General features: G+C 66.9%; 49 protein-coding genes (2 of these 49 only partly in view). 24 read left to right on the forward strand and 25 right to left on the reverse strand.

Annotation, left to right across the window (positions count from 1 at the left end):
- The 3 genes from nifS to ACCD06_RS06630 form a co-directional block, all read right to left on the reverse strand.
- A protein-coding gene (nifS, locus tag ACCD06_RS06620) for a cysteine desulfurase NifS (RefSeq protein WP_413339616.1) crosses the window boundary here: on the reverse strand, positions 1–341 show its 5' end (the start). The gene continues 865 nt to the left of window position 1, outside the view; the window shows 341 of its 1,206 coding nt (coding positions 1–341); its start codon is at positions 339–341; the stop codon falls past the left edge of the window.
- 15 nt (positions 342–356) lie between these two features.
- Entirely contained in the window at positions 357–1,280 is a 924-nt protein-coding gene (gene nifU, locus ACCD06_RS06625; RefSeq protein WP_413339618.1) for a Fe-S cluster assembly protein NifU, read from the reverse strand.
- 70 nt (positions 1,281–1,350) lie between these two features.
- Positions 1,351–1,746: a HesB/IscA family protein gene (locus tag ACCD06_RS06630; RefSeq protein WP_413339620.1), complete on the reverse strand. Its 396-nt coding sequence runs from the start codon at positions 1,744–1,746 to the stop codon at positions 1,351–1,353.
- 311 nt (positions 1,747–2,057) lie between these two features.
- On the opposite strand from ACCD06_RS06630, the gene ACCD06_RS06635 reads away from it, so the two are divergent.
- Positions 2,058–2,570, forward strand: coding sequence for a hypothetical protein (locus ACCD06_RS06635; protein ID WP_136705208.1), 513 nt, complete (start codon positions 2,058–2,060; stop codon positions 2,568–2,570).
- A gap of 162 nt (positions 2,571–2,732) precedes the next feature.
- Here ACCD06_RS06635 and ACCD06_RS06640 read toward each other — a convergent pair whose 3' ends face one another.
- Positions 2,733–3,848 (reverse strand): alkene reductase, encoded by a 1,116-nt coding sequence (locus ACCD06_RS06640; protein ID WP_413339622.1) that lies wholly within the window; start codon positions 3,846–3,848, stop codon positions 2,733–2,735.
- Between the two features lie 146 nt (positions 3,849–3,994).
- Between ACCD06_RS06640 and ACCD06_RS06645 the strand changes: the two genes are divergently transcribed.
- Positions 3,995–4,657 (forward strand): TetR/AcrR family transcriptional regulator, encoded by a 663-nt coding sequence (locus ACCD06_RS06645; protein ID WP_109076362.1) that lies wholly within the window; start codon positions 3,995–3,997, stop codon positions 4,655–4,657.
- A gap of 18 nt (positions 4,658–4,675) precedes the next feature.
- Here ACCD06_RS06645 and rarD read toward each other — a convergent pair whose 3' ends face one another.
- Together rarD and ACCD06_RS06655 are read right to left on the reverse strand one after the other, a co-directional pair.
- Positions 4,676–5,602 carry an EamA family transporter RarD gene (gene rarD, locus ACCD06_RS06650; protein WP_109076363.1) on the reverse strand — a complete coding sequence of 309 codons (927 nt, stop codon included), beginning with the start codon at positions 5,600–5,602 and terminating at the stop codon, positions 4,676–4,678.
- Positions 5,603–5,690: 88 nt separating this feature from the next.
- A complete protein-coding gene (locus tag ACCD06_RS06655; protein ID WP_413339625.1) occupies positions 5,691–6,629 on the reverse strand; it encodes a hypothetical protein in 939 nt (312 codons plus the stop codon).
- A gap of 170 nt (positions 6,630–6,799) precedes the next feature.
- Between ACCD06_RS06655 and ACCD06_RS06660 the strand changes: the two genes are divergently transcribed.
- On the forward strand, positions 6,800–7,135 hold the full coding sequence (locus ACCD06_RS06660) for an NHLP leader peptide family RiPP precursor (RefSeq protein WP_109076365.1): 336 nt from the start codon (positions 6,800–6,802) through the stop codon (positions 7,133–7,135).
- Between the two features lie 67 nt (positions 7,136–7,202).
- Here the strand turns inward: ACCD06_RS06660 and grxD are convergent, their stop codons facing one another.
- The 3 genes from grxD to purB form a co-directional block, all read right to left on the reverse strand.
- Positions 7,203–7,544 carry a Grx4 family monothiol glutaredoxin gene (grxD, locus tag ACCD06_RS06665; RefSeq protein ID WP_109154349.1) on the reverse strand — a complete coding sequence of 114 codons (342 nt, stop codon included), beginning with the start codon at positions 7,542–7,544 and terminating at the stop codon, positions 7,203–7,205.
- An 86-nt stretch (positions 7,545–7,630) separates the two neighbouring features.
- Positions 7,631–7,870 carry a BolA/IbaG family iron-sulfur metabolism protein gene (locus ACCD06_RS06670; RefSeq protein ID WP_109076367.1) on the reverse strand — a complete coding sequence of 80 codons (240 nt, stop codon included), beginning with the start codon at positions 7,868–7,870 and terminating at the stop codon, positions 7,631–7,633.
- 146 nt (positions 7,871–8,016) lie between these two features.
- Positions 8,017–9,312 carry an adenylosuccinate lyase gene (purB, locus tag ACCD06_RS06675; protein ID WP_109076368.1) on the reverse strand — a complete coding sequence of 432 codons (1,296 nt, stop codon included), beginning with the start codon at positions 9,310–9,312 and terminating at the stop codon, positions 8,017–8,019.
- Positions 9,313–9,761: 449 nt separating this feature from the next.
- Between purB and ACCD06_RS06680 the strand changes: the two genes are divergently transcribed.
- Positions 9,762–13,034: an EAL domain-containing protein gene (locus tag ACCD06_RS06680; protein WP_413339628.1), complete on the forward strand. Its 3,273-nt coding sequence runs from the start codon at positions 9,762–9,764 to the stop codon at positions 13,032–13,034.
- 21 nt (positions 13,035–13,055) lie between these two features.
- Here the strand turns inward: ACCD06_RS06680 and ACCD06_RS06685 are convergent, their stop codons facing one another.
- Positions 13,056–13,814, reverse strand: coding sequence for a M48 family metallopeptidase (locus tag ACCD06_RS06685; RefSeq protein WP_109075478.1), 759 nt, complete (start codon positions 13,812–13,814; stop codon positions 13,056–13,058).
- Positions 13,815–14,126: 312 nt separating this feature from the next.
- On the opposite strand from ACCD06_RS06685, the gene ACCD06_RS06690 reads away from it, so the two are divergent.
- The 5 genes from ACCD06_RS06690 (at position 14,127) to ACCD06_RS06710 (ending at position 20,449) form a co-directional block, all read left to right on the forward strand.
- Positions 14,127–15,713: an ATP-binding protein gene (locus ACCD06_RS06690; RefSeq protein WP_413339630.1), complete on the forward strand. Its 1,587-nt coding sequence runs from the start codon at positions 14,127–14,129 to the stop codon at positions 15,711–15,713.
- A gap of 284 nt (positions 15,714–15,997) precedes the next feature.
- On the forward strand, positions 15,998–17,353 hold the full coding sequence (gene ugpB / locus ACCD06_RS06695) for a sn-glycerol-3-phosphate ABC transporter substrate-binding protein UgpB (protein ID WP_413339632.1): 1,356 nt from the start codon (positions 15,998–16,000) through the stop codon (positions 17,351–17,353).
- Positions 17,354–17,629: 276 nt separating this feature from the next.
- Entirely contained in the window at positions 17,630–18,514 is an 885-nt protein-coding gene (gene ugpA, locus ACCD06_RS06700; protein ID WP_109075475.1) for a sn-glycerol-3-phosphate ABC transporter permease UgpA, read from the forward strand.
- Positions 18,511–19,359 carry a sn-glycerol-3-phosphate ABC transporter permease UgpE gene (gene ugpE, locus ACCD06_RS06705; protein ID WP_413339635.1) on the forward strand — a complete coding sequence of 283 codons (849 nt, stop codon included), beginning with the start codon at positions 18,511–18,513 and terminating at the stop codon, positions 19,357–19,359. Before ugpA ends, ugpE begins: the two co-directional genes overlap by 4 nt.
- Before the next feature lie 25 nt (positions 19,360–19,384).
- Positions 19,385–20,449, forward strand: a complete 1,065-nt coding sequence (locus ACCD06_RS06710) for a sn-glycerol-3-phosphate import ATP-binding protein UgpC (RefSeq protein ID WP_413339637.1) — start codon at positions 19,385–19,387, stop codon at positions 20,447–20,449.
- A 21-nt stretch (positions 20,450–20,470) separates the two neighbouring features.
- Here the strand turns inward: ACCD06_RS06710 and ACCD06_RS06715 are convergent, their stop codons facing one another.
- Positions 20,471–20,662: a succinate dehydrogenase assembly factor 4 gene (locus ACCD06_RS06715; RefSeq protein WP_413339639.1), complete on the reverse strand. Its 192-nt coding sequence runs from the start codon at positions 20,660–20,662 to the stop codon at positions 20,471–20,473.
- 93 nt (positions 20,663–20,755) lie between these two features.
- On the opposite strand from ACCD06_RS06715, the gene htpX reads away from it, so the two are divergent.
- The 4 genes from htpX to ACCD06_RS06735 all read left to right on the forward strand — a co-directional run bounded on the left by htpX (position 20,756) and on the right by ACCD06_RS06735 (position 25,480).
- Complete coding sequence (htpX, locus tag ACCD06_RS06720; protein ID WP_413339641.1) at positions 20,756–21,790, forward strand: zinc metalloprotease HtpX; 1,035 nt, start codon at positions 20,756–20,758, stop codon at positions 21,788–21,790.
- A gap of 111 nt (positions 21,791–21,901) precedes the next feature.
- On the forward strand, positions 21,902–22,834 hold the full coding sequence (locus ACCD06_RS06725; RefSeq protein ID WP_413339643.1) for an exopolyphosphatase: 933 nt from the start codon (positions 21,902–21,904) through the stop codon (positions 22,832–22,834).
- 26 nt (positions 22,835–22,860) lie between these two features.
- Positions 22,861–23,571, forward strand: coding sequence for a hypothetical protein (locus ACCD06_RS06730; RefSeq protein WP_413339645.1), 711 nt, complete (start codon positions 22,861–22,863; stop codon positions 23,569–23,571).
- Positions 23,572–23,635: 64 nt separating this feature from the next.
- Positions 23,636–25,480, forward strand: a complete 1,845-nt coding sequence (locus tag ACCD06_RS06735) for a hypothetical protein (RefSeq protein WP_413339647.1) — start codon at positions 23,636–23,638, stop codon at positions 25,478–25,480.
- Between the two features lie 104 nt (positions 25,481–25,584).
- On the opposite strand, the gene ACCD06_RS06740 is transcribed toward ACCD06_RS06735, so the two are convergent.
- Positions 25,585–26,568 carry a CobD/CbiB family cobalamin biosynthesis protein gene (locus ACCD06_RS06740; protein ID WP_413339649.1) on the reverse strand — a complete coding sequence of 328 codons (984 nt, stop codon included), beginning with the start codon at positions 26,566–26,568 and terminating at the stop codon, positions 25,585–25,587.
- A gap of 28 nt (positions 26,569–26,596) precedes the next feature.
- On the reverse strand, positions 26,597–27,160 hold the full coding sequence (locus ACCD06_RS06745) for an ankyrin repeat domain-containing protein (RefSeq protein ID WP_109075467.1): 564 nt from the start codon (positions 27,158–27,160) through the stop codon (positions 26,597–26,599).
- Between the two features lie 110 nt (positions 27,161–27,270).
- Between ACCD06_RS06745 and ACCD06_RS06750 the strand changes: the two genes are divergently transcribed.
- Positions 27,271–27,417 (forward strand): hypothetical protein, encoded by a 147-nt coding sequence (locus tag ACCD06_RS06750; protein ID WP_169055045.1) that lies wholly within the window; start codon positions 27,271–27,273, stop codon positions 27,415–27,417.
- A gap of 72 nt (positions 27,418–27,489) precedes the next feature.
- Positions 27,490–28,122, forward strand: a complete 633-nt coding sequence (locus tag ACCD06_RS06755; protein ID WP_413339651.1) for a hypothetical protein — start codon at positions 27,490–27,492, stop codon at positions 28,120–28,122.
- A gap of 15 nt (positions 28,123–28,137) precedes the next feature.
- On the opposite strand, the gene ACCD06_RS06760 is transcribed toward ACCD06_RS06755, so the two are convergent.
- The 3 genes from ACCD06_RS06760 to ACCD06_RS06770 are packed head-to-tail and all read right to left on the reverse strand — an operon-like array spanning position 28,138 to position 34,650.
- Positions 28,138–29,529: a DUF1329 domain-containing protein gene (locus ACCD06_RS06760; RefSeq protein ID WP_413339653.1), complete on the reverse strand. Its 1,392-nt coding sequence runs from the start codon at positions 29,527–29,529 to the stop codon at positions 28,138–28,140.
- A 10-nt stretch (positions 29,530–29,539) separates the two neighbouring features.
- Positions 29,540–32,224 carry an ATP-binding protein gene (locus ACCD06_RS06765; RefSeq protein ID WP_413339655.1) on the reverse strand — a complete coding sequence of 895 codons (2,685 nt, stop codon included), beginning with the start codon at positions 32,222–32,224 and terminating at the stop codon, positions 29,540–29,542.
- Positions 32,221–34,650, reverse strand: a complete 2,430-nt coding sequence (locus tag ACCD06_RS06770; RefSeq protein WP_413339657.1) for an ATP-binding protein — start codon at positions 34,648–34,650, stop codon at positions 32,221–32,223. The genes ACCD06_RS06765 and ACCD06_RS06770 overlap by 4 nt, the downstream gene beginning before the upstream one ends.
- Positions 34,651–35,005: 355 nt before the next feature.
- On the opposite strand from ACCD06_RS06770, the gene ACCD06_RS06775 reads away from it, so the two are divergent.
- The 3 genes from ACCD06_RS06775 to ACCD06_RS06785 all read left to right on the forward strand — a co-directional run bounded on the left by ACCD06_RS06775 (position 35,006) and on the right by ACCD06_RS06785 (position 37,428).
- Entirely contained in the window at positions 35,006–35,311 is a 306-nt protein-coding gene (locus ACCD06_RS06775; RefSeq protein WP_109075462.1) for an STAS domain-containing protein, read from the forward strand.
- A gap of 79 nt (positions 35,312–35,390) precedes the next feature.
- Positions 35,391–36,230, forward strand: coding sequence for an ATP-binding protein (locus ACCD06_RS06780; RefSeq protein WP_413339659.1), 840 nt, complete (start codon positions 35,391–35,393; stop codon positions 36,228–36,230).
- 10 nt (positions 36,231–36,240) lie between these two features.
- Entirely contained in the window at positions 36,241–37,428 is a 1,188-nt protein-coding gene (locus tag ACCD06_RS06785; RefSeq protein WP_413339661.1) for a PP2C family protein-serine/threonine phosphatase, read from the forward strand.
- A gap of 13 nt (positions 37,429–37,441) precedes the next feature.
- Here ACCD06_RS06785 and ACCD06_RS06790 read toward each other — a convergent pair whose 3' ends face one another.
- The 5 genes from ACCD06_RS06790 to ACCD06_RS06810 form a co-directional block, all read right to left on the reverse strand.
- Entirely contained in the window at positions 37,442–38,260 is an 819-nt protein-coding gene (locus ACCD06_RS06790) for an NAD kinase (RefSeq protein WP_136705852.1), read from the reverse strand.
- 164 nt (positions 38,261–38,424) lie between these two features.
- Positions 38,425–40,740 carry an ATP-dependent Clp protease ATP-binding subunit ClpA gene (clpA, locus tag ACCD06_RS06795; RefSeq protein WP_109075459.1) on the reverse strand — a complete coding sequence of 772 codons (2,316 nt, stop codon included), beginning with the start codon at positions 40,738–40,740 and terminating at the stop codon, positions 38,425–38,427.
- A gap of 8 nt (positions 40,741–40,748) precedes the next feature.
- Entirely contained in the window at positions 40,749–41,075 is a 327-nt protein-coding gene (gene clpS, locus ACCD06_RS06800) for an ATP-dependent Clp protease adapter ClpS (protein WP_063633957.1), read from the reverse strand.
- Between the two features lie 362 nt (positions 41,076–41,437).
- Positions 41,438–41,917, reverse strand: a complete 480-nt coding sequence (locus tag ACCD06_RS06805) for a phasin family protein (RefSeq protein ID WP_109153719.1) — start codon at positions 41,915–41,917, stop codon at positions 41,438–41,440.
- 318 nt (positions 41,918–42,235) lie between these two features.
- Positions 42,236–42,748, reverse strand: a complete 513-nt coding sequence (locus ACCD06_RS06810; protein ID WP_109075457.1) for a phasin family protein — start codon at positions 42,746–42,748, stop codon at positions 42,236–42,238.
- A 495-nt stretch (positions 42,749–43,243) separates the two neighbouring features.
- Here ACCD06_RS06810 and ACCD06_RS06815 point away from each other — a divergent pair, with 495 nt between their 5' ends.
- Positions 43,244–44,005: a peptidase gene (locus ACCD06_RS06815; protein ID WP_149197482.1), complete on the forward strand. Its 762-nt coding sequence runs from the start codon at positions 43,244–43,246 to the stop codon at positions 44,003–44,005.
- Between the two features lie 34 nt (positions 44,006–44,039).
- Here the strand turns inward: ACCD06_RS06815 and ACCD06_RS06820 are convergent, their stop codons facing one another.
- Entirely contained in the window at positions 44,040–44,747 is a 708-nt protein-coding gene (locus tag ACCD06_RS06820; RefSeq protein ID WP_109153722.1) for a hypothetical protein, read from the reverse strand.
- Positions 44,748–45,226: 479 nt separating this feature from the next.
- Between ACCD06_RS06820 and ACCD06_RS06825 the strand changes: the two genes are divergently transcribed.
- Positions 45,227–46,477: a D-alanyl-D-alanine carboxypeptidase family protein gene (locus ACCD06_RS06825; RefSeq protein ID WP_109075454.1), complete on the forward strand. Its 1,251-nt coding sequence runs from the start codon at positions 45,227–45,229 to the stop codon at positions 46,475–46,477.
- A gap of 25 nt (positions 46,478–46,502) precedes the next feature.
- Here ACCD06_RS06825 and ACCD06_RS06830 read toward each other — a convergent pair whose 3' ends face one another.
- The 3 genes from ACCD06_RS06830 to ACCD06_RS06840 all read right to left on the reverse strand — a co-directional run bounded on the left by ACCD06_RS06830 (position 46,503) and on the right by ACCD06_RS06840 (position 49,592).
- On the reverse strand, positions 46,503–47,294 hold the full coding sequence (locus ACCD06_RS06830; RefSeq protein ID WP_413339665.1) for a response regulator: 792 nt from the start codon (positions 47,292–47,294) through the stop codon (positions 46,503–46,505).
- 52 nt (positions 47,295–47,346) lie between these two features.
- Positions 47,347–47,838, reverse strand: a complete 492-nt coding sequence (locus ACCD06_RS06835; RefSeq protein WP_413339667.1) for an MmcB family DNA repair protein — start codon at positions 47,836–47,838, stop codon at positions 47,347–47,349.
- 143 nt (positions 47,839–47,981) lie between these two features.
- Entirely contained in the window at positions 47,982–49,592 is a 1,611-nt protein-coding gene (locus tag ACCD06_RS06840) for an ATP-binding protein (RefSeq protein ID WP_413339669.1), read from the reverse strand.
- A gap of 260 nt (positions 49,593–49,852) precedes the next feature.
- On the opposite strand from ACCD06_RS06840, the gene ACCD06_RS06845 reads away from it, so the two are divergent.
- From ACCD06_RS06845 to ACCD06_RS06860, 4 genes are all read left to right on the forward strand, one after another.
- Positions 49,853–51,310, forward strand: coding sequence for a response regulator (locus ACCD06_RS06845; protein ID WP_413339671.1), 1,458 nt, complete (start codon positions 49,853–49,855; stop codon positions 51,308–51,310).
- Between the two features lie 301 nt (positions 51,311–51,611).
- Entirely contained in the window at positions 51,612–53,888 is a 2,277-nt protein-coding gene (locus ACCD06_RS06850; RefSeq protein ID WP_109075451.1) for an ATP-binding protein, read from the forward strand.
- A 570-nt stretch (positions 53,889–54,458) separates the two neighbouring features.
- Positions 54,459–55,847 carry a bifunctional enoyl-CoA hydratase/phosphate acetyltransferase gene (locus ACCD06_RS06855; RefSeq protein ID WP_413342466.1) on the forward strand — a complete coding sequence of 463 codons (1,389 nt, stop codon included), beginning with the start codon at positions 54,459–54,461 and terminating at the stop codon, positions 55,845–55,847.
- 14 nt (positions 55,848–55,861) lie between these two features.
- Positions 55,862–57,010: the 5' portion of an acetate/propionate family kinase gene (locus ACCD06_RS06860; protein ID WP_413339673.1), read on the forward strand. 36 nt of this gene lie beyond the right edge of the window; 1,149 of the gene's 1,185 nt are visible here — the first part of the coding sequence; it begins with the start codon at positions 55,862–55,864; its stop codon lies off the right edge, out of view.

Genomic DNA, 57,010 nt, shown 5'->3' on the forward strand with positions numbered 1-57,010 from the left:
TTCTTCTCCAGATACTCGCAGAGCGCCAGCACGCCGGGATGTTCGACCACGCTGGTGACGATCTCGCGCTTCTTCGGATAGGCCTCCAGCGCCGACAGGATGGCGGTGTTGTCGCTTTCCGTCCCGCCGGAGGTGAAGACGATCTCGCTGTCATGCGCGGCGCCCAGAAGGGCCTGGACCTGCTTGCGCGCCCATTCGATCTTGCCGCCGACCGCGGCGCCGAAGCCGTGCATCGAGGACGGGTTGCCGAAATGCTCGGTGAAGAGCGGCAGCATCTCCTGCAGCACTTCCGGATCGACGCGGGTGGTGGCGTTGTTGTCGAGATAGATGCCCTGGCTCATGATATCAGGCTCCCCTTAGCCCGCGTGGGCCGGCATGAGGGATGCGGGCTTGACCCGCACGAACTCGCCGAGCTTCTCGACCAGCTTCATCTGCACGCCCATCATCGTCCCGGCCGATTGCGAACAGCCGGAGCAGGCGCCGGAAAGCCGGACGTAGATGTCCTTGCCGTCGATGTCGACCAGTTCCACATCGCCGCCGTCGCGCTGGATCTGCGGGCGCATTTCCTCGATGGCGCCTATGATCGCCTGCATGCGCTGGACGTTCGTCAGCTTGGGCGCCGCGGCCGGTTCGGCCTTCGGCTCCAGCGGCTTGATGGCGTCCAGCCCGACGGTGCCGGGGGTGTGCTTCCTGGCGGGCTTCAGGGCGCCGGTCTTCGCCAGCACCTCTTCCAGCACCTCTTCGATCTTCTCGTGGCAGGTCTGGCAGGAGCCGCCGGCCTTGGTGTAGTGGGTGACCTCCTCCAGCGTGGTCAGGCCGTTGACGGTCACCGCGCGCTCGATCATGGCGGCGTCGATGCCGAAGCACTTGCAGACCAACTCGCCTTCCTCATGGTCGTCTTCCCACGCCTCGCCCTTGTAGTTGGCGATGGCGGCGCGCAGGGCCTCGGCACCCATGACGGAGCAATGCATCTTCTCCGGCGGCAGGCCGCCCAGATACTCGGCGATGTCGCGGTTGGTCAGGGTCAGCGCCTCGTCCACCGTCTTGCCGATGATCATCTCCGTCAGCGCGGAGGAGGAGGCGATGGCCGAGCCGCAGCCGAAGGTCTGGAACTTCGCGTCCTGGATGATCTGGGTGTCGGGATCGACCTTCAGCATCAGACGCAGCGCGTCGCCGCAGGTGATGGAGCCGACCTCGCCGACCGCGTTGGCGCTGTCCAGGACACCGGAGTTCTTCGGGTTGAAGAAGTGTTCCTTGACCTTGTCGGTGTAGTTCCACATGTCGCTGCTGCCTTTCCGTGGGGTGCGCGCCTAGGGGAAGAGTGTCCGGGGGCGGGATCAGTGGCCCCGATCAATGGGTCGAATAGGGGGCCGACGATCCGCAGCTGGACGAGGAGGTCGAGCAGGAGCCGCCACCGCCTTCACCGGCCGAGAAGGACTTGCCGCAGCCGCAGCTGCTGGCCGCGTTCGGGTTGTCGAACTTGAAGCCGGAGCCCTCGATGCCCTCGACGAAATCGACCACCACGCCGCTCAGGAAGGGCTGGCTGTTGGCGTCGACGAAGATGGTGACCGGGCCGAAGTTGAGCACCGCGTCGTCGTCGCCGGCCGCCGCCTCCAGGCCCATCTGGTATTTCAGCCCGGCGCAGCCGCCGTCGGTGACCGCGATCCGCAAGCCGGCGGCGGCGCCGCCTGACGTCGCCAGGACCCGTTCCAGGGTGGAAACCGCCGCATCCGTCAGAGTCACCATGTCCCGCCTCCTCAAGCCGCGTTGCCGGGGGTGCCGGCCGATCTGACGGGAAGTAAAGCAAGGGCTGTGCCAAGCAGGTAAACTATTGATTTGAAATGATTGTCAGCTGGAGATGGCGTGGCGAAAGTCTGACAAAGTTCCGCACACCAACCATTTTGTCGGCTTTGGCGCGTGTCGGATTCGCGACAGCAGCGACACTTCGTCGCACAAAAACAATGTGGTCTTTCCCCGTGTCCGCGCGCGTACCATGGGACGTCGTCGGTGCGTCGGATGATTGATTGTGTCAGCAGGAAATACAGGCGAGGGAAGCGATGAGCGACGAACCGATAGAACTCAGGATGTCGAACGGCCGCATGGCCTTCGGCGATGTGCCGGAACAGATCGACGAGCTGTTGCAGGAGGCGGTGAAGGCCCGCGACGTGCCCGATGCCTGCGAGGCGCTGCTGTGGGAGGCCCACCGCAAGGGGCCGCGGGTGCTGCCGGTCTTCTACGCGCTCTACAAATTCTACTTCAACCGCAAGAAGCTGGGGGAGGCGGAGCGGGTGGCCCGCATCGGGCTGGATGCCGCAGCGCTCCAGGGCGGCTTTCCGGCCGATTGGTCGCAACTGACGGCGGGCTCCACCGATTGGACGGCGGCCGGGCCGGCGCGCTTCTTCCTGTTCACCATGAAGGCGCTGGCCTTTATCGAACTGCGCCGCCACAACCGCGACAGGGCGCTGGCGATCCTCGCCAAGATGGCGGAGATCGACCCGGCCGATCAGGTCGGCTACGGCACCATCGCCGCGCTGGCTCGCGGACTGGATGGCGAGGGCGGGGCGGGGTAACGACCCAACTCAGAAACCGCATTCCCCCAAAAAAAAGCCCCCGGCCCAGGGGGGAACCGGGCCGGGGGCAGCGGGGATTTGCGTCTCACGACGCACTCACGACGCGCTCTCTCACGTCGAGAGTTATTGCGGCCCCGCCGGGGCAGGGAGGCCGCAAACCGGTCAGGCGGCGACGGACTCCAGGGCCGGATAGTCGGTGTAGCCCTTGGCGTCGCCGCCGTAATAGGTGGTGCGGTCCGGCTCGGCCAGCGACGCATCGGCACGGAAGCGCACGGGCAGGTCCGGGTTGGAGATGAAGGCCTCGCCGAAGCTGACCGCGTCGGCCTCGCCGTTCGCCAGGGCGGTGTCGGCGTCGGCCCGGCTGTAGCCGCCATTCAGGATGAACGGACCCTTGAAGGCGGCGCGCAGGGCGGACGCCACATGCGGTGCGCCTTCCGGCGGAGCCATATGGTGGCCGGGCCGGCCCTCGATCACATGCAGATAGGCGAGGTTGAAGGGGTTCAGCGCCTTGGTGATCGCCAGGAAATGCGGCAGCGGGTCGCTGTCCTTCATGTCGTTGAACACGCCGGTCGGCGACAGGCGGACGCCGATGCGGTCGGCGCCGACGGCATGGGCCGTGGCCTCCAGGATTTCCAGCAGGAAGCGGCAGCGGTTCTCCACCGTCCCGCCATACTGGTCGGTGCGGGTGTTGGTGCTGTCACGCAGGAACTGGTCGATCAGATAGCCGTTGGCCGCGTGGATCTCGACGCCGTCCAGGCCGGCATCGAACACCGCGCGCTTGGCGGCGTCGGCGAAGTGACGGACCAGAGCAGGGATTTCGGCGGTCTCCAGGGCGCGCGGCACCGGGAAGGGCTCCATGCCGGCGCCGGTGTAGAGCTGGCCCTTCGCCGCGATCGCCGACGGGGCGAGCGGGGCGGCGCCGTTCGGCTGGAAGCGCGGGTGGGAGATGCGGCCGACATGCCAAAGCTGGGTGACAATCCGCCCGCCGGCGTCATGCACGGCGTCCGCCACCGCACGCCAAGCCAGGGTCTGGGCGTCGGTGTGGATGCCCGGCGTGTTGGGATAGCCCTGGGCGGTGTCGCAGACCTGCGTCGCCTCGGTGATGATCAGGCCGGCGGAGGCGCGCTGCGCATAATAATCGGCAGTGAGCGCGGTCGGGCAGTTGCCTTCGCCGGCGCGGCTGCGGGTCATCGGCGCCATGACGACGCGGTTCGGCAGCTCGATGGCGCCGAGGCGCAGCGGGGTGAACAGGTCAGGCTTTGCAGTGCTTTGCGGCATGGCGGGACTACCCCCTATTGGCCCCTGTTGGGCAAATCGGCTTGTATGTATGTGAGTACATACTTGAACCAGAGCCCGCCGCTTGTCAAGTATGTATCTGCATACTTATTATGAAGCTGACGGGACGCACCGGAGAGGGACGGGTTTTGGACGCAAGCAAGGACGATGATGGCTGTTGCCCCGGCAACGGGACCGAGGGCGCGTGCGAGGGCGGGGGGCGCAAGCGCGACCGCGCGGCGACCGAGGGCGCGCTGCTCGACGCCGCCAAGCTGGTGTTCGCGGAGCGCGGATTCGATGCGGCGACGACGCGGGAGATCGCCGGGCGGGCCGGGGTCAACGAACAGCTGATCCAGCGCTATTTCTCAGGAAAGAGCGGTCTGCTGCTGGCGGTGGTGGAGCGCTATTGGCGTGAGGAAGCGGGCGGCTGCGACCTGCCGCCGCCGGACGATGACCTGGAGACCGATCTCGCCCGCTTTCTCCATGCCCAGTTGAAGCACAGCTGGAAATGCCGCGACTTCACCCGCGTGGTGCTGGCCCGTGCGCTGGTCGATCAGGCGGTGGCGGACGAAATGGCGCGCACCCTGTCGGAGAGCCGCATCCCCTGCCTGTTGAGACGGCTGGAAGGCTTCCGCGCGCGCGGCGCCATCGCCGCCGATGCCGACCTCGCCAATGTGGCGGCCGGCATCGCGACGCTCAGCTTCGGACTGGGCTTCCTCGATCAGGTGGTGTTCGGCCGCGACGATGCCGGCATCTGCGCGATGGTCGGCACGCTGGCCCACACCATCGCCCATGGACTGACGCCTCGCTGACGCCGCGGTAAACTGCCATTACTCCGCGGCGGCGGCGGCGCGGGTTGTGCTGCGGTGGCTGTGGACCGCGTCGGCGGTGAAGACCGCCAGCGCCACCCAGATGCAGGCGAAGGTGATGGCGTGGTTGCGGGTGAAGGCCTCGCCGTAGACCAGCACGCCCAGCAGAAGCTGCCCGGTTGGCCCGACATATTGCAGCAACCCGAGCGTGGTCATGGTCAGCCGCGTCGCGCCGAACATGAACAGCACCAACGGCACCGCCGTCATCGGCCCGGCCAGCACCAGCAACGTGCTCTCGCCCCAGCCATGCCCGAAGGCGCCGTCGCCGCCCAGCCACAGCAGATAGCCGAGCGCGGCCGGCAGCAGCAGGGCGGTTTCCACCAGAAGCCCGATCACCGGGTCGATCGCCGCCTTCTTGCGCACCAGGGCGTAGAAGCCGAAGGACAGCGCCAGCGACAGGGCGACCCAGGGCACGGTGCCATAGCTGACGACAAGGCTGCCGACGCCGGCCGCGGCGATGGCGACCGCCAGCATCCGGCCGCGGCTGAGCCGCTCATGCAGGAAGAGCACGCCCAGCAGCACATTGACCAGCGGGTTGATGAAGTATCCCAGGCTGGCCTCGACCAACCGGCTGTTCACCACCGCCCAGATGAAGACGGTCCAATTGACGGTGACAAGCAGGGTGGTGACCACCAGAATGCCCAGCCGGCGCCAGCTGCCCACCGCGGCGACGACGGCCGCCGGCCCGCGGGTCGACAGCACGCCGATGCCGACCAGCACCACGGTCCACACCACGCGGTGCGCGACGATCTCCACCGCCCCGACATCGCCCAGCGATTTGAAGAAGACCGGGTTGACCAGCCCCCAGATCAGGTATGAGGCGAGCGCCGCGACGAACGCTGCGGTTGTGGAGATCGGGGCCTTGGCGGGCGGCGGGGTCTGAACCATACCGTCCGTTTAGCACATTGTTTGTGCAATCCGGCAGCGGGGCGCCGGGCATGGCGGGGCTGCGCGCCGGGCATCGCTTCGCGGCATGCTAGAAACCGAGCGGGCGCTCGCTCGTCATCATCCGGTCGATCCAATGGGCGTGCGGCGCGAATCTTCGCTCGAACAGCCGCCACATGCCGGACTGGCCGCTGGCCGTCTCGATGACCGCCACCGAATCGCCGCCATGGCGGGCGGCCACCCGCTCAGCCCCCTCGGCATAGGCGCCCATCAGCCAGCCGCGGCGGTCATAGGGCGGGCGGACCCAGCCGATGGGGAAGAACCAGCGCGACAGATCCGGCTGGTGCACGCACAGCGCCCAGCCGACGATGACGTCACCCGCGCCGATGACCAGCGACAGGTCGGGGTCCAGCATGCCGCACCAATGGGTGGGCCGTGCCCAGACCGGCGCCTCGCCGCGATCGATCAGCGCCTGGGCGAGCGTTTCCGCCTCCGTCCCGCGCTCCCGCCAGGACCACAGGCGGAAGCCTTCCGCCGTCATGCGCGTCATCAGCGAATCGCGGTCACGAAAGACCCTCACGGTGTCGCGCACGGCCCCGCAGATGCGCAGCCGCGACGGTTCCGGTTCCGGCCAGCCGGCGGCGCGCAGGGTGGCGGCGAAGGCATCCGCCGCCGGCAACCGGCTGGAATAGCTGACGGCCAGTTGCCGGACGCCGAGCGCGGGCAGGGCGCCCTTCAGCGCCGCCAGCAGCCGCAGCGCCAGTCCGCACCGGCGCCAGGGCCGGGCGACGGTCAGCGACAGCAGCGTCTGCTCTCCCGCCTCCAAGGGGCGGCCCGGCGATACGGCCGACAGCGCAAGACCAGCCGGCCGGTCACCGTCCCACGCGGCAACGGCGCAGGGCCGGCAAAGCCGCGTCTCTTCCGGGTCGGTGAGCGACAGCAGGGAGCGGTAGGACGCCCAGGTCAGTGGTGCCACCGCGTCGGCTTCGTCCGGAGAGACGGGGCGAATAACTTCTGATTGAATCATCATGGATCAAAATCCCGCCGCCGCAATCGCGTAACGCGCAGATGGCGCAATACAATTTCCGCTTGCCGGTTCGTTGATTGCATGTATATAGCGATCTTATTGCCGCGTCTATGCTTGCCGGACCGGTGCATCGATACGGTTTCAGTTTTTAAACAATTGCGGGAAGGTGGGTTATGACTTCGCAGGCTGGTGTCGATCCTCTGCTGCAACTCCGTCGTCAAGCCGAAGCCGCCCTGGTGGATCGTGCGCAATCCGACGCTGCGTTCCGCGCTCTGCTGGTCAAGGACCCGCATGCGGCCCTGAAGACCCTGTTCGGCACCGATCCGATCCCCGGCATCGCCATCAAGGTGGTGGAGGAGCAGCCGGGCGAAATGACCCTGGTCCTGCCCGCCGCCGATCAGAGCGAGCTGCCGGACGACCTGCTGGACCTCGCCTCCGGCGGGACCAGCTTCTCCGCCTTCATCCTCTACGGCCCGAACGACGCGCCGCCGAAGCCGAAGAAGAAGTAACGCCACACAAAGAAAAAGCCCCGCCGGAGCGGGGCTTTTTCTGTTCCGGCCTGGACCGGCGATGCCGTCAGGCGGCGGCGCCGGTGGCGACGCCCTTGTCGGCCATCAGGGTCTGCAGTTCGCCCGACTCGTACATCTCGCGGACGATGTCGCAGCCGCCGACCAGCTCGCCCTTGACGTAGAGCTGCGGGAAGGTCGGCCAGTTCGAGTATTCCTTCAGGCCCTGGCGCAGGCCCGGATCCTCCAGGATGTTGACACCCTTGAACTTGACGCCGGTGTGGCTCAGCACCTGGACGACGGCGGCGGAGAAGCCGCACTGCGGGAACACCGGGGTCCCCTTCATGTACAGCACGACATCGTTGTTCTTGATGTCCTGCTCGATGCGCTCGACGACGTTCTGATCGACCATGACTCGATAACCCTTCCGATTAGGCCCGGCTGTGCCGGGACCTTGTCCGTTACGACTTGTGTTCAGGCGCCTTCCGGCATCCGTTCTCAGGCGCCTTCCGGCACCGCGGTGGTCAGCGCCAGGGCGTGCAGTTCGCCGCCCATCTTGCCCTGCAGGGACGCGTAGACCATCTGGTGCTGCTGCACCCGGCTCTTGCCCTTGAAGGTGGCGGAGGTGACGAGCGCGGCATAGTGGTCGCCATCGCCCCGCAGGTCGGCGATCTCCACGACTGCGTCGGGGATGCCTTCCTTGATGAGCTTTTCGATCGTGGCGGCTTCCATCGCCATGGGTACAGTCCTCGTTCTGTTCAGGATTGCCCCGCCCGGGCACGTGCTTCTCGAGATAGATTAGGTGCGGCCGGGCCGTTTGTCATCCACCGGCAAATATTTGCCGTTCTGCGGAAGACGCCGTAACGGCCCGCGCCATCAGCAGCTCACTCGCCGAACACGCGCTTGAACACGGTGTCGACATGCTTGGTGTGGTAGGACATGTCGAACATCGGCTCCAGCTTGTCGCGGCCGATATGCTTGGCGATGTCGGGATCTGCCGACAGCAGGTCCAGATAGTTGCCGCCCTTCTCCCACACCTGCATGGCGTTGCGCTGCACCGCCTTGTAGCTGTCCTCGCGGCTCATGCCGGCCTGGGTCAGCGCCAGCAGGACGCGCTGCGAGAAGACCAGACCGCCCAGATCGTCCAGGTTCTTCTGCATGCGCTCCGGATAGACCACCAGCTTTTCCATCATGCTGGTCAGGCGCACCAGGGCGAAGTCCAGCGTGACAGTGGCGTCGGGGCCGATCATCCGCTCGACCGAGCTGTGGGAGATGTCGCGCTCGTGCCAAAGCGCGACATTCTCCAGCGCCGGGACCACGGCGGAGCGCACGATGCGGGCCAGACCGGTCAGGTTTTCCGACAGGACCGGGTTGCGCTTGTGCGGCATCGCCGACGAGCCCTTCTGGCCGGGGTGGAAATACTCCTCCGCCTCGCGAACCTCGGTGCGCTGCAGATGGCGGACTTCCGTCGCCAGATTCTCGATGCTCGACGCGATCACGCCCAGCACGGAGAAGAAGAAGGCGTGGCGGTCGCGCGGGATGACCTGGGTCGACACCGGCTCCACCGACAGGCCCAGCTTGGCGGCGACATGCTCCTCCACCCGCGGGTCGATGTTGGCGAAGGTGCCGACGGCGCCGGAGATGGCGCAGGTGGCGATGTCCTGGCGCGCCTGGACCAGACGCTCGCGCCCGCGGGCGAAGGCGGCGTAATGGCCGGCCAGCTTCAGGCCGAAGGTCGTCGGCTCGGCATGGATGCCGTGGCTGCGGCCGATGGTGACGGTGTTCTTGTGCTCGTACGCCCGGCGCTTCAGCGCGGCCAGAAGGGCGTCCATGTCGGCCAGCAGCAGGTCGGCGGCCTGGGTCATCTGCACGGCGAGACAGGTGTCCAGCACGTCCGACGAGGTCATGCCCTGGTGGACGAAGCGGGCCTCGGGGCCGACATATTCGGCGAGGTTGGTCAGGAAGGCGATGACGTCGTGCCGGGTCTCGCGCTCGATCTCGTCGATGCGGTCGATCTCCCACTTGCCGCGCTCCCACACCGCCTTGGCGGCGTCCTTCGGGATCACGCCCAGCTCGGCCTGCGCGTCGCAGGCGTGCGCCTCGATCTCGAACCAGATGCGGAAGCGGTTTTCAGGCTCCCAGATGCGGGCCATTTCGGGGCGGGTATAGCGGGGGATCATCGGCACTCTCCGGAGGATGCGGGCGCTGGGTCTCGGGCGCTGGGTCGGGGGTGGCTTGCGGGTCTCAAAGCCACGCGCGCGCGACCATAGCCGTGCCGGGGGGCGTTTTAAAGCCTCACGATGCGCCGTGCCCGACCCGGCCCGGACTTGGCCACGACCGGGCGCCGGCGGCGGCCTGCGGCGTCATTAATCTTCACGGTCGAAACGTTGCCGGCCGAAGGGAATCCGCGCCTAAGATTGAATGGACCGACTTTCCGGTGATTCCCTGTCCGTTCGCAGCGGCGCCACCCCATGGCGATCCAAGGGAGAGGAAAACAGTCAAAGAGTCGCGCCGTGGTGGATTTGATTCGCTTGCAGTTGAATCGTAACGAGCATTAAGCAACACTTGCACAGCGCATCGGGGCCGGCCCAAGCCCGCATCCGGAAAGCCTATCCGAAGGGAGCCCTTCTTGTCCGACCCCGTCGTCGAACTGGTCCGTGCGCCGTCGCGCTCGTCCGACGAGGCCCGGCTCTACCGCCTGCAGTTCCTGGCGTCGATGGCGCTGGTGTCGGCGCTCGTCCTCGGGCTTGGCTTCTACTTCGTCTGGCAGCATTGGGCCGACCTGGAGCACGACCTGCACCAGAGCGAGACGCGCTATCTCCAGGAGCAGCGTCAGACCCTGATGCAGGAGGTGGAGAACGCGCAATCCTATCTCGCCTACATGCGCTCGCGCGTTGAGCCGCTGCTGAAGGACCATCTGCGCACCCAGGTGAACGAGGCCTATGCCATCGCCCGCAGCGTCCATGACCGGGAACGGAACATCCTGCCCGAAGCGGCGGTGAAGGAATCGATCAAGCAGACCCTGCGGCCGCTGCGCTTTTCCGGCGGTCGCGGCTACTACTTCATCCACGACATGAACGGCAACTCGGTCCTGATGCCGGTGGATCCGTCGCGGGAGGGGACGCCAAAGGACGGAACGTCGCCCTCCGCCGTGCCCGACACGGCGGAGGATTCGGTCGTGGGCGAGCTGATGCGGGCGGCCCATGACCCCAACCGGCGCGGCTTCGCCCGCTATCGCGTGAGCCAGCCCGACGATCCGACGCAGACCGTCGACAAGCTGGCCTTCGTCCGCCTGTTCGAACCCTATGACTGGCTGATCGGCGCCAGCGATTCTCTGAGCGCCGTGGAGACGCGGCTGCAGCATGAATCGCTGGATCGCCTGCGCGCCTTCCGGTTCGGCGAGACCGGCTTCATCGGCGTGCTGCGCCAGGACGGGCAGGTGCTGCTGTCGCCCACCGCTCCGGCGTCGGAGGGGATGAACGCCCGCGACCTGCCATGGAAGACCGAGCGCGACATCGTCACCCGCATGCTGGACGTCGGGCGCCAGGGCGGCGGCGAGCTGCGCTACGACTGGATCCATCCGGTCTCGGCGCGGCCGACGCCGAAGATGGCTTATGTCTCCGCCCCGAACGTCTGGGGCTGGATCCTGGTCGCCGGCTCCTACATCGACGATGTCGGCCGCGAGATGGAGGCCCGCCGGGCGGAGATCAGCCGCGGCGTCAACCAGCGGGTCTGGACCACGGTCGCCGTGCTGGGCGTGGCGCTGGCGGCCTCGGTCGGCGTGTCGTGGCTGGTCACCGGCTGGATCCGGCGCATCGTCGGCAGCTACCAGTTGCGGGTCCGGCACAGCGACAGCATGCTGCGCGAACGGGCGCGCCAGCTCTATCTCGCCAACTTTTTCATCGACCACGTGTCCGAGATCGTCGTGCTGGCCGATGCCGGCCTGCGCATCGCCTACGTCAACCCGTTCGGCTGCAAGGCGCTGGGCGGCAGGCTGGACGATCTGGTGATGGGGCAGGCCGACCTGCTGAAGCGCTTCGCCGCGGAGGGGGAGGACGCGGCCAGCCATTACGAGACCGCCTATCTCACCGCCGACGGCCGCATGCTGGAGCTTGAGGTCACCGCCAGCCGCATCACCTACGAGGGCGACGTCTATTACTCCGCCATCGCCCGCGACATCAGCGAGCGCAAGCGGGCGGAATGGCAGCTGCGGCTGTCGGCCAAGGTGTTCGACAACGCGGCGGAGGGCATGTTCGTCGCCAACGAACACCGGCAGATCGTCGCCGCCAACGACGCCTTCTCCCGCATCACCGGCTATGGGCGGGACGAGGTGCTGGGCCGCGGCCCGGAATTCCTGCGCTCCGACCGCAACCCGCCGGACTTCTATGAAGAGCTTTGGGTGCAGCTGCGCGCCGAGGGCCATTGGGCCGGCGAGATCTGGAGCACCCGCAAGAACGGCGAGGTGTTTCCGGAATGGCTGAGCGTCAAGCTGGTCAGGAACGAGGACGGCGCCGTCGTCAACTACATCGCCGCCTTCACCGACATCACCGAGACCCGCGCGCAGGAGGAGCGCATCCGCCATCTGGCGCAGTTCGACTTCCTGACCGATCTGCCCAACCGCTTCCTGCTGCGCGACCGGCTGGAACGCGCGATCCTGGTCGCCGGCCGCCACGGCACCAAGGTGGGGCTGCTGTTCGTCGATCTCGACCGCTTCAAGACCATCAACGACAGCCTGGGCCATCAGGTCGGCGACGGCCTTCTGCGCGAGGTGGCGGTGCGGCTGAGCGGCACCGTGCGGGCCAGCGACACGGTCAGCCGGCAGGGCGGCGACGAGTTCATCATCCTCATCAGCGACATGGACAGCCCGGACGCCGCCGGCACCGTCGCGCGCAAGGTGCTGCACGCCCTGTCGGAACCCTATCTGATCGACGGGCACGAGCTGCAGGTCACGCCGTCCATCGGCATCGCGATCTATCCCGACGACGGCACCGGCATCGATGCGCTGCTGAAGAGCGCCGACATGGCGATGTACGCCGCCAAGGAGGCCGGGCGCGCGACCTACCGGTTCTTCACGCCGGAGCTGAACCGCCGCGCGTCGGATCGCATGTGGACGGAAAACAACCTGCGCCGCGCCTTGGCCAACAACGAGCTGGAGCTGCATTTCCAGCCGCAGTTCTCCCTGGACGACCGCCGGCTGGTCGGGGCGGAGGCGCTGGTGCGCTGGCGCCAGCCCGACGGCACGCTGATCATGCCCGGCCAGTTCATTCCGGTGGCCGAGGATACCGGCCTGATCCTGCCGCTCGGCGACTGGGTGCTGGGCGAGGCTTGCCGCCGGGTGTCGGAACTGCTGCGCCACCGCGACCTGCTGATCGCCATCAACCTGTCGGCGGTGCAGGTGCGCCGCCCCGGATTGGCCGAGCGGGTGGCGGGCTGGCTGTCGGCATACGGCATCCCGCCGTCGGCGCTGGAACTGGAAGTGACGGAAAGCGTCCTGATGGACGAGTCCGATGTGGTCTCGGAAACCTTCTCGCAGCTGCGCGAGATGGGCGTGCCGCTCGCCATCGACGATTTCGGCACCGGCTATTCCTCGCTGGCCTATCTGAAGCGCTTCCGCGTCGACAAGCTGAAGATCGACCGCAGCTTCGTCAGCGGTCTGCAGGCCGACGACCCGGACAGCGGCGCCATCGCCGAGGCGATCATCGGCATGGCCCGGTCCTTGCGCATGCAGACGCTGGCCGAAGGGGTGGAGACGGAGGAGCAGTACGACTGTCTCGCCGGGATGGGTTGCGACCAGTGCCAGGGCTATCTGCTGGGCCGCCCGATGCCCTACGAGGATTTCCTGGAGTTCGTCCGCCGCGATGCCGCCGCGGCCGGGCTGCTGGTGGCGGAGGTGGTGGACTAGGCGCCCATACCCGCACTGCGATCACCCGTAGCGCAGCAGCCTTGTCCCGTTCGCCTTCAGCCATGCCCGCGGCCATTCCACGCCGGTGCCGTCGGTCAGGCTGGCGCACAGCGCCCAGAAGCGCGGGGAATGGTTCATTTCGCGCAGATGCGCCACCTCATGGCCGACGACATAATCCAGCACCGGTTCGGGCGTCAGGATCAGGCGCCAGGAGAAGGACAGCCGGCCGGTGGACGAACAGCTGCCCCAGCGGCTCCTGGTGTCGCGGATGGTGACGGCGGCGACGCGGGCGCCGATGGTCGCGGCCTTCAACCGGGCGCGGGCCGCCAGTTCGCGCTTGGCCTCGGCGGTCAGGAAATCGCGGATGCGGCGGGCGATGTGCTCGGGTTGGCCGCCGACCAGCAAGGCGCCGTCCTCGATCCGGGTCGCACCGCGCAGGGCGGGGTCATGGCGGATGACATGCTCGACGCCGAGATAGGGCACGCTGGCGCCGTCGGCGAAGGGCAGGGAGGGCGGCATCGCCGCCAACCGTGCCCGCAGCCAGCCGTCATGGCGGCCGACGAACTGGCGGGCGTCGGTTTCCGACACGCCGACCGGCACCACCACCTGGACCAGCCCGCGGCCGGGATCGACGCGCAGGGTCATGCGGGTGGCGCGCGCGCTCTCCCGCAACTCCAGCGGCATGGGCAGGCCGGAAATCTCCAGCGCCCGCGGCGGCTGGGGCGGTCGGGCGGCGGATCGCTTGCGGCGACGGGACGGGGCGGGGCGGCGTTGCACCATGGGCGTCTTATAGCGCGGCCGACGCCGGATGCGAAAGCGTCCTCCGCCCTTTGTCGGAATGGCGCAGCGGCCCGGCTTCTGATCTAAGTCTTAGGGCTTTCGAACGAACTTAGGCCATGGGGTGGACTGAGGTCACATTTGACACGATCGATTGGAGCACAAGATAAAGCAGAGGTAACGCGGCGGTCAGTGGACCTCCCTTTTATCGCCGGTCCTGCCGTCCGTTTTCCTGTTGTTGGTCTTTCCCGTAGCCTTGCCGAGTACACGCCAATGCCTCTCATCCCAGAACAAACGCCGACACGCGAGGATTGGTTGGACGCCCTGCTGTCGGCCGGCGGATCGCCTCAGGCCCTGCTTGGTGAGGATGGGCGCGTGCTGGTGGCGAATCGTGCCTTCGCCGATGCTCTCGGCTGCCCGCCGGACGCGGTGGAGGGGAAGACCCTGGTGGAGGCCGGTCTGCCCGCCGGCACTGCCGACGGGATCGAGGGGCTGCGGCGGCAGGTGATGGAGACCGGGATAGCGGCCAGCGCCGCCGGCCCGCTCCCCGGCCTGCCGTCTGCGCTGGCGCTGTCCCCGGTGGCGGACGCCGGCGGGCGGATCCGCGCGGTGGCGCTGGCGGCTGATGCCCCTGCTGCCGATGTCATTGCCGCCGCCTTGGCCGAAGCGAGGGCGGAGACCGCGCAGGCGCGTGCCGATGCCGAACGCGCCCGCACCGCCAAGGGCAAGTTCCTGTCCGCGGCCAGCCACGACCTGCGCCAGCCCTTCCAGGCGATGCACCTGTTCCACCATCTGCTGAGCGGCCGGCTGACCGATCCGGCCTCCATCGAGCTGGCGAACAAGCTGGAGCAGGCGATCATCGGCGGCGAGACCCTGCTGCGCGCCCTGCTGGAGGTGTCGGCGCTGGAAGCCGGGCTGGTCACCGCCAAGCCGCAGACCTTCCCGGTCGACGAACTGCTCGCCAAGATGCTGGAGGAGTTCGGGCCGGAGGCGGAGGCCAAGGGGCTGCGCTTCAACGTCCATCCGCTCGACGCCCAGGTGACCAGCGATCCGGTGCTGATGGAACGGCTGCTGCGGCCGATCATGGCCAACGCCCTGCGCTACACCCTGAAGGGCGGCATCCTGCTGGCGGCGCGGCGGCGCGGTGCGAACCTGCGCATCGAGGTGTGGGACACCGGCGTCGGCATTGATCCGGCCAACCATGCCGTGATCTTCGAAGACTTCCACCAGCTCGGCAATCCCGGGCGCGACCGTAAGCAGGGCCTGGGCCTTGGTCTCGCCATCGTGCGTCGTCTGGCGCAGGTGCTGGGGCATCCGGTGACCGTGCGCTCCAAGCCCGGCAAGGGCTCCGTCTTCGCGGTGGAGGTGCCGCTGGCCGGCCATGACGGCGACCGGTCGGGTGACGACTCCGCCGACAGCGACCCTGACCCGGCGGTCGGCCAGTCTGCGTCCGCAACTCCGACGGCGGCCGGCACGGTGCTGGTGATCGAGGACGATGCCATGCAGCTGGAGGGGATCGGGCTGCTGTTGCAGGGCTGGGGCTATGCCGTCATCCCTGCCCGCGGCATCGACGAGGCCTGTGCCGGGCTGGACGGGGGCGCCGCCACTCCCGACCTCGTGCTGTCCGACCTGCGCCTGTCGGGGCCGGAGACCGGCATCGACGCCATCCAGGCGGTGCGTGCCCGCTGCGGCCGGCGGGTGCCGGGCGTCATCGTCACCGGCGACACCGATCCCGACCGGCTGCGCAGCGTCGACCGCAGCGGCTTTCCCCTGGTCCACAAGCCCTGCGACCCTGCCGCCCTGCGCCGCCTGCTGAGCCACAGCCTGAAGGCCGGACGGGGAGCCCTCCTGGCCGGCGGGCGGCGGCCCGACACCGCCTGCAACACCGGCTGCTCGCGTTAGGCAATCCGCGTTCGTGCATTTTCGTTCCGCAACATTTTATCGGTGCGGTTTTCACGTCATAAAACTGTAAAGCGGCGTCTTGACAGACTCTGGTATGCGTGCGCAGTGTGACGGTTAGAGCAACCAAACAGTTTCGAAAACGATCATCGTACCGCCGGTCTTTTTCGCAACCGCACACAGCGCCGTATGCGTTTGCCACCAAAACTTCACGAAAGCGTCGCGGGATGGCAACCCGTTGCCCTCATGACAACCGCGCACCATACCGGGATAGGGAGACCCACCGCATGTTGACCCGCCGCAAGCTTGCCCTCCTGACGGGCGCCGCCACCGCCACCGCGCTGCTGTTCGCCGCCGCCCTGCCGGGCTCGGCCCTGGCGCAGCAGAAGACGGTGGTCGATTTCTGGCACGGCCTGCCGCAGCCGCTGGGCGGCCAGCTGGAGCAGATCGTCAAGGACTTCAACGACAGCCAGCAGGCGGTCCAGGTCAACGCCTCCTACAAGGGCAGCTATCCGGAGACGATGCAGGCGGCCATCGCCGCCTTCCGTGCCGGCAACGCGCCGCACATCGTGCAGATGTTCGAGGTCGGGACCGCCACCATGATGGCCGCCGGCCCGGCGGTGAAGCCGGTCTACCAGCTGATGCAGGAGACGGGGGCGTCCTTCGACGCCAACGCCTACATCCCGGCGGTCAAGGGCTACTACTCGTCCAAGGACGGCAAGATGATGGCGCTGCCGTTCAACAGCTCCACCACCATCATGTTCTACAACAAGGACGCCTTCCAGAAGGCCGGCCTCGATCCCAACAAGCCCCCGGTGACCTGGCCGGAGATGATCGAAGCGGCGAAGAAGCTGAAGGCGTCGGGCTCCACCTGCCCGCTGACCACCTCCTGGCCGGTGTGGGCGCAGTTCGAGCAGCTGGGCGCCATCCACAACACGCCCTTCGCCAGCCAAGCCAACGGCTTCGGCGGCCTGAAGGCCGAGCTGAAGATCAATGCGCCGCTCTACGTCAAGCATGTCCAGACGCTGATCGACATGCAGAAGGACGGTCTGTTCAAGTATGGCGGCCGCGACAACAAGCCTGACGCCCTGTTCCCGTCGGGCGAATGCGCGATGATCCACGCCTCATCGGGCCTGCGCAGCCGCATCCTGAAGGAGGCGACCTTCGCCTGGGGTGCCGCCCCGCTGCCCTACTGGCCGGAATTCGCCAAGGATGGCCCGAAGAACAGCATCATCGGCGGCGCCGCCTTCTGGGTGATGACCTCGCCCAAGCGCACGCCGGCCGAATACAAGGCGGTGTCGCAGTTCTTCACCTACCTCGCCCGGCCCGAGGTCGACGCCAAGTGGCACATGGACACCGGCTATGTCCCGGTGACGATGAAGGGCTTCGAGCTGACCAAGGCTCAGGGCTATTACGAGAAGAACCCCGGCGCCGACGTGCCAGCCGCCCAGCTGACCCGGACGCCGACCACCGAGAACAGCATGGGCCTGCGCCTGGGCAACCTGCCGGAAATCCGCAACATCATCCAGGAAGAGCTTGAGAAGGCCTTCCAGGGCCAGCAGGACGCCAAACAGGCGCTCGACGCCTCGATCAAGCGCGGCAATGCCGTGCTCCGCAACTTCGAGCGGGCCAACAAGGGCTGATCTGCTGAACCTCTCCAGCGTCCCCTCTCCCCCCCGCTTACGCGCAAACGAAGTTTGCGCTGACGCGACAGGCGGGCCTCTGGTCCGCCGAAAGCGGGGAGAGGGTTAGGGTGAGGGGGATGCGCGGTGTGGCTTCTGTTTCGTGGAGCACGCTTCGCATTTCCCCCAATCCACCTCGTGCCTCCCCCTCACCCCGACCCTCTCCCCGGGGGGGAGAGGGGGAAGCCGGGGAGCGGCGCCCCCGAACGCAACGCCTAACCCACGAAAGACCAACCTTTGCAGCGTCGCGTCACCTTCGACAGCCGGCTGTTGCCCTATCTGCTGCTTGCGCCGCAGGTTGCGGTGACGCTGGTGTTCTTCATCTGGCCGGCGGCCCAGGCGGTTTGGCAGTCGGTGCATCTGCAGGACGCCTTCGGCATCCGCAGCGAGTTCGTCTGGTTCGAGAATTTCACCTATGTGCTGGGCGATCCGAACTATCTCGACACGCTGAAGACCACGGTGATCTTCAGCGTCGCGGTGACGGTGCTGGCGATGGGGGTCGCGCTGCTGCTGGCGGTGCTCGCCGATTCCAAGATCAAGGGCGCCAGCGCCTACAAGACGCTGCTGATCTGGCCCTATGCGCTGGCCCCGGCCGTCGCGGCGGTGCTGTGGATGTTCATCTTCAATCCCGACATCGGGTCCTTCGGCCGTGCGCTGCGGGCGCTCGGCTTTGATTGGGACTACCGGCTGAACGGCGGGCAGGCGCTGCTGATGGTGATCCTCGCCGCCAGTTGGAAGCAGGTGTCCTACAACTTCATCTTCTTCCTGGCCGGGCTGCAGGCGATCCCGCGCTCGGTGATGGAGGCGGCCAGCATCGACGGCGCCGGGCCGGTGCGGCGGTTCTGGACCATCACCTTCCCGCTGCTGTCGCCGACCACCTTCTTCCTGCTGGTGGTCGACATGGTCTATGCCTTCTTCGAGACCTTCGGCACCATCCATGCCCTGACCCAGGGCGGGCCGGGCAAGGCGACGGAGACACTGATCTTCCGCGTCTATCAGGACGGCGTGGTCAACAACGACCTCGGCGGGTCGTCGGCGCAGTCGGTGATCCTGATGGTGATCGTCATCGCGCTGACCGCGGTGCAGTTCCGCTTCGTCGAGCGCAAGGTCCATTACTCATGAAGCAGACCCGTTTCATCGATCTGGTGCCGCACATCGTCCTGATCGTCGGCGTGCTGATCTTCGCCTATCCGATCTACGTGACGCTGATCGGCTCCACCTGGGATGCCGGCACCATCGGGCGCGGCGGTCTGCCGCTGTGGCCGGGCGGGGAGGGGGCGGCCAACTACGCCCAGGCCTGGGTCGGCGAGGCGGGCGAGCGCGCCATGTACACGCCTGTCCGCACCATGATGCTGAACAGCCTGGTGATGGCGCTGTCCATCGCGCTGGGCAAGATCGCCATCTCCATCCTGTCGGCTTATGCGGTGGCCTTCTTCCGCTTCCCGCTGCGGATGGCCTTCTTCTGGCTGATCTTCATCACGCTGATGCTGCCGGTGGAGGTGCGGATCATCCCGACCTACAAGGTCGTCGCCGATCTGGGCCTGATCAACACCTATGCCGGGCTGGCGATTCCGCTGATCGCCTCGGCCACCGCGACGCTGCTGTTCCGCCAGTTCTTCCTGACCATTCCGGACGAACTGCTGGAGGCAGCGAAGATCGACGGCGCCGGGCCGGTGCGCTTCTTCATCGACGTGGTTCTGCCGCTGTCGCGCACCAACATCGCGGCGTTGTTCGTCATCCTCTTCATCTATGGCTGGAACCAGTATCTCTGGCCGCTTCTGGTCACCAGCAGCGGCGACATGGAGACCATCGTGACCGGCATCACCAAGATGATCGGCACCGGCGAATCGGCCAACGACTGGCACATCATCATGGCGACCACGGTGCTGGCGATGCTGCCGCCGGTGGCGGTGGTGGTGTTGATGCAGCGCTGGTTCGTCAAAGGTCTTGTGGACAGCGAAAAGTAAGCGCGGGCGAAGGGAAAGAAGAACAATGGCAACCGTTGAAATCCGCAACGTCCGCAAGTCCTATGGCCCGGTCGAAGCGATCAAGGGCATCGACATCGCGATCCAGGACGGCGAATTCCTCGTCCTGCTTGGGCCCTCCGGCTGCGGCAAATCCACCCTGCTGCGCATGGTCGCCGGGCTGGAGGGCATCACCGGCGGCGAGATCGCCATCGGCGGGCGCGTGGTCAATCAACTGGACCCCAAGGACCGCGACATCGCGATGGTGTTCCAGAACTACGCGCTTTACCCGCACATGACGGTCTTCGACAACATGGCCTATGGCCTGAAGATCCGCGGGATTCCAAAGGCGGAGATCCGCGCCCGTGTCGACAAGGCGGCGGAGATTCTCGAACTCGGCCGTTTCCTCGACCGCCGGCCGAGCCAGTTGTCGGGCGGCCAGCGCCAGCGCGTCGCCATGGGCCGCGCCATCGTGCGCGAACCCGCCGCCTTCCTGTTCGACGAGCCGCTGTCGAATCTGGACGCCAAGCTGCGCACCCAGATGCGGGTGGAGATCAAGCGGCTGCAGGACCGGCTCGGCATCACCAGCCTCTACGTCACCCACGATCAGGTGGAGGCGATGACGCTGGCCGACCGTATCTTGGTGATGAACCATGGCGTGGCCGAGCAGATCGGCACGCCGCTGGAGGTCTATCAGCGCCCGGCCAGCCTGTTCGTCGCCGGCTTCATCGGCTCGCCGCCGATGAATGTGCTGGACGGCCGCATCGACGACCGTGGCGAGGCCGTGCTGCTGCCGCGCGGACAGCGTCTGCCCCTGCCGCAGCCGCGCCCGACCGATGCCGGCCGACCGGTGAAGCTGGGCATCCGGCCGGAGCATCTGGCGGTCGCCGCGGACGGATTCTCCATCGAGATCGAACTGGTGGAGGCGCTGGGGGCCGACACGGTGGTCTATGGCCGCCTGCCGGACGGCGAGACCCTGCTGGTCCGCATGGCCGGCATCCCCACCGTGCGCGAGCGCGACCGGCTGACGGTCGCCCCGCAGGACGGCGCCCTGCACCTGTTCGACGCGGTGACGGGGCGTCGGATGGAGTGACCGGGGGGAGTTAATCTCCGATCAGAAGTCCGAACAGCGCCCCTTGAACTCCCAGTCGCCGTAGCGGGTCGGCTCCGGTCCCTTCGGGCCGCCGATCTCGCCCGGCTTCTGTTCCGGGCCCTTGGTCTCCGTGGTTTCCGGAGTGGTGTCGGTGGCGGCCACCGCCTCGGCGGCGTCCTGCTGCGGCTTGGTCTGTTCGGTCATCATATCCATCGCGATACTGCGGACATCTTGAACGGGGGCGCGGATCGGGCCCATATCTCGGATCAGGGCGGGTTACCCCGCCTCGGCCCATCCTGAACCGATATGGCGATCATGACCAGCTATCTGAAGACCACCATTCTCCTTGCCGGCCTGACGGCGATCTTCATGGCGGTCGGCTTCCTGCTGGGCGGCAAGACCGGCCTGATCATCGCCTTCGTCTTCGCGCTGGGCATGAACCTGTTCAGCTACTGGAATTCCGGCGACATGGTGCTGTCGATGTACGGCGCCCGCGAGGTCGATGGCTACTCGGCTCCCGAATTCCATGGCATCGTCGCCCGGCTGGCGGAGCGCGCCGGCCTGCCGATGCCGCGCGTCTACATCATCGAGAACGACCAGCCCAACGCCTTCGCCACCGGCCGCGATCCGGAGCATGCGGCGGTCGCCGCCACCACCGGCCTGCTGCAGCGGCTGACGCCGGAGGAGATAGCCGGCGTGATGGCCCATGAACTGGCCCATGTGAAGAACCGCGACACCCTCATCATGACCATCACCGCGACCATCGCCGGTGCGGTGTCGATGCTGGCCAATTTCGGCCTGTTCTTCGGCGGCTCCAGCAATGACGAGCGCGGCGGCAACCCGCTGGGCATGGTCGGGGCGATCCTGGCCGCCATCCTCGCCCCCATCGCCGCCACCCTGGTGCAGATGGCGATCAGCCGCACCCGCGAGTTCGAGGCCGACCGCATCGGCGCCGAGATCTGTGGCCGTCCCAACTGGCTGGCCGATGCCCTGACCAACATCCACAACAGCGCCACCCACATTCCCAACTATCAGGCGGAGGCGCATCCGGCGACCGCCCACCTGTTCATCGCCAACCCCCTCAGCGGCGCCAGCATGGCCAGCCTGTTCTCCACCCATCCCGACATGGGCGAGCGGGTGGCACGGCTGCGCGCCATGGCGGCCCAGACCGGCAGCTTCGGCGGTGGTGGGTTTGGGGGTGGCGGCTTCGGTGGCGGCCACACCCCGCCGCGCGACGGCCGCTCGCCCTGGGGGGCGCCGCCGCAGGGTGGCAATCAGGGTGGAACTCAGGGCGGGCAGGGCGGCTTCATGCCGCAGAACCGCCGCGGCCCGTGGGGCTGATCCGGGGCTGATCTCCGCAACGGTCCTCTGGTAAAGCATTGCGCGCCGAAGGGGTAGGCGACTACCCTTCCGGCACGCGCTCAACCATGACGGTCGCCAGGGGAAGCTTGCATGTCCGACGCCGCGAAATACCGCCTCGTTACCCGTTCCGATTTCGACGGGCTCGTCTGCGCCGTCCTGCTGAAGGAATTGGGCATCCTCGACGAGATCAAGTTCGTCCATCCCAAGGACATGCAGGACGGCAAGGTCGAGATCACCGGCCGCGACATCACCACCAACCTGCCATATGTCGAAGGCGCCCATCTGGTGTTCGACCATCACCTGTCGGAGACCATGCGCGTCGGCGAGAAGCCGAACCACATCATCGACCCCAAGGCCCCGTCCGCCGCCCGCGTCGTCTATGATTACTATGGCGGGAAGGAGCGCTTCCCCACCATCTCCGACGAGATGATGCTGGCGGTCGATCAGGCCGACTCGGCGCAGTACCAGCGCGACGACATCCTGAACCCCACCGGCTGGACCCTGCTGAACTTCATCATGGACGCGCGCACCGGCCTGGGCCGCTTCCGCGACTTCCGGGTGTCGAACTACCAGCTGATGATGGACCTGATCGACTACTGCCGCAGCCACTCCATCGCGCAGATCCTGGAACTGCCCGACGTGAAGGAGCGGGTGGAGCTTTACACCCAGCATGCCGAGCTGTTCGTCGACCAGCTGAAGCGCTGCGCCACCGTGCGCGGCAACGTCGTCGTGCTCGACCTCCGCAAGGAGGAGACGATCTATGCCGGCAACCGCTTCATGATCTATGCGCTGTTCCCCGACACCAACGTGTCGATCCATGTGCTGTGGGGCCTGAAGCAGCAGAACACCGTGCTGGCCTGCGGCAAGTCGATCCTGAACCGCAGTTCGAAGACGGACATCGGCCCGCTGATGCTACAATATGGCGGCGGCGGCCATCAGGCGGCCGGCACCTGTCAGGTCGACAACGACCGGGCCGAAGAGGTATTGGAGGCCATCGTCGCCCGCATGCGCGCGGACGGCTGACAGGCCAACGACCGGATCCTGAGCGATTGAGCGCCTTTCCTCCCTTCCCCGACGGCACCCTGTTCGACGCCGGCTGGCTGTCCGCCCTGTCGGACGAGGTGCCGAGGGCGGAGGCGCTTGACCGCGCCCGCCCGGTGGTGGCCGATGCCATCGCCCGCACCGATGCGGCCGGCGCGGCGGCGCTGGCCCGCATCGACGCGCTGGTGAGGGGGGCGGCGCTCGACGCCATCCCGGCCCTGCTGGCGGCGGAAACGGTGGAGTTGCCCGACGCCGCCGCGGCGAGCGAGCGCTCGATCCACGACCTGATGAGCCGCGTCGCCTACAAGCGGCGCGAGTTGATGCCGCTGTTCCCCGACCTGATCGAGCGTGTCGCCGCCGTCCATGCCGCGGCGGTGCTGGCCTGCGGCACGGCGCGCTGGCGGCTGATGGCGGCGCGTGCGCGGCTGCAGCCGGGCCGGCCGTCCAGCCCGATCCAGGGCGCCGGCACCCGCTATGTGAAGAGCGACCGCTTCGACGCCCGCGCCGCCGAGAGCCTGCCCGCCATCGACCGCACCCGCGCCGACCGCATCCTGAAACGACTGGGCGAGGCGCCGGTGCCGGAGGAACTGGAGCTTCGTCCGCTGGATGACGGCGACGACCTCTGGACCATCAAGGCCAGCGGGATCAGCCGCTTCATCCTGCGGGTCGAGCGCGACCGGCGGGGGCCGTTCTACATGGTGGAGGATTTGGGAAGATAAAAATAAGGTAAGAGATCTATATTCGTTTATGAACGACCGCAGATGAAGCCAATGGAGGTGTGATTTGAAGCTGTTGCTGAAAGATCTGAATGTTAGGGAAAATGAGCGCGGCATACTTGTGTTTGCTCAATCTCTCTCAGAATTGCTGTTTGATTACTCTCCCGATAGCTATCGAGCTCCCGCGCTAGATACGCTTTATAGGTGTGCAGAAACAATGGTTGTCTGCAAAGATGTAATTTCAGGGAAGGTAAAGAATCAGGCTGCTGTTACTTCGGTAGCCGACGAGTTGGCCAGATCGTTGCATAGTGATGATATAGCAAAAGATATACTGGGAAACAATTATGGAGCTTATGTAAAATTTATAGAACAAAAAAGTAAGGATCAAAGCGCTGCCGGGCTTTTGCGGGTTTCCTCGTCTCTGTATGATGAGATGGCCAAGGATTATTCAGAAATATGCGTAAGAAATCTTAGAAAAGCTGTTTTGGAAAATGATGTCAATAAAATATACAGAATATCTCAGACATTTTGTTCTCATCTTATAAATCTTGGGTACGAACGTGAGTTCATGTATTATATGATGAGATCGTCTTTCTTTTATTCTCGGAGGGAGACGCTTACAGACAGATTTGAGATGTTTATGAACGCCTTCGATCTAAAAATGCACCAATTCAGTATATATTGTTATGTAAACGAAGAATTATATGAATTAATCAAGCTTAGCAATGTAGAGAAAAGGGATGATCAAGGTAACATTGAGATTAAAGAATATTTCAAAAGGGCTGATTTGGAGCAGATGCCTCCTGATCTGCGCGAACGGTATTCTGTTTTCTTTCGGCCAAGGAACGGAATGGTTTTGACTGTAGCTCGATGTGAGTATTATGATCCTAAAGGGGCTAGATCTATCATTGAGGGAGAGCTGAACGTTAGAAGGGCAACAATACTAACGGTATATCCAAGGAAAGGTTTTTCTTGGGATATTGACATGTTAGTAGTCAAAGAGAACGAAAATCACGGAAATATATTGAGAAATCAACCGTCAGTTTTGGTGAGAAGGGATAGCAAGCGAACAGATACAAAGGATGCAACCCTATCTCGTAGGTTTAATCTGCTAAGGGCGTACGTGATAGATGACATCAATAGGGTCAATATATCCGTCCTTGCTCAGAAGAATGCATTTCTTTCCGAAAGTGTTGAAGGTCAGCTTACGGCCTTTTGGTCTGCTTTCGAAGCTCTGCTACCGGAACCTTCAGGGGTAAGAATTACAAGTTATTTACGGTATATGATACCATGTAATGTTCATTACTATTCGTATCAAAGATTTCGGATGTTTGATCGAGATCTTTGGCTGGCCCATAAAGAGAAATATCTAGAGATTATCGGCGCCGAAAGGTCGGTTGATAATACTAAGGAGCTTGCGGCGATAATTTGTCTCGACAAAAATGAGGCAAAAAGGAAATTAATTAGGGTGATGTGTGAAGAGCGAAACCCGCTTGCTGTGATGAGAATGGAGCAGTTGCATTTGGCGCATTCAGGAATCAGAGAGCTAAGGACATTTTTGAAATCACATAAAGAAAGAGTGAAGTGGCAGATCGAGAGAATTTATAGAACAAGAAATAGCATAATGCATGCAGGAGAGTCCCTTCCGTTTCTCTCCGCAGTCTTGAATAATCTTCAGGATTACTACATGAATACGTTGTTTTCTCTGGAATGCACGCTCAAGTCAACAAGGCATCTACCCGAAGTAAACCTAGATAACCTATTCGAAAGAACAGTTATCAATTTTGAGTTATTCGAAGAAAAATTCCAATGGGCAGATGGTCAAGCAAAAAAAGAAGAATTGAAGAAAGATAAAAAAATTGAAGAGGATCGTTGGGAGGAGTTTGTGCCGTTCCCATGTTTCCTGCAGTAAATTAGTGAAATCCGACATTTAGTGAGTAGGTTCGTCTGCTTTTTCAAGGCGTGGTGTGGATGGCGGCAAAGAAGTGATTCGTACTGCGAATTCGGAAAGGCTCGCTAAATCCCCGCCACGCCCCACAGCAGCAGCGCCACCAGCCCGACCAGCAGCAATGCTGCGACGGCCGATAGAGCGAGCGCTCGCCCGATGTCGGCGGGGGTGGCGCGGGCGCGGCCGTCGCCGATCCAGTTCTCGGTGATGACCACGCCGCCGTCGCGGTGCGGACCGCCCAGGGCCAGACCCAGCGCGCCCGCCATTGCGGCGATGGGCCAGCCCATGTTCAGCGACGGATGCTTGCGCGCGTCGCGGCCGAGCGCACGCAGGGCGGCGCCGGCCTTGGCGGTGCCGATGAAGGGCGCGGCCAGCGCCAGCAGCAGCCCGGCCAGCCGGGCGGGCAGGGCGTTCAGCGCGTCGTCCAGCGTCGCCGCGGTCGATCCGAAGCGGCCATGGCGGACGCCGGGGCTGCCCAGCGCGGCGTCGGCGCCGTCCAGCGCGGTCCAGACGAACAGGCCGGGCACACCGAGCAGGGCATAGCCGAAGACCGGCGCCACCAGCTTGCGGTCGAAGGCGCGGGCGGCGGCCTCCACCGCCGCGCGGGCGATGCCGTGCTCGTCCAGGCCGTAGACATGGCGGCGGGTCAGCGACTGGATCGCCTCCTGGGCGGGCACCCGCCCACCGCTTTCCAGCGCACGGCGCACCGCGCGGATGCGCGTCCAGGCGGCCCGGCCGCGCAGGCCGCAGAGCAGGGCCAGCAGTTCGACCATCCAGCCGCGGCCGATGGAGCCGATCCACTCGACCAGCAGCCCGGCCGCCACCGCGATCAGCACCAGCGCCAGCACCACCAGCGCCCCGCGGATCACCTGGGCCGACTTGCCCCGCTCCGCCCGGTTCAGCCGGGCATCGGCGGCGTTGCAAAATCGCCGCGCCAGCCCTGCCGGGTCGGGCAGGATGCGGTCCAGCCAGTCGCCGAACAGCGCGTCGATCCCAAGCGCCAGCAGCAGGAGCAGCAGCGGGCCGGGACCGCCAAAGGCCGAACCGAACATGAGGTCTCCGCGAAGTAGAGTCCGGCTGTCAGCGCGCGCCGGCCTGGCGCAGCAGGGTGCCGACGCGGGCGTTGCGGCTGTCCTGCGCCCAGTTCAAGGCGGTCCGGCCGGTGAAGTCGGAACGGTCGACCTGCGCACCGGCCTTCAGCAGCCGGTCCACCACCTCGGCCCGGCCGCTGCGGGCGGCGACCATCAGCGGAGTCATGCCCTCGCGGTTCTCCATGTCGACCTTGGCGCCCTTCTTCAGCAGCAGGTCGATCAGCTCCGGATTGCCGTTCTCCGCCGCTGCCAGCAGCGGGGTGTTGCCGGCCTTGTCGGCGCGGTTGACGTTGGCGCCGCTCTCCAGCAACAGCTTGGCGATGGCCGGGCTGGAGCGGTCGACGGCGGCCAGCAGGGCGGTCTTGCCGTGGATGTCGGCCTGATTCGGGTTCTCGCCCCGCAACAGGGCGCCCTTCGTCTTGGCGACGTCGCCGTCATTGACCGCCTGCATCAGCCCGGTGTCCTGGAACAGGCTGATCTGGGCGAGGGCCGGGGCGGCGGAACCGGCGGACAGGCCGGCGGCGAACAGGGTGGCGAGCAGGAGCCGCTTCATGGCGGGTATCCTTCCTTGACAGCAGGGGTGCCGGATACTAGCCAAAAGACGGGCCCTTTTGCCAGATCGGCATTCATCTCCAAGCCTGCTGCATCGACAGGTTGAAGCTCATGCTCCGCAATCCGCTGGCCCGCCACATCGCGCTCTTCCTGCTGGTGAAGGCCGTGCTGATCGGGTTGGGCCTGTGGTGGTTCCTGGGCGCCATGCCGGAACCGCGCGGCATGGTGTCTCCGCCGGTCACATCGTCGCGACCCTGAGCGGAACCTTGCCCCTGCTTTGCGGTTGGATCCGGATTGTTCGGACTTCCTGCGAAGCGAAGGGGTGGAGGCATGATCGAGAGCCGCGACCAGAACCCGACCACGATCGATTCCAGCGCCTGGACTGGAGACACCGCAAGCACCGGCACCGATGCCGCGGTGCGCGAGGCCGTGGCGGTCTTCGACAGCCGCGACGCCCTGCAGAGCGCCATCGACGACCTGACGCTGGCCGGATTCCAGCGCCACGAGCTGAGCGTGCTGGCCAATGACGAGACGATCCGCGAGCGTCTGGGCGGCGTGCCCAACGATGTTGGCAGCCTCGCCCACGATCCCAACGCGCCGCGCCAAGCCTACATTTCGCCGGAGGATGTCGGCAGCGGCAAGGGCGCCGCGGTCGGCTTCCCCGCCTATGTCGGGGCGATCATCGCCACCGGCGCGGTGCTGGCCACCGGCGGCACGGCGCTCGCCGCCGCCGCGGCTGCTGCCGCCGCCGGGGTGGGCAGCGGAGCGGCGGGGTCCTTCCTGTCGCAATGGATCACCGACAAGCGCAACGAGCCCATGCTGCAGCAGCTCGACAAGGGCGGCATCCTGCTGTGGGTCAATGTCGGCGACGCCGCGCGCGAACGCATCGCGCTGGAGGTCCTGAACCGCCACGCCGCCCATCCGGCCGAGGTCCACGAGGTTCGGCAGACCGGCTCCGAGTGATTGCTCTGCGGATCGTCACCCCCGCCGGCCACGGCGGACCAGGGCGTCGGGGGTGAAATCCTGCGGCGTCAGCGGCGCGCCGAACACCGGCGGAGGCAGTCCGTTATCAAGGCCGCGGGCGGTGTAGCGGTCGGCTGTCAGGTCGAAGGCGAACTCCACCGCCGGCACCAGGGCGGGGACCTGCCAATGCTGCACCGGGTGCGCCTCGGCGTAGCGCAGCAGGTCGCCCTTGCCGTTGTAATGCTCCGACGCCAGGATCTGCCAGCTGTCCTCGTCCAGGTAATAGGTGCGGTCGGGCAGGGCGTGCTTGAAATTCGGCTTCAGCCGGGCATCGACCACCCAGACCCGGTGCATCTCATAGCGCAGGAACTGCGGGTTGGGGTGCCCCGGCCACAGGATGTCCCGCATCGTCAGGCCGGGGTTGGACAGCCGGTAGGCGTTGTAGGGCATGTACATCTCGCGCCGCGTCACCAGCGTGTAGTCGAAGCGGTCGAGCGCGCCGCTGAACATGTCCAGCATGTCGGCGGTGCAGATGCCGCCCGTCACCGGGTCCGGCGTGTCATAGGCGAAGTCGGGCGCCCTCACCACGCGGCCACGCTCCCCCTCCCGCGCCCAGGCGTGGGTGCGCGCGGCGATGGGGTCGAGGGTCCCCTGCAGGATCAGGCTGCTGCCGGCCTGCTCCTTCGGTTCCAGGATGGTGCGGCGATAGAGCAGCGGCGGTGCAGCCATGTCGCCGTCGGCATAGGGGGAGGCGAACTCCTCCCGCAGCTTCGTCATCGAACGGCCGTCGCCGGATTGGACCACGGTCAGGCTGGTGCGCGACACGCTGCCGCCGCGCCAGCGCAGCTTGTGGTTCCACATCGCCTGCACGCCGTTGGCCGGAATGGGAAACGGCACGCCGACCGACGCATCGCGCAAGGCCAGACCGTTTTCCCCCAAACCGGCGCGATCGGCGTTGGCGAGCGTGGCGTCATAGATCCGCTGCGGTGCGGCGGCGCTGCGGTGGCAGGGGAACAGCGCCAGTTCGAAGCTTTCCGGATATTTCGCCAGCAGCGCCTGCTGCCCGGCGGTCAGTCGGACCTTGTAGCGCTCGACATCGGCGGCGCCGACGGTGAACCAGCGGACATCCTCGATATAGGGGTCGGGCGAAGGGCGGCCGGGCACATAGCCGCGCGGCGCCTCGGTCAGGCCGCCGGTCCAGCGCGGGATCGCCCGCGTGCGGTTGCCGGCCTGTACCGCGCCGAAGGGGGTCAGCTCCTCGCCCAGCCGCGGGACCCCGACATCGGGCGGAGCGTCCTGGGCGAAGGCAGGCGGGGCGGCGGCCGTGGCGGCAACCCCCAGCAGCAGGCCGAGAGCCTCCCGCCGACCGGGCCGGAAATCGAGTCGGAAATCCGTCGGTTCACTCATACCGGATCGCTCATGTCCTTAGCCGCTCCGTTCCGGCGAGGTCCTGTTCGATGGCGCCGCAGGTCGCGGCGAAGCTCTCGCTCAGCCGGTCGGCCGCTTCCGCCAGCCGGTCGAGCGGAGCGCCTTCGGTGGCGGCCAGTTCCAGAAGGCGGGCCGCCTCCGCCAGCGGTTTGGCGCCGGCGTTGCGGGAGGAGCCCTTCAGATTGTGGGCGCAGGCCCGCACCCAGTCACGGTCGCCGTTGCCGAGCGCTGTCATAAGGTCGGCAAGCACGCCGCGGCCGATGGTGACGAAATCGTTCAGCAGTTCCGCCAGCATCGCCGCATCGCCGCCGCACAGCGCGCGTAGAGTGCCGAGATCGACCAAAGCGTCGCTGCCGGCGGCAGTCGGCGTCGTTGGTGCCGGCGAGGGCGTCACCATGGCGGCATCGGCCGGGGCCGGCGGCATCCAGCGGGCGAGCGTCACCGCCAGTTGCGACAGTTCCAGCGGCTTGCTCAGCACATCGTCCATGCCGGCTGCGCGGTAGCTCTCGATGTCGGCCGGTGCGGCGTTGGCGGTGATGGCGACGATGGGCAGGCGGCGGCCCGCGCCGCCCGACGCCTCGCCGCTGCGGACCTGACGGGTCAGTTCGAACCCATCGATCTCCGGCATCTGCACGTCGGTCAGCAGCATGGCGTAGCGGCGCCGGCCCTGCCGCATGGCGTCGAGCGCCGCCAGCGCCTCCGCCCCGCCCGGCGCCATCTCCGCGGCATAGCCCAACGCCTGCAGTTGCATCTGCAGGACCTTGCGGTTCACCGGGTTGTCTTCCGCGACCAGGATCAGCCGCCCCTGGGCCATCGCCTCCTCGACGCTGGGCGCTCCCTGGCCGTTGGCAGGGCCGGCCGTGCCGCGCCCGGCCCTGGTCGAGGACTGTGCCGTCGAGGAACGGTGGGGGTGGGTCTGGGCCGCCGGCTGGGAAGGGCACAGACGACCCGCGGCGATGGCCACCGCGCGCAGCAGCACCAGCCGGCGCAGCGGCCGGCTCAGCACCATCGTGCCCGGCTCCGCGCCCCGCGTGCCGGGGAGGGAATCGGGACCGGGCTTCCCACCGGTTTCGTGGCAGAGCAGGACCACCGGCGGCCGGGCCTCGCCGCTGCGGCGGCCCAACTCCTCCGGTGCGCAGGCGGCGGCGGGGATGTGCAGCGCCTCGTCGATGGCGACGACCCCGACGGCGCAGCCGGCCTCGCGCGCGATGCGGGCCTGGGCCGCCAGTTCGGGCGGCGAGGCGGCGGGCAGCACGCGGGCGCCGGCCTGCTCCAGATAGCGGGCGAGGAAGCCGCGCTCCATGTCGTCGGGCACGCCCAGCAGGACCGTCAGCCCGTCCAGCCCGATAGCGTCCTGGCCGTCCTCCGCCGACGCCGGACCGGCGGCGCGGTCCAACGGCAGGCGCAGCCAGAAGGTGGAGCCTTCGCCGGGCTTGCTCTCCACCCCGATCTCGCCGCCCATCAGCGCCGCCAGCCGCCGGCTGATCGACAGCCCCAGCCCGGTGCCGCCGAAACGCCGGGTGGTGGAGCTTTCGGCCTGGGTGAAGGGCTGGAACAGGCGCTGGCACGAGGCCTCGGCGATGCCGATGCCGGTGTCGGACACGGCGATGCGCAGCAGCGGCTCGGCCTCGGCTGGCTCCAACTCGGCGCGCAGCACGACCCGGCCGGCTTCGGTGAACTTGATGGCGTTGCCGGCCAGGTTGAACAGGATCTGGCGCAGCCGCACCGGATCGCCCAGCACCGCCTGCGGAATCGCCGGGTCCACATAGGTCAGCAGCGTCAGCCCCTTGGCCCCTGCAGCGGGCGCCAGCGTTTCCGCCACCCCTTCGACCAGGGCCGGCACCGACATCGCCACCCGCTCCAGATCCATCTTCCCGGCTTCGATCTTCGAGAAGTCCAGGATGTCGTCGATGATCCGCAGCAGGGCGTTGGCCGATTCGCGCATGGTGCCGACGGTGTCGCGCTGCTGCTCGTCCAGGTCGGTCCGTTCCAGCAGGCCCAGCATCCCGAGCACCCCGTTCATCGGCGTGCGGATCTCGTGGCTCATGGTGGCGAGAAAGGCGGATTTGGCCCTGGTCGCCTCTTCCGCCTGCTCGCGGCTCTCGCGCAGCTCGCGCGTGCGCTCCGCCACCCGGGTTTCGATCGACTGAATCTGGTCGAAGGCGCGCAAGGCCGCGATCACCGCGGTGAACAGGCTTTCGGCCGACAGATCGGCCTTCGGCTTGTAGTCGTTGATGTCGTAATCGACGATCACGTCGCGCTGCGGCGCCTGTCCCGGCTGGCCGGTGCGCAGGATGATGCGGATGTCGCGGTTGCCCAGTTCGTCGCGGATCCAGCGCACCAGCTTCAGGCCGGAATCGTCCTCCTCCATCACCACGTCCAGCAGGATCACGGCGATGTCGCGCCGGTGTTCCAGCACGTTGCGGGCGTCCGCCGCGGTGAAGCTGCTGATCAGGTCCAGCCGCCGCCGCTGGAAGGTGACGTCGGCCAGCAGCAATCCGGTCATGGAATGCACGTCGGACTCGTCGTCGACCACCAGGATCGGCCAGGGCGGTGCCGCCGGGTCGACGATGGCCGCACGGGCCGCCGCCACCGCGCCATGCCCGGCCGCGGCACCGTCCGCCTCTTCGTCGGCGAACAGAATCTCGTCGTCGTCGTAGGCGCCGCTGCTCATGCGGGTTCCTTCTCCAGCGATACGGGCTCCAGCGATACGGGCTCCAGCGAAACGGGCGTCGTCGTGAGCGAAGCTGTGGGGGGCGAGGCGGTTGCTGCGGTCTTCGGGATGCGCAGCGTGAAGGTAGTTCCATCGCCGGGAACGCTGTCAACCGAGATCCGCCCGCCCAGCGACTGCGTCACCAGATTGAAGACGATGTGCAACCCCAGCCCGCTGCCGCCCGACCCGCGCCGCGTGGTGAAGAAGGGCTCGAACACCTTCGGCAGGTTCTCCGTGGGGATGCCGACGCCGTCGTCGGCGAAGCGGATCTCCACCTCGCCGTCCGCCGTCTCGTCCACGTCGATGACCATGTGCCCCTTGCTGTCGGCCGGGAAGGCGTGGGTCAGCGCGTTCATCACCAGATTGGTCACCACCTGGCTCAGCGCGCCGGGGAAGCTGTCCATCACGATGCCGGGCGAACAGGCGATGGCGACCCGGTGGCGGCTCTTGCGCAGGGTGGGGCCGAGGGAGGTGACCACCTCCTCCAGATAGGCCAGCAGGTCGAAGCGGCGCCGCTCCTCGCTGGTCTGGTCGACGGCGACGCGCTTGAAGCTCTGGATCAGCTCGGCCGCGCGGGTCAGGTTCTGTTCGATCAGGCGGGAGGATTCGCCGGCGGTGGCGACATAGGCGGCGAGTTCGGACTTTTTCATCGTTCCGCCTTCGAACGCTTCGGCCAGCGTCGCGGTCCGCCCCGACAGGTGGGTGGCGCAGCCGAAGGCGATGCCGATGGGGGTGTTGATCTCGTGCGCGACGCCGGCGACCAGCAGGGCGAGCGAAGCCATCTTCTCCGCCTGGACCAGACTGGCCTGGGTCTCCTTCAGGTCGGCATAGGCGCGTTCCAGCTCCTGCATCGCATTGAAGATCTCCTCGGCCGAGCGCGCCTCCACCGTCACGTCGGTCAGGGTGCGGACGAAGCCGCCCTCCGGCAGCGGGTTGGTGCGCACCTCGACGATACGGCCGTCGGGGCGGCGGCGCTTGAAGGTGAAGGGCTGGTCGATCATCCCCGCCGGCTCGCCCAGCGGGATCCCGAACCCATCGTCGGACGCCGCTCCGGTGGCCGCCATACCGGTGCCCCCTGGGCCGGTTCCGAAACTCAGATACAGGTCGGGATCGTCGCCCATCTCGCCGAACTCGCCCTGGCGGCGCTGGATCGCCACGATGTCGGCGAAGCGCGGGTTGCCCGACAGCACCTCCGGCGCGATGTTCAGCAGTTCCGCGGCGCGGCGGTTGGCCGTCACCACCCGCCCGTCGCCGTCGACCTTGATGATCCCCTGGTCGGTGTTGTCCAGCGTCACCTGCAGCACATTGCGTTCATGCGCCAGATCCAGTTCCGCCCGCACCCGTTCGGTGACGTCGGACATGGTTCCGGTCAGGCGCAGCGCGCGGCCGTCCGCGTCGCGCTGGGCGGTGGCGCGATCCTCGATCCAGGCCCATTGCCCGTCGCGCCGCCGCATGCGGTAGACGGCGGTGTAGGCCATGGCGTGATCGCGCAGGCGCCGTCGCGATTCGGCCATCACCCGTTCCGCCTCGTCCGGGTGCAGCAGCGAAGACCAGGTCTCCGCCGTCATCGGCAATTCGCTGGAGCCATAGCCGAGCAGGGCGGGAAACTCCTTCGACCACCAATAATGCCCGGTGTGCAGGTCATAGTCCCAGACGGAGGAGCGGGTCGCGGTGATCGCCAGCGCCAGCCGCTGCTCGCTCTTGCGCAGGGCCGCCTCCTCCTGTCCCAGCCGGGCGAGCATCGCGTTGTAGGCCTGGATCACCCGGCCCAGCTCGTCGGCGGCAACCCAGTCCACCGGCTCGTGGCCGCCGCGCTCCGCTTCCAGGATGGAGGCGATCAGCCGCCCCAGCGGCCGCCCGACCGTCAGCCGCAACGCCGCCAGCGCCGCCGCGATGGTGCCGGCCAGCATCAGCAGAAGCAGTGTCGCGGTGTTCATCACCTCCTGCCGCAGCTGTTCGCGCACGACGTCCTGGCTGTAATGCAGCGTGAGGGTGCCGACCTGGAGATTCTGCACCCGGATCGCACGGCGCTCGACAAGGGCGTCGTCGGCGGCCGGGCAGTCCGATCCCGGCCAGACGAACCGCCCCTCCGCCAGATCGTCGCTGACCTCGACGCAGACCAGTTCCCGGTTGGCGCCGATGGCCTGGATGACGTTGCGGATCGCCGGGACGTCGAAGGTCCACAGGCTGTTGGTCAACGCCGCCGCGTTGATGTCGGCGATGGCCGCCACCTTTTCCCGCAGCCCGGCCCGAAGATCCTTGTAGCGGTCGTAATAGAACAGGGCAGAGCACAGCGAGACGGCCACCACCAGACTCGGCACGAGGATCAGAAGGAACTTGGCGGATACCGTCGGGACACGACGCCACGCCTCAGCGATCCTGGTCATGCATTGCCGTTCCGGAGGTTCTTGGTGAAGGCGATTGGGCGGGACGTGCGGACTGGGCGGGGCCCGGCGGTGGACGCCCGCAACTGATGTATCTTGAGCCGGCGATGCCGGTTCGGCACGCGGCGCGCGTGCCTTCCCGGATATGTTCTACTCCCTTGCGTGCAACCCGTCCATGGGGGTGAATCCCGAGGCCGGCCATGGAAGCAATGTCGCAGTTCCGGGAAATACTGCGCAGCCGCAGTATCGACACTTGAGACAAGGCGACGGAATGCACTACTGTGCATAAGCAATGTGCCTGGGTTTCGCGCGCATTCGTATGGATGCGGCCAAGGCTGCGGACCAGTTGAGGGGATTTATGGATTTCAAGACGACCAATACAGGCGATGCGACCGAAGTCAGGCTGACCGGCCGCCTGGAATTTACCGATCATGACAAGCTGCACGAACTGGTGGACCTGTTGGGGCATACCAGCACACGGCGCTTCGTCCTCGACCTGTCTGCGCTGGAGTTCGTCGACTCCGCCGGTCTCGGCATGCTGCTGATCCTCCAGGACGAGGCCGAGAACCACGAGATCAAGCTGGTGGTTCGCGGCCCGGCGGGAGACGTCAGGCGGTCGATCGAACTCGCGCGGCTGAGCGAGATCATCACCATCGAGCCCTGAGCGGCCGAATTCGAACCGCGGGGACGGAGCGATCCGATCCCGCCCGCCTGCCGGTTTCCGTCCGATGGGAGTTTGCCGCATGGACGCCGCTCATCACGACCGCAGGGCCGAGCCTCCGGCCGAAGCGGCTTTGCGTGGCTTCAGCCTGCTGCGCGACCGGGTGCCTGCCGACATGGCCGCCCGCGTCCTTGCGCGCTTCTGCGGAACGGACCAGCCGCCGGGCGACGGTCCTGCGTCCCCGGACGCGCGGCCGGGGGAGCGCTCAGGCGAGCGACCGAGCGAAAATGTGGTGGAAACGCTGCTGATGGACCGGGCGGACCGCGACCGGCTGCGCGCCGCCTTCGACCGCGGCCCGTTCCTGACGGTGGAACTGGGTGAGGGTGCCGACGAGGCGGCGGCCCTGCTGGACGACTGGACGGGCGCGCCGGCGGCGGACCATCCGGACCTGCCCGGATTCTATCTGTCGCTGACCACCGGTACCGCCTATGGCCTGCAATGCCCGGTGCTGGTCTGCGACGAGCTGGTGCGGCGCGGCGCGCTCGATCCGCAACGCCGCTCCAACGTGGAGCTTTGCCTGCACGAGGCGGTCGCCAACGCCATCGTCCATGGCAACCTCGGACTTTCCAGCGCGGTGAAGGGGGAGCCGGGCGGCTACCGCCGCTTCAGCGAGATGATGCACGACCGGCTGGGCGATCCCGCCGTGGTGCGGCGCCGGCTGGACATCTTCTGCCGCTGGAACGAGCGCAGCATCGCCATCGCGGTGGTGGACCAGGGCGGCGGCTTCGACACCGAACTGGCTCCGGCCATCAGCGGCAACAAGGCGCGGTCGGGCCGCGGCTTCGTCTTCATGCGCACGCTGGCCTCGCGGGTGACGGTGACCGATGGCGGGCGCTGCACCGTCCTGCAGTTCGAGCGCTGACGGAGCGTCCATGGCCGGGCCCGCCCTGTCGCTGTCGGACTGCCGCGTCCTGATCGTCGACGACAACGAATTCAACCGCAAATCCCTTGCCCTGGTGATCCGCCGCGCCGGCATCACCGACATCGCCTTCGCCGAGAATGGGCGGGAAGGGCTGGCGGCCGTCGACCGCTTCTGTCCCGACCTCGTCCTGCTCGACGTCGACATGCCGGTGATGAACGGCTGGCAGATGTGCGAGGCGCTGCGCCGCAACGCCACCCACGAAGAGCTTCCGGTGCTGTTCCAGACCGCGCTGGACAGCGACGAGGAGCAGGTGCGCTGTTTCGAGGCCGGCGGCAGCGACTTCATCTCCAAGCCGATCAAGCCGGGCGAATGCGTGGCCCGCGTCCGCCACCAGCTGGAGAAGCGCAAGCTGTTCGGCGACCTTGCCGCCTTCCGCGAGCGGGTCCAGCGCGAGCTGTCGCATGCCCGCGCCATGCAGACCTCGCTTCTGCCGGAGAACCGCCGGCTGGCCGAGGTAGGCGACCGCTATGGCCTGACGCTGGATGCGCATTTCGAGACGTCGTCGGAACTGGGCGGCGACTTCTGGGGCCTTTATCCGCTGGGCGACCGGCGGCTGGGGCTGCTGATGGTCGATTTCGCCGGGCACGGCATCACCGCGGCGATCAACACCTTCCGCCTGCACACGCTGATCGACCGCTTCCCGATGCAGCACATGGCGCCGTCGCAATGGCTGGTGCAGTTGAACTCCGCCCTGAAGGACGTGCTGCCGACGGGTCAGTTCGCCACCGCCTTCTTCGGCATCCTCGACCTTGCCATCGACACGCTGACCTTTGCCGCGGCCGGTTCGCCCAACCCGGTTCTGGGAACGCCGTCCGCCACCAGGGGGAACGCGCCGGATATCCGCCTGCTCGATTCGGCGGGGCTGGTGCTGGGCGCCTCGCGCCGGGCGCAGTATGTCGACCAGAGCCATCGCCTGCCGCGCGGCGGCTTCCTGTTCCTGTACAGCGACGCCCTGATCGAATGCGGTGGTGAGGAGTGCGGCCCGCTGGGGCAGGACGCGGTGCCCGACTTCGTCCGCGACGGGCTGGCCCGCGACCGCCAGCGTCCGCTGCGCCCGATGATGGACAGATTCTATGCCCGCACCAGCCTGCCGCTGCGCGACGACCTGACCGCCGTCTGGGTCGCCAGACGGGCGTGAGAGGGCGTGAGCTTTACGGCGCGAACTGCTCCTTCAGGATGCGTTCTTCGAAGTTCAGTTCGGGGTCGAACAGCAGGGTCAGGCCGACGTCGCGGCATTCCTGCACTTCGACCCGCAGGACCTCGCGCACCTCGGTGAAGTCGGCGACGGCGCTGACCGGGCGCTTGGTCTCCTCCAGCACGTCGAAGCAGATGCGGGCGGCATGGGGAAGCAGGGCGCCGCGCCAGCGCCGCGGGCGGAAGGCGCTGATCGGGGTCAGGGCCAGCACGCCGGCGTTCAGCGGCACGATCGGGCCATGGGCCGACAGGTTGTAGGCGGTGCTGCCGGCCGGCGTCGCCACCAACGCGCCGTCGCAGATCAGCTCCGGCAGCCGGACCACACCGTCGATGGTGATGCGCAGCTTTGCCGCCTGCCGCGTCTCGCGCAGAAGCGACACCTCGTTGATGCCCAGCGCCTCCACCCGTTCGCCGTTCACCCGTGTGGCCACCATGCGCAACGGGTGCAGGTTGACATGCTGGGACGCGACGATGCGCTCGGCCAAATCCTCTTCGCGGTAGACATTCAGCAGGAAGCCGACCGAGCCGCGGTTCATTCCGTAGACCGGCGTCGGCCGTTGGCGGTTGCGCGTCAGCGCGCGGTGAAGCGTTTCCAGCAGAAAGCCGTCGCCTCCCAGCGCCACGATCACGTCGGCTTCGTCCGGGGTGGCGTTGCCGTAGCGGTGGACCAGCCGCGTGCGGGCGGCACGGGCCTCATCCGTATCGGCGCAGGCGAAGGCGATGCGCAGCGCGTCGGGCGCGGGCAGCAACGGAGCCTGGAGGACGAGGGGCGGCATGGCGGCGGAATCGGTCATGCCGCGACCATACCCCAGTCCGGCCTTGGCGCAAAAGTATCGCGCGGTGACGAGGCGATGCAAAAGAGCGCATCCGCCTGCCGCACAACGAAAAAGGAGGCCGCGGACGGCCTCCTTTTTTACGATATGGAACGGATGGGCCGAGGTTACTCGACCATCTCCGACACCATCTCCTCGTCATCGTCGCCGGAGGTGCGCTTCGGCCGGTTGCCTTCGGCATAGTCGAAGGCCGGCTTGTCGTCCTTGACGGTGACCTTGACCAGACCGCCCTTGCTGAGCTTGCCGAACAGCAGCTCTTCCGCCAGCGGCTTCTTGATGTACTCCTGGATCACGCGGCCAAGCGGGCGGGCACCATAGAGCGGGTCGTAGCCCTTCTTGCCCAGCCACTCGCGCGCCTCTTCGTTCAGCTCGATGGACACGCCGCGGTCTTCCAACTGCGCTTCCATCTGCATGATGAACTTGTCGACGACGCGGTTGATGACCTCCTGAGTCAGCGGCGCGAACGGGATGATCGCGTCGAGACGGTTGCGGAATTCCGGCGTGAACATCTTCTCGACCGCTTCGATGTCCTCGCCGACCCGGCGGTCACGCTCGAAACCGATGGCGGGCTTGGCCATGTCGGCGGCCCCGGCGTTCGAGGTCATGATCAGGATGACGTTGCGGAAATCGACGATCTTGCCGTTGTGATCGGTCAGCTTGCCGTGGTCCATGATCTGCAACAGGATGTTGAACAGATCCGGATGGGCCTTCTCGATCTCGTCCAGCAGCAGGACGCAGTGCGGGTGCTGGTCGATGGCGTCGGTCAGCATGCCGCCCTGGTCGAAGCCGACATAGCCCGGCGGGGCGCCGATCAGGCGCGACACCGTGTGCCGCTCCATGTACTCGGACATGTCGAAGCGGGTCAGCTCGATGCCCAACGTCATGGCGAGCTGGCGGGCCACCTCGGTCTTGCCGACACCGGTCGGGCCGGTGAACAGGTAGTTGCCGATGGGCTTCTCCGGCTCGCGCAGGCCGGCACGGGCCAGCTTGATCGCGGAGACCAGCGCGTCGATCGCCTTGTTCTGGCCGAAGACCATGGTCTTCAGGTCGCGCTCAAGGTTCAGCAGCGTTTCCTTGTCATCGCGGCTGACCGACTTCGGCGGGATGCGGGCGATCTTGGCGACCACCGCCTCCACGTCCTTCACGCCGATCTTCTTGCGACGCTTGTTCTCCGGCAGCAGCATCTGCGCCGCACCGACCTCGTCGATGATGTCGATGGCTTTGTCGGGCAGCTTGCGGTCGCCGATATACTTGGCCGACAGCTCCACCGCGACGCGGATGGCGTCGTTGGTGTAGGTGACCTTGTGGTGCTTCTCGTAGTAGGGCTTCAGGCCCTGCAGGATCTTGATCGCATCCTCGACCGACGGCTCGTTGACGTCGATCTTCTGGAAGCGGCGGACCAGCGCCCGGTCCTTCTCGAAGTAGCTGCGGTATTCCTTGTAGGTGGTCGAGCCGATGCAGCGCAGCGAACCCGACGCCAGCGCCGGCTTCAGCAGGTTCGAGGCATCCATCGCACCGCCCGAGGTGGCGCCGGCGCCGATCACCGTGTGGATCTCGTCGATGAAGAGGATCGCCCCCTCCGTCGCCTCAAGCTCCGACACGACGGCCTTCAGCCGCTCCTCGAAATCGCCGCGATAGCGGGTGCCGGCCAGCAGCGAGCCCATGTCGAGCGCGAAGATGGTGGCGTTGCGCAGCACCTCCGGCACTTCCTGCTGGACGATGCGGCGGGCGAGGCCCTCGGCGATGGCGGTCTTGCCGACACCGGGGTCGCCGACGTAGAGCGGGTTGTTCTTCGACCGCCGGCACAGGATCTGGATGGTCCGTTCGACCTCCTGCTCCCGCCCGATCAGCGGATCGATCTTCCCGCCGGACGCCTTCTTGTTCAGGTTGACGCAATACGCCTCTAGCGCTTCGCTGCCTTTTTTCACGACCTTCTCCGCCGCCGCCTCGTCGTCAGCGCCCGAGACACGCTTTGTTTCCGAGCGGCCCGGAGCCTTCGCGATTCCGTGAGAGATGTAGTTGACCGCATCGAACCGGGTCATCTCCTGCTCCTGCAGGAAATAGACCGCGTGGCTCTCGCGTTCAGAGAACAAGGCAACGAGCACATTTGCTCCCGTCACCTCCTCACGTCCCGACGACTGGACGTGGATGGCCGCACGCTGCAGAACCCGTTGGAAACCAGCCGTCGGCTTGGCATCATCAGGCCTGTTCGTGATAAGGTTCGCCAGTTCGTTGTCGAGGTAATCCGACAGTTCCGCGCGCAGACGGTCGAGGTCGATCCCGCAAGCGCGCAAGACGGCGGTAGCATCGGAGTCTTCGGTCAACGCGAGCAAAAGATGTTCGAGCGTCGCGTATTCATGCCTGCGCTCGTTCGCGTGGGCCAGGGCTCGGTGCAGCGTCTGTTCCAGGTTACGCGACAGCATGTGTGGGTCTAATCCTTTTCTAACGTGCATTGCAGCGGATGCTGGTGCTGGCGCGCAAAGTCCATCACCTGCGTGACTTTCGTCTCCGCCACCTCGTAGGTGAACACGCCGCACAACCCCACACCCCGCCGGTGCACATGCAGCATGATCTGGGTCGCTTCCTCCCGCGATTTGCTGAAGAAGCGTTCGAGAACGAGAACGACGAACTCCATCGGAGTATAATCGTCGTTCAACATCAAGACCTTATACATCGACGGCTTTTTGGTCTTTGGCTTGGCCTTTACGACCACGCCGCTGTTCGTGCCGTCGTTGCCCTGCTTGTCAGAGTCGGCCATGGTCCCAGTCGAATGTCATCGCGATGCACTGTCACTGTGAATGATATGGTCATTTCGGGCGCGGTGGGAAGGGGCCGTTTTCGGTCTCTCTCCATTTGGCAGACCCTCCTTTGGTCCGGTCGGCCGTCCGATACCCCAAATTAGGAGACACCCCTTCCGGTCGGGCCGCAATCGGCGGGAAACCCTAAGCCTTTGTGCGGCATCGCGAGGGCAGGGGGCCAGGGCAGGGGGGCCTTCCGGACGCAAAACGGCCCGGCACCCCTGTGCGGGATGCCGGGCCGCTGCGATGCGGTCGGTCAGGTGGGCATGGGACGCCCGCCGGTCAAGCCGGGAGGATCAAATCCCGGCCCGTGGGCGGCCGGTCAGGCGGCGACCTGCTTCTTCGACAGGACCTCGACCGTGGCGTTGACGCGGGCGCTCAGCGGAGCCAGGGCCTCGTTGGCGACCTTGACGGTCAGCTCCTGCAGCTTGGTGCTCTCGGACACGAAGGCGTCGAGGCTGGCCTTGGTGTAGGCCTTCTGCAGTTCGACCAGTTCCTGGATCGTCTTCACCGCCAGCATGGACTTGGCGTTCGACACGCCCTTCTCCAGCGAGGACTGGGTGAAGGCGGCGACCTGCTTGCCGGCCTCTTCCGCGCCCTTGGCGACGACGGTGCCGGACTGCACGAACGCGTCGACATTCCCCTTGGTGAGGGCGGTCAGCTCCTCATAGCCCTTCATCACCTGGGCGGAGGCCTTTTCCATCTGCTCCTGCTGGGCCTTCACGAGGCCTTCCAGGTTCTGCTTGGCGGTGGCGATGGCGTCTTCGACGGACTTGGTGACGGCGGCGATCTGGTCGGACATGGCTATGCTCCTCGCGCTCTCTCAGGGGTCAACCGCGCGGCCCCGACGATGCGGCGACCGGGCGCGGAGTGGGTTGAGGCCCTCGGACCCCGAAGGACCGGGCGCCCGAGATATGCTGCACTGCAGCATGAGCAGAATGTAGGGAACCCCGGGCGCGGAGTCAATGGGTATTGTGCACTGCACAAAAGCTGCGGGCGTGCATCGGACGGAACCCGGAACGCAATACGGCCCGGCAACCGCGTGGTGGTTGCCGGGCCGTTTGCGGGGCCGGGGTCCATGGCTGAACCCCGGCCGTCAGGTCGCGTCCGATCGGGCCGATCAGGCGGCGAGCGGCTTGGAGAAGGTCTCCACCGTCGCGGTGACGCGGGCGTTCAGCGGGGCCAGCGCCTCGTTGGTGACCTTGGTGGTCAGCTCCTGCAGGCGGCTGGTCTCGGCCAGCATCGCGTCGAAGCTCGACTTCAGGAAATCGTTCTGCAGCTCAACCACTTCCTGCAGGGACTTGGCGGTCAGCAGGGCCTTGCCGGTGGTGATGGACTTGTCCAGCGCCGACTGACCATAGGCGACCACCTCGCGGCCCAGATCCTCGGCGCCCTTGGCGGCGATGGTGCTGCTGGCGATCAGCGCCTCGACATTGGCCTTGCCGGTGGCCTGCAGGTCCTCATAGCTCTTCAGCAGCTGGGCGGCGGTCTTCTCGAACTGCTCCTTGGCGGCGGTCGCGGTCTGCTCGAACTGCTTGACCGTCTGCTCCTGGCCGGCCTTCACCAGACCCTCGTACTGCTCCTTGGCCTGGGCGGCGACGGTCTCGAGCGATTTCGGCGTAAACTGGTTCATGACGCGCGTTCCTTCCTGGCTGATGCCGGCGTATGGAGAGTGGGCCCGCCCGCCGCAAAGCGTGGCGCGGAGCCGGCCGGCAGCGGTGTGCGTTGCGTTTTTACGTTGTGCAGCCGTTGTCACGGTTTTCCAGGCGACCCCAGGTCAGCCCCGAAAATGCTGCACTGCAATATAAGGTTTTATGGGCTAGACACTGCGCGGTGTCAACAGTCCGTTCGGCAGGTATGCGGCTTACTCCGTTGTGCCGAACTTACCCCGAAAGCGTGAAATTCCCATGACACCATAGACGCCTTCGTTGTGGGCGGAGGCGGCGGTCGCGGAAGCGTCGGCAAGTCTTCGACGGAGACTGTCCTTAACGAAGACTTTACCGGCGCTGGGACAAGTGTAGCGTGGCCGGGGAGGGGATTCGCCTCGGCCATTGGTCAGGTGCGGCGCTTGGACGCGGCGCACAGGGCCATCCCTTCGTCAGGCCGCATCTTCGGGACCATTTCGACCATGACCTATTGCCTTGGCATCAAGACCCGCGACGGCCTGATCGGTCTGTCGGACGGCCGGATCACCAGCGGATCGCAACTGTCGTCGGCCCGCAAGGTGACGATGATGGGCAGCGGCGGCGACCGCTTCTTCATCATGAACTCCGGCCTGCGCAGCGTCCGCGACAAGACGCTGGCCTATCTGCGCCGCGACATGCAAAAGCGCCGGGGCGAGGCCTATGCCACCATGCTTGACGCGGTGTCGGCCTTCACCACCTGCCTGCGGCAGGTCGCCGCGGAGGACCGGGAGTCGCTGGAGGCGTCCAAGCTGCACTTCAACCTGCACGCCATCATCGGCGGCCAGCTGGCCGAAGACCGCGAACCCTACATGTTCCTGGTCTATCCAGAGGGCAACTGGATCGAGGTGGACGAACGCACGCCCTACCTGTCGATCGGCGCCACCGCCTATGGCAAGCCGATCCTGGACCGCGCGCTGACCTACGGCACCGACATGCAGACGGCGCTGAAGCTGGCCTATCTGTCCTTCGACAGCACCCGCTTCTCCACCAACGACGTCGGCTTCCCCATCGACATGGTGTCCTACCATGCGGAGTCGCGCAGCTGGCGCCAGTCGAACTACGACTATGACGATCTCAGCGAACAGCGCCAGTGGTGGAACCGCAACCTGACGGAGTTGGCCCGCCGCATGCCGGACGGCCCGTGGGTCGAGACGCTGGTCCCGGAAGAGATGCGCCCGCGCCAGCCGGCCGAAGAGGCGGTCTGACAGGCGGCCCAAAAGGACGTGGCCTGACTGGCGATCAGTTTCCCGGAAGGGCGCTCAGCAGCAGCGCCCCGAAGGGGGCGGTCGGGCCAACCAGTCCATCCCGGCCGACCTGAATCTCGAAGAACACCCCGCCGTCGGCCAGTTGGCCGGAGGAGGGCAGGGTGCGTGGCGCGTCGTCGGGGTCCGGCAGGCCGGGGAAGGCGACGCCGGTCGGGTCGAGTCCGCGCAGAAGTTCCGGGAAACGGGCGTCGGTGAAGCGGCTGGACGGGTAGGGAAAGGCGGTGAAGAACCACTGCCCGGCACGGCAGCCGTTGATCAGCCAATAGAAGCCGTTGGACGGCAGCCGCAGCCCCTGGGGAGGCGGGTCGAACGCCCCGTCGTCGCGCAGACGGCCGATGAAGTTGTCATATTGCGCCGCGGTCAGCTGCAGGGTCGCCGTGCGGCCGCGCGCCGCGGAGAACGGGTCGGTCAGCGTCATGCGGGCGAGGTCGGTCGCCTCGATCACATGCGCCTCCACCGCCGCGCCGCCGCGGTCGGGATCGCCGACGACATCATAGGTGCGCACGTGCCGATTGTAGTCGGCGTTGAAGATCAGGCGGAAGCGGTCGGCGCCGTCCTTGCCGCAGCGCGACCGCAGATCGTCGCCATTGAGATAGCTGAACCAGGTCAGCTTGCGCGCCAGCGGATTGTCGGTCGGTCCCACCGAGCCGCAGCCGGCGAGCGCCAGCAGGGAGGCGGCCATGGCCGCCGCCATCGCCCCCCGGGCAAAACGCCGGGCCAGACCATGGCGGAAAAGGGTGGCCGGAACGGTTCTTTGATGACCACGACTCATTGTCGCTTGCCTCGCGTCTGCGGCCCCTGGTAGGTGGAGAAGAAAGGGCGCCGTGGCAAGCCCCGGATGGCGGGCTTCGGCCTGTCGGATGGCGCCGGTAACCCGTCTGCCCCCTGCCGTAACCCTTCCGCCGTGCCCTTGTCCGCCGTTCCATTCCCTCGTCATGCAGGACCCGCAATTTTGGCCACAGAAACTGCGAAAAGCCAAAGCAGTAAATTAACGAATTCATGCTAGACACTGATTTCGCACGAATTTACCATTGAACCAAGCACCAGTATCTAGCGGTTGGCGGGGCCATCATGAGTGTAACGCGCAACACCGTTCGTAACGGATTGTTTCCGTTCGCCTTTCGCGCGGCGGACACGAACGGGGGGCGGAGTTCGGCGGGTGTGGGTCGCCATTTGTTCGCGGCCGCCGCGCTGCTGGGCATGGTGGCCGCCGGAGCCGGCCTGTCCGCCGCCGAGGCGCTGGCGGCAAAGGCCGCGGCCATCGTCGTCGATGCCCGGACCGGGCAGGTGCTGATCGACCAGGATGCCGACGCGATCACCTATCCGGCGTCCCTGACCAAGATGATGACCCTATACCTGACCTTCGATGCGCTGGATGACGGTCGCCTGACCCTCGACCAGCAATTGCCGGTCTCGTCGTGGGCGGAGAGCATGTCGCCGACCAAGCTGGGCCTGCGCGCCGGCCAGACCCTGAAGGTGGAGACGGCGATCCTCGGCCTCGTCACCAAGTCGGCCAACGACGCCGCGGTGGTGCTGGCGGAGGCGCTGGGCGGCACCGAGTCGCGCTTTGCGGAGATGATGACGCGCAAGGCCCGTGAAATCGGCATGCGCCACACCGTCTACCGCAACGCCTCCGGCCTGCCGAACATGGAGCAGGTGACGACCGCCCGCGACTACGCGATGCTGTCCCGCGCGCTGATGCGCGACCATGCCAAGTACTATCCCTATTTCAGCCGCCGCAACTTCGCATATGGCGGCCGCACCCTGGCCAACCACAATCACCTGATGTCCCGCTACGAGGGGATGGACGGCATCAAGACCGGCTATACCGTCGCGTCCGGCTTCAACCTCGCCGCCTCGGCGGTGCGGGACGGGCGGCGTCTGGTCGGCGTGGTGATGGGCGGCAAGTCGGCCGTGTCGCGCGACAACAAGATGGCGGCCCTGCTCGATCAGGCCTTCGGCCGGCCCAGCCGGGGCAACGAGGACGCGCCGGTGATGGCGAGCCTCGACACCACCCGCTCCGACGCCACCGACGGCGAGGGGGATGATGATGAAGAGCCGGTGGTGAAGGCCAAGCCGGTCCGCGCCTCCCTGCAGACGGCAGCGATCCCGGTCGCGGCTCCGAAGGAAGAGAAGGCGAGCCGCGGCAGCGCCTCTTCGCATTGGGGTGTCCAGGTCGGTGCCTTCTCCAGCAAGGCGGCCGGCAACAAGGCGGTGAGCCAGGCGGTCAAGCAGGCGCCGTTCCTGCTGCGGACGGCCAAGCCCAGCGTCGTGCAGGCGAAGACCGGCAAGGAGACCGTCTATCGTGCCCGCCTGACCGGGTTGGACGAAAAGGACGCCCGCAAGGCCTGCGCCGTTCTGACCAAGCACGGCCACCATTGCGTCGCCGTGTCGCCGGGCGAGCGGGGCTGACGACGGCAGCCGCGGGCGGCCGGGCTCAGTCCTGCGCCGCGGCGGCGCTCCGCTTCAGGAACCCGATGGCCGGCGCCAGCGTGCCGGCCAGTTCCTCGGCCAACTGCGCCTGATCGGTGCCCGGCCGCTCCAGACCGGCTTCCAGGGCACGGGCCGCCCGGCGCAAGGCCAGACAACCATATTGGCCCGACACGCCGGCGATCTTGTGGGCCATCGCCCCGGCCGTTGTCCGGTCCCCCGCCTTCAACGCCGCGGCCAGCGCCTTCCCATGCTGGTCCAGAACCGCGGCCGTCCGGTCGAGCAGCTCGGCGGCGCGGGCGGCGGGCAGCATCTCCCGCATCGTTCTGATCGCCCCCTCATCGAAGGCCGGCCCGGTTGACGGTGGTGCGGCTTGCGGCCCGTCTCCCGGCATCGAGGACAAGGCGTCCAGCCGCAGCGGCTTGGTCAGCATGCCGTCGGCGCCGCTGCCGGTGCAGCGGGCGCGTCCTTGCGCGGTGGCGCTGGCGGTCAGCATGAGAATGCGCGGGGCGGCGCCGTTCGGCTGCCGGCGGATGGCGCGCACCGCCTCGTCGCCGGGCAGGCCGGGCAGGTCCAGATCCATCAGGATCAGGTCGAAACCGCCCTGCGCAGCCGCCGCGACGGCGGCCGGTCCATCCTCCACCGCCACCACCCGATGGCCGGCACGTTCAAGCAGGGCGCGGGCGGCAAGGCGGGTGACCGTCTCGTCCTCCGCCAGCAGGATCTGCAAGGGCTGTGCTTCGCCCGTCCGGTCCGCCGTCATGCCGATCCGCTCTCCCTGGTTGATATGATCGCTCACTCTACCCGGTTTCGCGCCGTGGCGCATCGGTAAGGTCAGGGGAGCGGCGGGATCACACCGTGGGGGAGGCCTGGGTGAACATCGGATCCTCGATCCGGTGCAGGCGCCCGGCGCCGGTCATCGCGGCGCGCAGCAGCAGGGTCTTGCGGCGGGCGGCGGCCAGCTTGGCGACCGGCGCCTCGCGCAGGACCTCCGCGCCATAGGCGTCGGCAACCATCAGCCCGCAATCCTCCGGGATCAGTTCGGTCGGGAACCCGTCGTCGACCGCAAAATAGAAGGCATCGCACCAGTCGCGATACTCCTGCCATTTCTGGTCGGAGCGGAAGTCGGCAACGCCGCTCTTCACCTCGACGATCAGGATGCTGCCGGCCTCGTCGATGGCAAGAACGTCGGCCCGCCGGCCGCTCGCCAGCCGGAATTCGGTCAGGGTCGCATAGCCGCGCAACGCCAGCGCCCGCCGCACGCCACGGAAGATCGGCGGCGCACCCCCGGCCGGGAGGCCGGAGTCGCTGTCGGATACCGGAACGGCAAAATCGTCGCTCATGGCGCGGTGCCACCATCGAAATAGGAACGGGTGGGGAACATGGCCCCACAATGACCGGTCCGCGCGTCGTCGCCAAGGGGCAAAAGTATGGCTGGTCGCGATCAGGCCATCCCAATCAGGCCGCCCCAATCAGGCCACCCGAGTCAGCTTGGCAGAATGACCGGGGGCAGGGGGGCCGGACGGCAGCGGTCGCGCGGCAGGCTGCGCTCGGCGGGGAAGACCAGCACCGCCGCGGTACCGACCCCCGGCTGGCTGGTCAGCTCCAGCCGTCCGCCATGCATCTCAACCAGCCGCTTGACAATCGGCAGCCCCAGCCCGGTCCCACGGGAGTTGCGGGCGATGGTGGAGTCCGACGGCTCGAAGGGGTGGAGGATGTGCGGAAGGTCGGCGGTCGGGATGCCGACGCCGGTGTCGGCCACCATCAGCCCGAGCCCGCCGTCGGGCATGAGATTCACGGTCAACACCACTTCGCCGCCGGGACGGGTGTGGGTGACGGCGTTCGACAGCAGGTTGGTCAGCATCTGGGTCAGCGCCTGGGCGTCGCCCCGCAGCAACGGCAGGCCGGCCGGCACCTCCCGGCGCATGCGGACGTCGCCTTCCGCCGCCGCCTCCTGCAGGGCGGAAACGACCCGCAGCGACAGCGTGTCCAGATCCACCCCGTCCTCCGCCAGCGGCATCCCGCCGCTGTCCAGGCGCGACAGCTCCAGAATGTCGTCGATCAGCGCCAGCAGATGGGTGCCGGCATCGCGGATGTCGCCGGCATAGCTGCGGTAACGTGGATTGCCGAGCGGCCCGAACGGCTCAGACAGCAGCATTTCCGAGAAGCCCAGCACTGCATTCAGCGGCGTGCGCAGCTCGTGGCTCATCTGGGCCAGGAAGGCGCTCTTGGCGCGGCTGGCGCTTTCCGCTTCCGCACGGGCGGCGCGTGCCTCCGTCTCGCGGATGCGCAGCCGCTCCTCGTTCAGCTTCAGCGTGGTGACGTCGGTGTAATGGACCAGCACGCCGCCCGGCACCGCATGTTCGCGGCTGAGCAGCCAGCGCCCGTCGGGCAGCGGCACCACCACCGGCGGCTCCTGGCGGCGATGGCGCTCCAGCCGCGCCGTCATCCAGACCGCTCGCTCCTCGTCGGTGGTCAGGCGCGGATCGGCCAGGGCGAAGCCGCGGGCCAGCTCCTCGAACGGCACGCCGGGAACCAGCCGGTCGGCCAGGGTGGGCAGGTCCTTCTTCAGCCGGCCGTTGGCGTGGACCAGACGGTCCGCGTGATCGAACAGGGCGAAGCTCTCGGCGCTGTGTTCCAGCGCCGCGGTCAGGCTTTCGGCCAGCGCCTCCGCCACGGACGGGTTCTCGGGGCCGAGATCGGTCAGGATGGCGCACAGGCCGCCGGGGGCCGGTCCGGCCGCAACCCGCCAGCGCACCGGCGTCGTCCCGCGCCGGGCGGCGACGGTGCGCTCCACCGGGCCATGCAGGGCATCGGCCAATGCGGCGAACAGTCCGGGGCAGGCGGCATCGGTGCCACCCCCGCGCAGCCGCTTGCCGGTCAGCGGAGCGACGCCCAGCAGCCGCTCCGCCGCCGGGTTGGCCGACTGCCATTCCAGGTCCGTCAGCGCGCCGGTGCAATCGGTGTGCGTTTTGAAGAGCGCAACAGCGTCCGGCAGTTGCAGCATGGCGAACAGCAGCGGATCGATCGACGGGAATTCCCCGGCAACGGCCCTGTCGTGCCCACCATCGGCACAAGTCTGCGTGTCGCAATCCATTCCGCCATCATTGCAGGCCATTCCTAAAAAACACTGAAGGCCCGGCTTGTGAGGTCATCGAATATTTGTCGAATTGTAACAGGGGAGGCTGGCTGTTCAAGCAGTTCTGTGGATTTGTCGAAAAAGCAACGAAAGGTTTGATTGAGGATGCCGCTGTGATCTTCGCGTGAAGTCTGCCGAATGGCGGGCTTTGCAACGGGCCGCGCCTTCCATAGTGTTGAGTCCCATCGGAGCATGAGGCATGGGATGCAGGTGTGACCGTGAACGGCAGCCAAGACGACGCCGGCGGTGCTGTGCCGGCCATTCTGGTGTTCGGAGCCAACGGACTTCTGGTCGATTGGACGCCCGCGGCAGCGGACCTGCCCGCGCTCGCCGGCCGCCTGATAGCCGGTCTGTCGGCCGAGGATCTGTGTACCCACCTCTCCTCCGGCGCGGAAATGGGCGTGATGTCGACGGGCGTGATGCCAGGGGACGTGATGCCGGAGCACACGGTCCTGCCGCTTGCCAACGGCGGCGCGGTTTGGCGGTTCCACGGTTCGCCTTCGTCATCGAATTCCCGCAGGGCTGCGGCCTCGCCGATGGGCGATCCCGCCGGGCGTCTTTTCGCCGCCGCGAGCCACGACCTGCGCCAGCCTTTGGCGGCGCTGTCCCTGCTGATCGGCACGCTCGATGGCAGGCTGGGTGGCAGGCTTGATGGCCGGCAGGATCGCGACCTGCTGCGCTCGATGGCCCAGGCGGTGGAATCGATGCGCAGCATGGTCGACGGCCATTTCGACCTTGTCCGTCTCGAAAGCGGCCTCACCGAGCCGGACATCCGCACCCACGCGGTCAACGGCGTGCTGATGCGCCTGGCGCTGGAGGTGGCGCCGCGCTTTGCCGACCGTGGGCTGCGCTTCACCGTGATGCCCTGTTCCGCCATGGTGCGGACCGATTCCGCTTTGCTCGAACGTCTGCTGCATGGCCTGGTTGCCAATGCCCTGCGCGGGACGATCCGGGGGCGCGTGCTGCTGGGCTGCCGCACGCGCGGCGATCGTCTGCGCATCGAGCTGTGGGACAGCGGCCGTGGCCTGTCGCCGCAACGTCTGGCCTCCCTTCGGGCGGAACTGGCGAAGCCGGCCGGCGAAGGGGCGGGATCGCTGGGGCTGGACCTGACCCTGGTGCGCGGCCTTGCGCGGAAGCTTGGCCTCGGGCTGGAAGTCTGCGCCGAGGAGGGGCGGGGCACCGTCATCGCCGTCGTGGTTCCCCTGTCGGTCGAAACGGGCGCCGACGCGACCGATGCCTCCAGCCGGGAGGAGGCCGTCGCGGCCCCGGCGCCGGACAGCAGCACCGCCGACATCAGCCGCACCCGCATCCTGGTGATCGAGGACGACCCCATGGTGCTGGCCGCGCTGGAGGCGCTGCTGGGGCAATGGGGGTGCAGCGTCGTCGGAGCGGAGTCCTACGACATGGCCGTCGAACGGATCGGTCCGGCCCCGGAGCCCTTCGACCTCGTCATCTCCGATCTGCGGCTGAAGGGAGCGGCCAACGGCATCGTCGCCATCCGGCAGATCGCCAAGCTGTTCGACCGTCCCGTGCCTGGCATGATCCTGACCGGCGATACCGATCCCAAGCGCCTGCGCGAGGCGCGGTTGTCCGGGTACCCTCTGCTTCACAAGCCGGTCGCGCCGCTCGCCCTGCGTGCCGCCGTCGTCCGTCTGCTCGGACATGATCCCCTTTGATAACAAAGATCAAGTTTGGAAATCGGGTCTTCTGGAAAAACGTGTCGAATATATAGTGTCGCATCTTTCCGCCTCTGCTGCAGTGCAGTGACATTCCTGAAACAGAGGCGGGGGATGCGGCGAAATGCAACAAGGTTGCGACGTTTGTTCGCAAGGCAAGCCCATTCTTCTCCTCCAATCGGCGGAGTGAACCCTTCCTTTGGTTTGATGGTGAACTTAAACATACCCATTTATGCTTTCGCTTCGTTATGATCCGGGTTGAGCAGCGACTGTTCGAACGGATGGGGTGGGGGGCGTTCGGATGAACCGGCGATATCGGGCGGGGGGAAGGACGGCAGCGCTGCCGGTGATCGTCATCGCCGGGCTGTTCCTGTCGCTATCGGCCTTTCTGCTGGTCCGCAGCGCGACAAGCCAAGCCGAACATGCTCTGGCCGACCGTCAGGCGATCCAGCTCCACGACGAGCTGAAGGCGAGCTTCGAGCATCAGAGCGTGCTGCTGCGTGCGCTCAGCGGTCCGTTGGCCGGTCCCGCCCCGGTGACGGATGCGAGCTTCGCGTCGGCGGCCGAACCCCTGCTGCCGCTTTATCCCAATCTGCGGGCGGTCGCCTGGGCCCGACGGATTTCCAAACGGAACGTGCCGCTGCTTGAGCGGGCGATGCGCTCGGCCGGCTACTCCTCGTTCGCGGTTCGCAATGCCGATGGGGGAAGCGGTCCGGAATACGGACGCGGTCCCGAATACGACACCGCCGGGATGGCAGCCGACCGGTTCGTGAACGTGCTGGCCGAACCACAATCCGCCGCCGGACTGATCGGCCTCGACATGGCCAGTCTTTCCGGCCAGCGCGACGTGCTGGTGCGGTCCTGCGCCGCCAATCGTCTGGTCGCGGCCGAAGGCGAGCCGTTACGGGCGAATTTGGGCGAGAATTCCGTGCTGCTCTACCTGCCGGTCTATACCCGCGAAGTCGAAGACGATCCGGGCCGGCTGGTCGAGCCCATCGTCTGCGATCTGCTCACCGGTTTCCTGTGGACCAGTTTCGACATCGGGCAGTTGCTGCGGGATGCGGTGCGCCGGGTCGGCCTTTCCATCGGCGACGTCTATCTTCTGGAGCCGCCGGTCCGGCCGGATATGGGCGTGCCACGGATGCTGGCCGCCGAAGGGGCGATCGGCCGTCCCGGAGAGCTGCCCCATCCGCCGGTCGATCCCCTCACCGTCGAGCAGCTGACGGGAGACGCGGCGCCGCATGCCATCGTCCGCGACATCGCCTTTGCCGGGCGGGTGTGGCGGCTCTATGTGCTGCCGGACGCGGCGCGGCTGTTCAGCGCGGACGACCGGTTGGCCTGGACCATGCTGATCGGCGGGATTCTCCTGACCGCGGGCGTCGCGGCCTATGTCCTGCGGGAAGCGCGCACCAAGCGCCTGCTGCGGACCGAGGCGCGTGCCCGTGCCGCCATGGCCCGCGCCCTGCGCGAGAGCGAGGAACGCTTCCGGCTGGCGCTGCGCTATTCCAAGGTCACGCTGTTCAGCCAGGACTGTAACCTGAGGCATCTGTGGATCTATTGCCCGCGCACCGACCTGCATCCGGAGCGGATGATCGGCCGGACCGATGCCGAGCTGTTCCCCGCGGACGAGGCGGCGCGGATGTCGGCCATCAAGCGGTCCGTGATCGAAAGCGGCATCGGCACCCGGTGCGAGCTGGAGGTGACCTATGGCGGCAGCCGGCGGGTGCTCGACCTGTCGGTGGAGCCGATGCGCGACGAAACCGGGGCGGTGGCCGGCGTCGTCTGCGCCGCCATCGACATGACGGAGTCGGTCGAGATCCGGGAGGCGCTGTCCCGCGCCCATGCGGATGCGGAGCGGGCCAATCAGGCGAAGAGCCGCTTCCTGGCCGCCGCCAGCCACGATCTCCGCCAGCCTTTCCAGGCGATGAGCCTGTTCCACCACATCCTGATGAGCAAGCTGGACGATCCCCAGCAGGTGGAGGTGGCGAACAAGCTGGGGGAGGCGCTGACCGCCGGCAACACGCTGCTGTCCACCCTGCTCGACACCTCCGCGCTGGAGGTCGGCAACGTCAAGCCGCGGGTGGCGGAATTCGACGTCCAGGACATCCTCGCCCGGCTGTCGGTCGAGATCGGCGATCAGGCGATCGACCGCGGGCTCCAGCTGCGGACCGTCGACTGTTCCGCCCGGGTGCAGAGCGATCCGATCCTGCTGGAGCGGATGGTCCGCAACCTGCTGGTCAACGCCCTGCGCTACACCACGGAGGGACGGATCCTGCTGGGCTGCCGGCGCCGGTCCGACGCCGATGGCGGGTTCCGCCTGTCCATCGAGGTGTGGGACACCGGCCCCGGCATCGCCGAGGCGGAAATGGCGGCGATCTTCGAGGATTTCTACCGCTGCGGCACCGACCAGCGCGACAGCGGCCGGGGGCTGGGGCTCGGGTTGTCCATCGTCCGCCGCATGTCCCAGATGCTCGACCATCCCGTCACCGTGCGGTCGCAGGTGGGGCGCGGCACCGTCTTCGCCGTCAGCGTGCCGCTGGTCGAGCAACGCTGCCATTGCAGTGCCGCGGCGGAGTGAGCAGCCGCTCCCGCCTCCTGTCCTGATTTCTCCATACCGCAGCGCGCAATGGTGGCAGTTCTACCGGCGGGTCCGCTTTTCTCGTCCGCGTCCGCGCAAGTTTCGGTTATGCTGCGGCTGCTCACTGCACCGAAACGATCCCAGTAACCCAGCTGCAACAATAGCTTGGCGACTTTATTGATGTAGGTCATTGGGGCCCCTTGCCATAGGGGCTATTGCTTTCGCACAAGCACACTCCTTGGATAATCCTTGGAGGGCGAAGGTTCCGCTTCGACGGAACCCAACAAGACGGAGTCCGGCCCGTCGCCATGGCATGCCCCGGAGGGCGCCGACGGCAATGGGAACCGGGCTTGGGGGGATACGGCCTGCCGCCGCGACGGATGCCCCGCCCCAACGGGGAACCGTTCCGGTCACCGGCATTCGGGCATCCGCCGCTTTGGGGCGGGGTCCGTTGGTCGGGCGCCGCGATCCTTTTCAGGAGCATTGAGTATGGACACCGCCATCGCCGCCCTCTCCGCCGCCCCGGCGGGTCGCAGCGGCCTCGTTCCGACCGGCAAGAACGGCAGCCCCATGATCGAAAACGTCACGTTCGAGGAAATCCACATCGGCCAGCAGGCCAGCCTGTCGCGCCGCCTGACCATGTCCGACATCGAGCTGTTCGCGACGGTGTCCGGCGACCTCAACCCGTCCCATGTCGACGAGGATTACGCCGTCGACCACAAGGTGGTCGGACATGGCATGTGGTCGGGCTCGCTGATCTCCGCCGTTCTCGGCACCCTGCTGCCCGGCCCCGGCACCGTCTATGTCGGCCAGGATCTGCGGTTCGAGCGTCCGGTCCTGCTGGGCGACATCGTCACCGTGACGGTCACCGCCAAGTCCAAGGATGCGGTGCGCAAGACGGTCGTCTTCGACTGCCTCGCCGCCAACCAGGACGGCAAGACCGTCGCGACCGGCATCGCCGAGGTGATCGCCCCGACCGAGAAGGTGCGCCGCGCCGCCGCGGAACTGCCGCAGGTGCAGGTGATCCGCCATGACGGCCACGAGCTGATGCTGAAGAAGTGCGAGTCGCTGCCGCCGGTGCCGACCGCCGTCGTCCATCCCTGCGACGAAAGCTCGCTGCGGGGCGCCGTCGAGGCGGCGGAAGCCAACCTGATCGACCCGGTGCTGGTCGGTCCGGAAGCCAAGATCCGCTCCGTTGCCGACACGTACGGCCTGGACATCTCCCGCTACCGCATCGTCGACGTCGCCCACAGCCATGCCTCGGCCGAGACCGGCGTGCGGCTGGCCCGCACCGGCGAATGCGAAGCGGTGATGAAGGGCAGCCTCCACACCGACGAGTTGATGGGCGAGGTGGTGCGGAAGGAGACCGGGCTGCGCACCGGCCGCCGCCTGAGCCACGTCTTCGTGATGAACGTCCCGACCTACCCGCGTCCGCTGTTGATCACCGATGCGGCGATCAACATCTACCCGACGCTGGAGGACAAGGTCAGCATCGTGCAGAACGCCATCGACCTCGCCAAGGTGCTGGGGACCGAGGTGCCGCGCGTCGCCATCCTGTCGGCGGTCGAGACGATCAACACCAAGATCGCCTCGACGCTGGAAGCCGCCGCGCTGTGCAAGATGGCCGACCGCGGCCAGATCACCGGCGGCATCCTCGACGGCCCGCTGGCCTTCGACAACGCCATCAGCCGCGAGGCCGCCATCACCAAGGGCATCAAGTCCGAGGTGGCCGGGCAGGCCGACATCCTGCTGGTCCCCGACCTGGAGGCCGGCAACATGCTGGCCAAGCAGCTGTCCTTCCTGGCCCATGCGGACGCCGCCGGCATCGTGCTGGGCGCCCGCGTGCCGATCATCCTGACCAGCCGCGCCGACAATGTGCGCACCCGTCTGGCGTCCTGCGCCGTGGCCGTCCTGTCGGCCGCCGCCCGCCGCCGTGGCGCCACCGCCGCGGCCGAGTGAGAAAGCCCGACGCCATGTCCAATGCGATCCTCGTCATCAATGCCGGCTCCTCCAGCCTGAAATTCTCGGTGTTCCGGGATCATGGCGGCGGGGATCCGGTGGTCACCATCAACGGCCAGATCTCGGGCATCGGCACCCAGCCGGTGTTCGAGGCCAAGGACGCCCAGCGCCGCCCGCTCGCCGAAAAGAGCTGGGGGGCGGGGGAGCCGAGCGACCGCACGGCCCTGCTGTCCTACCTGCTGGACTGGATCGAGGAACGGTTGGAGGGGGCGACGCTGATCGCCGCCGGCCACCGGGTGGTGCATGGCGGTGTCCGCCACGCCACCCCGGTGCTGCTGACCTCCGCCGTGCTGGATGAGCTGGACGGTCTGGTCCCGCTCGCCCCGCTGCACCAGCCGCACAACATGGCGGCCATCCGCGCGCTGGCCGAGGCGCATCCGGAGCTGCCGCAGGTCGCCTGCTTCGACACCGCCTTCCACCGCAACCAGCCCTGGCAGGCGCAGACCTTCGCCATCCCGCGGGAGCTGACGGAGGAGGGCGTGCGCCGCTACGGCTTCCACGGCCTGTCCTACGAGTACATCTCCCGCCGCCTGCCGGAAATCGCTCCGGAGCTGGGCGATTCGCGGGTGGTCGTCGCCCATCTCGGCAGCGGCGCCAGCATGTGCGCCATCCATGGCGGGCGCAGCGTCGACAGCACCATGGGCTTCACCGCCCTGGATGGCCTGCCGATGGGCACCCGCTGCGGCACCATCGACCCGGGCGTGCTGATCTACCTGATGCGCAAGGGCATGGACGCCGGCGCCATCGAGAAGATGCTCTACAACAAGTCCGGCCTGCTCGGCGTGTCGGGCATCTCCAACGACATGCGCGCCCTGCTGGAAAGCAGCGACCCGCATGCGCAGGAGGCTGTGGAGCTGTTCTGCTTCCGCATCGCCAAGGAGACCGGCGCGCTCGCCGCCTCGATGGGTGGGGTGGACGCCGTGGTGTTCACGGCGGGCATCGGCGAACGCTCCGCCCCCGTGCGGGCGCGGGTTGGCGACAAGCTGGCCTGGATGGGCGTCGAGATCGATGCGGCGGCCAACGAGGCCAATGCGGCAAAGATCTCCACGTCGCGCAGCCGCCTGCCGGTCTACGTCATCCCGACCGACGAGGAGCGGATGATC

Source organism: Azospirillum sp. CT11-132 (assembly GCF_047302835.1).
Lineage (GTDB): Bacteria > Pseudomonadota > Alphaproteobacteria > Azospirillales > Azospirillaceae > Azospirillum.

Excerpts from the sequence above, each read along its gene's own strand:
- ACCD06_RS06640 (WP_413339622.1), bottom strand. The coding sequence starts at position 3,848 with ATGCCGCAAAGCACTGCAAAGCCTGACCTGTTCACCCCGCTGCGCCTC.
- rarD (WP_109076363.1), bottom strand. The coding sequence starts at position 5,602 with ATGGTTCAGACCCCGCCGCCCGCCAAGGCCCCGATCTCCACAACCGCA.
- ACCD06_RS06840 (WP_413339669.1), bottom strand. The coding sequence starts at position 49,592 with ATGGATTGCGACACGCAGACTTGTGCCGATGGTGGGCACGACAGGGCC.
- ACCD06_RS06820 (WP_109153722.1), bottom strand. The coding sequence starts at position 44,747 with ATGGCCGCCTCCCTGCTGGCGCTCGCCGGCTGCGGCTCGGTGGGACCG.
- ACCD06_RS06790 (WP_136705852.1), bottom strand. The coding sequence starts at position 38,260 with ATGCCGCCCCTCGTCCTCCAGGCTCCGTTGCTGCCCGCGCCCGACGCG.
- clpS (WP_063633957.1), bottom strand. The coding sequence starts at position 41,075 with ATGGCCGACTCTGACAAGCAGGGCAACGACGGCACGAACAGCGGCGTG.
- ugpE (WP_413339635.1), top strand. The coding sequence starts at position 18,511 with ATGAAGCAGACCCGTTTCATCGATCTGGTGCCGCACATCGTCCTGATC.
- ACCD06_RS06850 (WP_109075451.1), top strand. The coding sequence starts at position 51,612 with ATGAACCGGCGATATCGGGCGGGGGGAAGGACGGCAGCGCTGCCGGTG.
- ACCD06_RS06660 (WP_109076365.1), top strand. The coding sequence starts at position 6,800 with ATGACTTCGCAGGCTGGTGTCGATCCTCTGCTGCAACTCCGTCGTCAA.
- purB (WP_109076368.1), bottom strand. The coding sequence starts at position 9,312 with ATGATCCCCCGCTATACCCGCCCCGAAATGGCCCGCATCTGGGAGCCT.
- grxD (WP_109154349.1), bottom strand. The coding sequence starts at position 7,544 with ATGGTCGATCAGAACGTCGTCGAGCGCATCGAGCAGGACATCAAGAAC.
- clpA (WP_109075459.1), bottom strand. The coding sequence starts at position 40,740 with ATGCTGTCGCGTAACCTGGAACAGACGCTGCACCGAGCCCTGGCCCAC.
- ACCD06_RS06835 (WP_413339667.1), bottom strand. The coding sequence starts at position 47,838 with ATGAGCGACGATTTTGCCGTTCCGGTATCCGACAGCGACTCCGGCCTC.
- ACCD06_RS06780 (WP_413339659.1), top strand. The coding sequence starts at position 35,391 with ATGGACGCCGCTCATCACGACCGCAGGGCCGAGCCTCCGGCCGAAGCG.
- ACCD06_RS06740 (WP_413339649.1), bottom strand. The coding sequence starts at position 26,568 with ATGTTCGGTTCGGCCTTTGGCGGTCCCGGCCCGCTGCTGCTCCTGCTG.
- ACCD06_RS06685 (WP_109075478.1), bottom strand. The coding sequence starts at position 13,814 with ATGGTGCAACGCCGCCCCGCCCCGTCCCGTCGCCGCAAGCGATCCGCC.
- ACCD06_RS06760 (WP_413339653.1), bottom strand. The coding sequence starts at position 29,529 with ATGAGTGAACCGACGGATTTCCGACTCGATTTCCGGCCCGGTCGGCGG.
- ACCD06_RS06745 (WP_109075467.1), bottom strand. The coding sequence starts at position 27,160 with ATGAAGCGGCTCCTGCTCGCCACCCTGTTCGCCGCCGGCCTGTCCGCC.
- ACCD06_RS06855 (WP_413342466.1), top strand. The coding sequence starts at position 54,459 with ATGATCGAAAACGTCACGTTCGAGGAAATCCACATCGGCCAGCAGGCC.
- ACCD06_RS06810 (WP_109075457.1), bottom strand. The coding sequence starts at position 42,748 with ATGAACCAGTTTACGCCGAAATCGCTCGAGACCGTCGCCGCCCAGGCC.
- ACCD06_RS06805 (WP_109153719.1), bottom strand. The coding sequence starts at position 41,917 with ATGTCCGACCAGATCGCCGCCGTCACCAAGTCCGTCGAAGACGCCATC.
- htpX (WP_413339641.1), top strand. The coding sequence starts at position 20,756 with ATGGCGATCATGACCAGCTATCTGAAGACCACCATTCTCCTTGCCGGC.
- ACCD06_RS06725 (WP_413339643.1), top strand. The coding sequence starts at position 21,902 with ATGTCCGACGCCGCGAAATACCGCCTCGTTACCCGTTCCGATTTCGAC.
- ACCD06_RS06770 (WP_413339657.1), bottom strand. The coding sequence starts at position 34,650 with ATGACCAGGATCGCTGAGGCGTGGCGTCGTGTCCCGACGGTATCCGCC.
- ACCD06_RS06655 (WP_413339625.1), bottom strand. The coding sequence starts at position 6,629 with ATGATGATTCAATCAGAAGTTATTCGCCCCGTCTCTCCGGACGAAGCC.
- ACCD06_RS06750 (WP_169055045.1), top strand. The coding sequence starts at position 27,271 with ATGCTCCGCAATCCGCTGGCCCGCCACATCGCGCTCTTCCTGCTGGTG.
- ACCD06_RS06785 (WP_413339661.1), top strand. The coding sequence starts at position 36,241 with ATGGCCGGGCCCGCCCTGTCGCTGTCGGACTGCCGCGTCCTGATCGTC.
- ACCD06_RS06715 (WP_413339639.1), bottom strand. The coding sequence starts at position 20,662 with ATGGATATGATGACCGAACAGACCAAGCCGCAGCAGGACGCCGCCGAG.
- ugpB (WP_413339632.1), top strand. The coding sequence starts at position 15,998 with ATGTTGACCCGCCGCAAGCTTGCCCTCCTGACGGGCGCCGCCACCGCC.
- ACCD06_RS06765 (WP_413339655.1), bottom strand. The coding sequence starts at position 32,224 with ATGAGCAGCGGCGCCTACGACGACGACGAGATTCTGTTCGCCGACGAA.
- ACCD06_RS06775 (WP_109075462.1), top strand. The coding sequence starts at position 35,006 with ATGGATTTCAAGACGACCAATACAGGCGATGCGACCGAAGTCAGGCTG.
- ACCD06_RS06630 (WP_413339620.1), bottom strand. The coding sequence starts at position 1,746 with ATGGTGACTCTGACGGATGCGGCGGTTTCCACCCTGGAACGGGTCCTG.
- ACCD06_RS06710 (WP_413339637.1), top strand. The coding sequence starts at position 19,385 with ATGGCAACCGTTGAAATCCGCAACGTCCGCAAGTCCTATGGCCCGGTC.
- ACCD06_RS06815 (WP_149197482.1), top strand. The coding sequence starts at position 43,244 with ATGACCTATTGCCTTGGCATCAAGACCCGCGACGGCCTGATCGGTCTG.
- ACCD06_RS06670 (WP_109076367.1), bottom strand. The coding sequence starts at position 7,870 with ATGGCGATGGAAGCCGCCACGATCGAAAAGCTCATCAAGGAAGGCATC.
- nifU (WP_413339618.1), bottom strand. The coding sequence starts at position 1,280 with ATGTGGAACTACACCGACAAGGTCAAGGAACACTTCTTCAACCCGAAG.
- ACCD06_RS06755 (WP_413339651.1), top strand. The coding sequence starts at position 27,490 with ATGATCGAGAGCCGCGACCAGAACCCGACCACGATCGATTCCAGCGCC.
- ACCD06_RS06635 (WP_136705208.1), top strand. The coding sequence starts at position 2,058 with ATGAGCGACGAACCGATAGAACTCAGGATGTCGAACGGCCGCATGGCC.